This is a genomic window from Vibrio hannami (genome assembly GCF_029589055.1).
Taxonomy (GTDB): Bacteria; Pseudomonadota; Gammaproteobacteria; order Enterobacterales; family Vibrionaceae; genus Vibrio; species Vibrio hannami.
The window spans coordinates 402,365-460,035 of record NZ_JARQZP010000003.1 but is presented as its reverse complement, the minus strand read 5'-3'; the positions used below and the strand labels follow the sequence as shown (position 1 = coordinate 460,035).

Annotated in this window: 55 protein-coding genes and 3 pseudogenes (2 of these 58 running past the window's edge); 32 read left to right on the top strand and 26 right to left on the bottom strand. The window is 43.4% G+C overall.

The features are described from left to right. The 4 genes and pseudogenes from P7F88_RS03715 to P7F88_RS03700 form a co-directional block, all read right to left on the bottom strand. A protein-coding gene (locus P7F88_RS03715; protein WP_277821994.1) for a gamma-glutamyltransferase family protein crosses the window boundary here: on the bottom strand, positions 1-1,102 show its 5' portion. Its footprint begins 473 nt before the window's first position; only the first 1,102 of its 1,575 coding nucleotides appear in the window; it begins with the start codon at positions 1,100-1,102; the stop codon falls past the left edge of the window. A 35-nt stretch (positions 1,103-1,137) separates the two neighbouring features. Continuing rightward, positions 1,138-2,280, bottom strand: coding sequence for an amidase family protein (locus P7F88_RS03710; protein WP_277824542.1), 1,143 nt, complete (start codon positions 2,278-2,280; stop codon positions 1,138-1,140). Between the two features lie 60 nt (positions 2,281-2,340). Continuing rightward, positions 2,341-3,222: pseudogene (puuE, locus tag P7F88_RS03705) on the bottom strand (allantoinase PuuE); the annotation flags it as partial. A 94-nt stretch (positions 3,223-3,316) separates the two neighbouring features. Then, positions 3,317-3,970: a TetR/AcrR family transcriptional regulator gene (locus tag P7F88_RS03700; protein WP_277821993.1), complete on the bottom strand. Its 654-nt coding sequence runs from the start codon at positions 3,968-3,970 to the stop codon at positions 3,317-3,319. Positions 3,971-4,233: 263 nt separating this feature from the next. Here P7F88_RS03700 and P7F88_RS03695 point away from each other — a divergent pair, with 263 nt between their 5' ends. Genes P7F88_RS03695 through P7F88_RS03685 form a run of 3 tightly spaced genes read left to right on the top strand, consistent with a single transcriptional unit; the run spans position 4,234 to position 7,836 of the window. Continuing rightward, entirely contained in the window at positions 4,234-5,766 is a 1,533-nt protein-coding gene (locus P7F88_RS03695) for an ABC transporter ATP-binding protein (protein WP_277821992.1), read from the top strand. Next, entirely contained in the window at positions 5,759-6,907 is a 1,149-nt protein-coding gene (locus tag P7F88_RS03690) for an ABC transporter permease (RefSeq protein ID WP_277821991.1), read from the top strand. Before P7F88_RS03695 ends, P7F88_RS03690 begins: the two co-directional genes overlap by 8 nt. Continuing rightward, a complete protein-coding gene (locus P7F88_RS03685) occupies positions 6,907-7,836 on the top strand; it encodes an ABC transporter permease (RefSeq protein ID WP_277821990.1) in 930 nt (309 codons plus the stop codon). The genes P7F88_RS03690 and P7F88_RS03685 overlap by 1 nt, the downstream gene beginning before the upstream one ends. 75 nt (positions 7,837-7,911) lie before the next feature. On the opposite strand, the gene P7F88_RS03680 is transcribed toward P7F88_RS03685, so the two are convergent. Next, positions 7,912-8,316: a VOC family protein gene (locus P7F88_RS03680; protein WP_277821989.1), complete on the bottom strand. Its 405-nt coding sequence runs from the start codon at positions 8,314-8,316 to the stop codon at positions 7,912-7,914. A 412-nt stretch (positions 8,317-8,728) separates the two neighbouring features. On the opposite strand from P7F88_RS03680, the gene P7F88_RS03675 reads away from it, so the two are divergent. From P7F88_RS03675 to P7F88_RS03630, 10 genes are all read left to right on the top strand, one after another. Beyond that, entirely contained in the window at positions 8,729-9,805 is a 1,077-nt protein-coding gene (locus P7F88_RS03675; RefSeq protein WP_277821988.1) for a BMP family ABC transporter substrate-binding protein, read from the top strand. Between the two features lie 140 nt (positions 9,806-9,945). Further along, positions 9,946-11,358, top strand: a complete 1,413-nt coding sequence (xdhA, locus tag P7F88_RS03670) for a xanthine dehydrogenase small subunit (protein WP_277821987.1) — start codon at positions 9,946-9,948, stop codon at positions 11,356-11,358. Then, on the top strand, positions 11,351-13,732 hold the full coding sequence (gene xdhB / locus P7F88_RS03665) for a xanthine dehydrogenase molybdopterin binding subunit (protein ID WP_277821986.1): 2,382 nt from the start codon (positions 11,351-11,353) through the stop codon (positions 13,730-13,732). Before xdhA ends, xdhB begins: the two co-directional genes overlap by 8 nt. Continuing rightward, the gene (gene xdhC / locus P7F88_RS03660) at positions 13,722-14,603 is read left to right on the top strand and encodes a xanthine dehydrogenase accessory protein XdhC (RefSeq protein ID WP_277821985.1); all 882 of its coding nucleotides are present in this window, start codon (positions 13,722-13,724) and stop codon (positions 14,601-14,603) included. The genes xdhB and xdhC overlap by 11 nt, the downstream gene beginning before the upstream one ends. Further along, positions 14,600-14,854 (top strand): 2-oxo-4-hydroxy-4-carboxy-5-ureidoimidazoline decarboxylase, encoded by a 255-nt coding sequence (locus P7F88_RS03655; protein ID WP_277821984.1) that lies wholly within the window; start codon positions 14,600-14,602, stop codon positions 14,852-14,854. The genes xdhC and P7F88_RS03655 overlap by 4 nt, the downstream gene beginning before the upstream one ends. After that, positions 14,802-15,095: a 2-oxo-4-hydroxy-4-carboxy-5-ureidoimidazoline decarboxylase gene (locus P7F88_RS03650; protein WP_277821983.1), complete on the top strand. Its 294-nt coding sequence runs from the start codon at positions 14,802-14,804 to the stop codon at positions 15,093-15,095. Before P7F88_RS03655 ends, P7F88_RS03650 begins: the two co-directional genes overlap by 53 nt. Next, entirely contained in the window at positions 15,092-15,280 is a 189-nt protein-coding gene (locus tag P7F88_RS03645) for a hydroxyisourate hydrolase (RefSeq protein ID WP_277821982.1), read from the top strand. The genes P7F88_RS03650 and P7F88_RS03645 overlap by 4 nt, the downstream gene beginning before the upstream one ends. Continuing rightward, entirely contained in the window at positions 15,252-15,419 is a 168-nt protein-coding gene (locus P7F88_RS03640) for a hydroxyisourate hydrolase (protein ID WP_277821981.1), read from the top strand. Before P7F88_RS03645 ends, P7F88_RS03640 begins: the two co-directional genes overlap by 29 nt. 1 nt (position 15,420) lies before the next feature. After that, complete coding sequence (gene guaD / locus P7F88_RS03635) at positions 15,421-16,788, top strand: guanine deaminase (protein ID WP_277821980.1); 1,368 nt, start codon at positions 15,421-15,423, stop codon at positions 16,786-16,788. Then, positions 16,734-17,957, top strand: a complete 1,224-nt coding sequence (locus tag P7F88_RS03630; protein WP_277821979.1) for a urate hydroxylase PuuD — start codon at positions 16,734-16,736, stop codon at positions 17,955-17,957. Before guaD ends, P7F88_RS03630 begins: the two co-directional genes overlap by 55 nt. Positions 17,958-18,057: 100 nt before the next feature. Here P7F88_RS03630 and P7F88_RS03625 read toward each other — a convergent pair whose 3' ends face one another. After that, positions 18,058-19,182 (bottom strand): 1-acyl-sn-glycerol-3-phosphate acyltransferase, encoded by a 1,125-nt coding sequence (locus tag P7F88_RS03625; protein WP_277821978.1) that lies wholly within the window; start codon positions 19,180-19,182, stop codon positions 18,058-18,060. Between the two features lie 210 nt (positions 19,183-19,392). Here P7F88_RS03625 and P7F88_RS03620 point away from each other — a divergent pair, with 210 nt between their 5' ends. Both P7F88_RS03620 and P7F88_RS03615 read left to right on the top strand, forming a co-directional pair. Then, the gene (locus P7F88_RS03620) at positions 19,393-19,803 is read left to right on the top strand and encodes a hypothetical protein (RefSeq protein WP_277821977.1); all 411 of its coding nucleotides are present in this window, start codon (positions 19,393-19,395) and stop codon (positions 19,801-19,803) included. Between the two features lie 59 nt (positions 19,804-19,862). Then, on the top strand, positions 19,863-20,000 hold the full coding sequence (locus P7F88_RS03615) for a hypothetical protein (RefSeq protein ID WP_277821976.1): 138 nt from the start codon (positions 19,863-19,865) through the stop codon (positions 19,998-20,000). 191 nt (positions 20,001-20,191) lie between these two features. Here the strand turns inward: P7F88_RS03615 and P7F88_RS03610 are convergent, their stop codons facing one another. Continuing rightward, positions 20,192-20,728 carry a nicotinate-nicotinamide nucleotide adenylyltransferase gene (locus tag P7F88_RS03610; RefSeq protein WP_277821975.1) on the bottom strand — a complete coding sequence of 179 codons (537 nt, stop codon included), beginning with the start codon at positions 20,726-20,728 and terminating at the stop codon, positions 20,192-20,194. 112 nt (positions 20,729-20,840) lie between these two features. Between P7F88_RS03610 and P7F88_RS03605 the strand changes: the two genes are divergently transcribed. Next, positions 20,841-21,179: a hypothetical protein gene (locus P7F88_RS03605; protein WP_277821974.1), complete on the top strand. Its 339-nt coding sequence runs from the start codon at positions 20,841-20,843 to the stop codon at positions 21,177-21,179. A 52-nt stretch (positions 21,180-21,231) separates the two neighbouring features. Here the strand turns inward: P7F88_RS03605 and P7F88_RS03600 are convergent, their stop codons facing one another. Then, a complete protein-coding gene (locus P7F88_RS03600) occupies positions 21,232-23,052 on the bottom strand; it encodes a hybrid-cluster NAD(P)-dependent oxidoreductase (protein WP_277821973.1) in 1,821 nt (606 codons plus the stop codon). Between the two features lie 192 nt (positions 23,053-23,244). On the opposite strand from P7F88_RS03600, the gene pyrC reads away from it, so the two are divergent. Next, a complete protein-coding gene (gene pyrC, locus P7F88_RS03595; RefSeq protein WP_277821972.1) occupies positions 23,245-24,273 on the top strand; it encodes a dihydroorotase in 1,029 nt (342 codons plus the stop codon). Between the two features lie 34 nt (positions 24,274-24,307). Here the strand turns inward: pyrC and P7F88_RS03590 are convergent, their stop codons facing one another. Together P7F88_RS03590 and P7F88_RS03585 are read right to left on the bottom strand one after the other, a co-directional pair. Then, on the bottom strand, positions 24,308-24,805 hold the full coding sequence (locus P7F88_RS03590) for an HAD family hydrolase (protein ID WP_277821971.1): 498 nt from the start codon (positions 24,803-24,805) through the stop codon (positions 24,308-24,310). A 41-nt stretch (positions 24,806-24,846) separates the two neighbouring features. Further along, on the bottom strand, positions 24,847-25,449 hold the full coding sequence (locus tag P7F88_RS03585; protein ID WP_277821970.1) for an HAD family hydrolase: 603 nt from the start codon (positions 25,447-25,449) through the stop codon (positions 24,847-24,849). A gap of 209 nt (positions 25,450-25,658) precedes the next feature. Between P7F88_RS03585 and P7F88_RS03580 the strand changes: the two genes are divergently transcribed. Continuing rightward, the gene (locus P7F88_RS03580) at positions 25,659-27,536 is read left to right on the top strand and encodes a sensor domain-containing diguanylate cyclase (protein WP_277821969.1); all 1,878 of its coding nucleotides are present in this window, start codon (positions 25,659-25,661) and stop codon (positions 27,534-27,536) included. Positions 27,537-27,545: 9 nt separating this feature from the next. Here the strand turns inward: P7F88_RS03580 and torS are convergent, their stop codons facing one another. Next, the gene (gene torS, locus P7F88_RS03575; protein WP_277821968.1) at positions 27,546-30,431 is read right to left on the bottom strand and encodes a TMAO reductase system sensor histidine kinase/response regulator TorS; all 2,886 of its coding nucleotides are present in this window, start codon (positions 30,429-30,431) and stop codon (positions 27,546-27,548) included. Here torS and P7F88_RS03570 point away from each other — a divergent pair. The 3 genes from P7F88_RS03570 to P7F88_RS03560 all read left to right on the top strand — a co-directional run bounded on the left by P7F88_RS03570 (position 30,430) and on the right by P7F88_RS03560 (position 32,074). Further along, on the top strand, positions 30,430-30,648 hold the full coding sequence (locus P7F88_RS03570; RefSeq protein WP_277821967.1) for a hypothetical protein: 219 nt from the start codon (positions 30,430-30,432) through the stop codon (positions 30,646-30,648). The genes torS and P7F88_RS03570 overlap by 2 nt on opposite strands. Further along, positions 30,609-31,508 carry a TMAO reductase system periplasmic protein TorT gene (torT, locus tag P7F88_RS03565; protein WP_277824540.1) on the top strand — a complete coding sequence of 300 codons (900 nt, stop codon included), beginning with the start codon at positions 30,609-30,611 and terminating at the stop codon, positions 31,506-31,508. The genes P7F88_RS03570 and torT overlap by 40 nt, the downstream gene beginning before the upstream one ends. A 110-nt stretch (positions 31,509-31,618) precedes the next feature. Continuing rightward, on the top strand, positions 31,619-32,074 hold the full coding sequence (locus P7F88_RS03560; RefSeq protein WP_277821966.1) for a methylglyoxal synthase: 456 nt from the start codon (positions 31,619-31,621) through the stop codon (positions 32,072-32,074). Positions 32,075-32,135: 61 nt separating this feature from the next. Here the strand turns inward: P7F88_RS03560 and P7F88_RS03555 are convergent, their stop codons facing one another. Then, complete coding sequence (locus tag P7F88_RS03555; RefSeq protein ID WP_277821965.1) at positions 32,136-32,504, bottom strand: VOC family protein; 369 nt, start codon at positions 32,502-32,504, stop codon at positions 32,136-32,138. A 20-nt stretch (positions 32,505-32,524) separates the two neighbouring features. Continuing rightward, positions 32,525-34,609, bottom strand: coding sequence for a DNA helicase IV (helD, locus tag P7F88_RS03550; protein WP_277821964.1), 2,085 nt, complete (start codon positions 34,607-34,609; stop codon positions 32,525-32,527). 189 nt (positions 34,610-34,798) lie between these two features. Here helD and yccS point away from each other — a divergent pair, with 189 nt between their 5' ends. The 4 genes from yccS (at position 34,799) to P7F88_RS03530 (ending at position 38,371) form a co-directional block, all read left to right on the top strand. Beyond that, positions 34,799-36,949, top strand: coding sequence for a YccS family putative transporter (yccS, locus tag P7F88_RS03545; RefSeq protein WP_277821963.1), 2,151 nt, complete (start codon positions 34,799-34,801; stop codon positions 36,947-36,949). Positions 36,950-37,093: 144 nt separating this feature from the next. Continuing rightward, entirely contained in the window at positions 37,094-37,261 is a 168-nt protein-coding gene (locus P7F88_RS03540) for a hypothetical protein (RefSeq protein WP_277821962.1), read from the top strand. A gap of 58 nt (positions 37,262-37,319) precedes the next feature. Further along, complete coding sequence (locus P7F88_RS03535) at positions 37,320-37,541, top strand: hypothetical protein (protein WP_277821961.1); 222 nt, start codon at positions 37,320-37,322, stop codon at positions 37,539-37,541. A 170-nt stretch (positions 37,542-37,711) separates the two neighbouring features. Next, positions 37,712-38,371: a PilZ domain-containing protein gene (locus tag P7F88_RS03530; protein ID WP_277821960.1), complete on the top strand. Its 660-nt coding sequence runs from the start codon at positions 37,712-37,714 to the stop codon at positions 38,369-38,371. A gap of 54 nt (positions 38,372-38,425) precedes the next feature. Here P7F88_RS03530 and P7F88_RS03525 read toward each other — a convergent pair whose 3' ends face one another. The 5 genes from P7F88_RS03525 to P7F88_RS03505 all read right to left on the bottom strand — a co-directional run bounded on the left by P7F88_RS03525 (position 38,426) and on the right by P7F88_RS03505 (position 44,497). After that, positions 38,426-40,945, bottom strand: coding sequence for a LuxQ periplasmic sensor domain-containing protein (locus tag P7F88_RS03525; protein ID WP_277821959.1), 2,520 nt, complete (start codon positions 40,943-40,945; stop codon positions 38,426-38,428). 32 nt (positions 40,946-40,977) lie between these two features. Beyond that, positions 40,978-42,069 (bottom strand): substrate-binding domain-containing protein, encoded by a 1,092-nt coding sequence (locus P7F88_RS03520; RefSeq protein ID WP_277824538.1) that lies wholly within the window; start codon positions 42,067-42,069, stop codon positions 40,978-40,980. 152 nt (positions 42,070-42,221) lie between these two features. Continuing rightward, complete coding sequence (locus P7F88_RS03515; RefSeq protein ID WP_277821958.1) at positions 42,222-43,394, bottom strand: conjugal transfer protein TraF; 1,173 nt, start codon at positions 43,392-43,394, stop codon at positions 42,222-42,224. A gap of 152 nt (positions 43,395-43,546) precedes the next feature. Further along, the gene (locus tag P7F88_RS03510; protein WP_277824536.1) at positions 43,547-43,840 is read right to left on the bottom strand and encodes a GIY-YIG nuclease family protein; all 294 of its coding nucleotides are present in this window, start codon (positions 43,838-43,840) and stop codon (positions 43,547-43,549) included. A 12-nt stretch (positions 43,841-43,852) separates the two neighbouring features. Then, complete coding sequence (locus P7F88_RS03505; protein WP_277821957.1) at positions 43,853-44,497, bottom strand: YceH family protein; 645 nt, start codon at positions 44,495-44,497, stop codon at positions 43,853-43,855. Positions 44,498-44,723: 226 nt separating this feature from the next. On the opposite strand from P7F88_RS03505, the gene P7F88_RS03500 reads away from it, so the two are divergent. Further along, positions 44,724-45,038, top strand: a complete 315-nt coding sequence (locus P7F88_RS03500; protein ID WP_277821956.1) for a DUF496 family protein — start codon at positions 44,724-44,726, stop codon at positions 45,036-45,038. 63 nt (positions 45,039-45,101) lie between these two features. Here the strand turns inward: P7F88_RS03500 and folE are convergent, their stop codons facing one another. Beyond that, on the bottom strand, positions 45,102-45,755 hold the full coding sequence (gene folE / locus P7F88_RS03495; RefSeq protein WP_277821955.1) for a GTP cyclohydrolase I FolE: 654 nt from the start codon (positions 45,753-45,755) through the stop codon (positions 45,102-45,104). Between the two features lie 245 nt (positions 45,756-46,000). On the opposite strand from folE, the gene moeA reads away from it, so the two are divergent. The 3 genes from moeA (at position 46,001) to P7F88_RS03480 (ending at position 48,336) form a co-directional block, all read left to right on the top strand. After that, positions 46,001-47,236: a molybdopterin molybdotransferase MoeA gene (gene moeA, locus P7F88_RS03490; protein WP_277821954.1), complete on the top strand. Its 1,236-nt coding sequence runs from the start codon at positions 46,001-46,003 to the stop codon at positions 47,234-47,236. Between the two features lie 13 nt (positions 47,237-47,249). Then, positions 47,250-47,999, top strand: coding sequence for a molybdopterin-synthase adenylyltransferase MoeB (gene moeB, locus P7F88_RS03485; RefSeq protein ID WP_277821953.1), 750 nt, complete (start codon positions 47,250-47,252; stop codon positions 47,997-47,999). Between the two features lie 166 nt (positions 48,000-48,165). Then, positions 48,166-48,336, top strand: a complete 171-nt coding sequence (locus P7F88_RS03480) for a hypothetical protein (RefSeq protein ID WP_277821952.1) — start codon at positions 48,166-48,168, stop codon at positions 48,334-48,336. A gap of 15 nt (positions 48,337-48,351) precedes the next feature. Here P7F88_RS03480 and P7F88_RS03475 read toward each other — a convergent pair. Then, positions 48,352-49,331, bottom strand: a pseudogene (locus P7F88_RS03475) (sugar-binding transcriptional regulator). A 425-nt stretch (positions 49,332-49,756) separates the two neighbouring features. On the opposite strand from P7F88_RS03475, the gene tal reads away from it, so the two are divergent. After that, positions 49,757-50,707 (top strand): transaldolase, encoded by a 951-nt coding sequence (gene tal, locus P7F88_RS03470; protein ID WP_277821951.1) that lies wholly within the window; start codon positions 49,757-49,759, stop codon positions 50,705-50,707. Between the two features lie 135 nt (positions 50,708-50,842). Further along, positions 50,843-52,833, top strand: a pseudogene (tkt, locus tag P7F88_RS03465) (transketolase). Between the two features lie 65 nt (positions 52,834-52,898). Here tkt and P7F88_RS03460 read toward each other — a convergent pair. The 6 genes from P7F88_RS03460 to P7F88_RS03435 form a co-directional block, all read right to left on the bottom strand. Further along, entirely contained in the window at positions 52,899-53,249 is a 351-nt protein-coding gene (locus tag P7F88_RS03460; protein WP_277821950.1) for a hypothetical protein, read from the bottom strand. Continuing rightward, positions 53,246-53,617 carry a hypothetical protein gene (locus P7F88_RS03455; protein WP_277821949.1) on the bottom strand — a complete coding sequence of 124 codons (372 nt, stop codon included), beginning with the start codon at positions 53,615-53,617 and terminating at the stop codon, positions 53,246-53,248. Before P7F88_RS03455 ends, P7F88_RS03460 begins: the two co-directional genes overlap by 4 nt. A gap of 131 nt (positions 53,618-53,748) precedes the next feature. After that, positions 53,749-54,873 (bottom strand): S1 family serine peptidase, encoded by a 1,125-nt coding sequence (locus P7F88_RS03450; RefSeq protein ID WP_277821948.1) that lies wholly within the window; start codon positions 54,871-54,873, stop codon positions 53,749-53,751. A gap of 176 nt (positions 54,874-55,049) precedes the next feature. After that, positions 55,050-55,523, bottom strand: coding sequence for a GNAT family N-acetyltransferase (locus P7F88_RS03445; protein ID WP_277821947.1), 474 nt, complete (start codon positions 55,521-55,523; stop codon positions 55,050-55,052). Continuing rightward, on the bottom strand, positions 55,510-56,202 hold the full coding sequence (locus P7F88_RS03440; RefSeq protein WP_277821946.1) for an aspartate/glutamate racemase family protein: 693 nt from the start codon (positions 56,200-56,202) through the stop codon (positions 55,510-55,512). The genes P7F88_RS03445 and P7F88_RS03440 overlap by 14 nt, the downstream gene beginning before the upstream one ends. Continuing rightward, the gene (locus P7F88_RS03435) at positions 56,199-57,206 is read right to left on the bottom strand and encodes a LacI family DNA-binding transcriptional regulator (RefSeq protein WP_277821945.1); all 1,008 of its coding nucleotides are present in this window, start codon (positions 57,204-57,206) and stop codon (positions 56,199-56,201) included. The genes P7F88_RS03440 and P7F88_RS03435 overlap by 4 nt, the downstream gene beginning before the upstream one ends. A gap of 164 nt (positions 57,207-57,370) precedes the next feature. Between P7F88_RS03435 and P7F88_RS03430 the strand changes: the two genes are divergently transcribed. Then, on the top strand, positions 57,371-57,671 hold the start of the coding sequence (locus P7F88_RS03430) for an aminoimidazole riboside kinase (protein WP_277821944.1). Its footprint extends 620 nt past the window's final position; only the first 301 of its 921 coding nucleotides appear in the window; its start codon is at positions 57,371-57,373; its stop codon lies beyond the right edge, outside the window.

Here is a 57,671-nt window from a genome sequence, read left to right as displayed (position 1 = left end):
CAGGGTTAACCACGCCGGAGCCAAATTCCCAGTATATGCTCTGAATATAGCTCACAGCCAATCCATCACTATCGACCACCCCCATCCATACTGTATCGCCTGTTGGCCCCGGATTCGGCCATTCGGTCGCTTGTTCAGTGATAGAAGAAAACTGTTTCGATATAGAATCTTCGGACAAACGATCTTGCATTTCTTGAGAACATTCAGGAGAGTCACATAGATTTTCGTTTCGCCAGTTGAAAGCCACTTTTACTGCTTCTACAAGCAGGTGAAGAACTTGCTCTTCACCCTCATCAGTTTGCCAGTACTCTTTTGGCTTCTTTGCATCCAGAACGAACTTATCTAACAGAGCAATAATATTTAAAGAGGCCCCGCCCTGTGTTGGCGCTCCAAAATTGTAGAACTTACCCCACTGGGTATTGCATGACAAAGGCTCACACCATTTCGCAACGGTATCTTCTAGATCTTCAAACAATATAGGGCTGCCCTGTTTAGCCAGGTATGTTGCATTTTCATGAGCCAGCTCGCCTGTTGTCCAGTCGCTAAGACCATTTTCAGCGAGCTTGCGGTATGTAGCCGCTAAAGCTTTCAACGTTAACGTATCACCCATTTTATGAGGTTCACCCTCATTCAAAAACACAGACGCAAAATCGTGGTTTGGATACTCTTCTTTCAGTTTTACCATCGCATTGTGAAGGGTTTCCGTTACCTCAAAACCATCAGAAGCAAGCTTGATTGCTGGTACAAAAATATCACTCAAAGAGAGCTTTCCGGGAAACTTTTTAAGTGCTTCTTCCCAACCGGAAACCACACCCGCGGTCGTCAAAGCGACATTTGGACCACGAAGATGTTCGCCAAACCCCATACGACGTAGATCCCTTGCGGCTTTACCTGCTGCATTTAGGGCGATTGGCTTCTCACCTGGTTTATGTATTAACCAAAAACCATCTCCACCTAAACTAGTCATGTGGGGATAAACTACCGTCAATGTACTTGCAATGGCTATGCAGGCCTCTATTGCGTTGCCGCCCTGATTTAAAATGGCCTCTCCGGCTTTAGATGCCAAATGATGAGGAGATGTAACCGCAGCTTGATATGACATATTAATTCCTTCTATTCTCGCTCTTTGAGCCGTTGTTACACGTCTCTTAGCACTTCTTGTGCGAACTTTATTATTTGTATGTCACTGTTTTCCCTTCCAAGAAAGCTAATTCCTACCGGAAGGCCATCAACAGTAATAGCCGGGCATTGAAGCTGAGGCCAGCCACTGAGTCCCGCAATTGAAGTAAGCCCTAATAGAGTATTTCTCTGCTCTACCTGCTCATCGTCCTTTACATTAATCTTAGGTGCTACACTCGGAACTGTCGGTATTAATAGGACCGAACCTTTGGGAAGCCAGTTTTCTTCATCTGACTGCCACTTTTGCAAAAGCGTCTCTGCCGAAGCTATATCAGATTCTGTTAACTGTCTTCCCCACTCGAGGCGAATTTGAATATCCTGACCAAACTCAGTAATACTTCCTTTCAACCATTTTCCATGGGTGTCCCAAATTGACTGTGCCTGCAAGATAGAAAAACACTTTCTTCTCTGTTCAGCATCCAACACTGGCGAGCTAATTGTCCCCTTGTTACCTGGATACTTTTCGAATAAATCTTTCGCATAACGTTTTGCGTTCTGGTCTACTCCTTCCCAAAGCGCTTCGCACCATAGCAAGGTATCAATTTCAACGTGTTCTTTTTCGTTTTCCTCGTCTGCAAACAAAGCGTTAAACGCCGTTTCCATCAACTTAATATCACGGGTTAACAAACCTGCAGTATCAAAGCGAGGAGCTAACGGTACCAACCCTTCAATAGGCACTCTTCCATAAGTTGGGCGCAATCCGTAAAGCCCGCAATAACTTGCTGGAACTCTTATGGATCCGCCAGTATCGGTAGCGAGCCCAATATCTGACTTTCCAGTCGCGACGGACACCGCGGCACCAGAACTTGACCCACCACTCACCCGGGTGGAGTCGAACGGATTTCTTGATACGCCATAATGCGAGTTTATGCCTGCGAGAGAATACGCGAGTTCATCTAGCTGAGTTTTGCTGATGAGGTAAGCTCCGTCCTCTAGTAGCAGAGAGATAGCTTTAGCGTGTTCGGTCGCTACTGGCGCAGAATCGAGCCATTTTGGTAAACCCGCTCCAGTTTTGTAGCCTTTTACATCAAACAGGTCTTTAACCGACAACTTAACACCATCAAGCAGGCCGTAGTATTCTTCGGTGTTTGCATCCCGGATATCGCAAACATCAGCCTCTTGAGTGACAAGTTCGTCATTTTTTTCCTTTTCGATGGCGAGCCAATGCTCGGCTATCTGTTCTCGTGTTGCGTACCAGACATCGTTATACTGTTTTGTATATTCAATAAAACGGCGAAGTGCAGCTAGCCTTGCAGGCCGCCCAACCAGGCGACAGTGCAAGCCAATACTTAACATCTTGGGCTGAGTTGCACCTTCACGATATAACTCATCAAATGCATCCTTCAAGTACTGGAAGAACTGTTCACCGCTGTTAAACCCCTGAGGAGTAGCGAAGCGCATATCATTGGTATCCAGTGTATAAGGAACCATTAGAAGCGGCTTCGAGTAATTAGTGTCCCAATATGGTAAGTCGTCGGCATAGCTATCAGCGCAATAAAGGATATCATCACGCTCGGCGATCAGTTTTAACGTATGAGGGCTAGTTCTCCCCGTATACCATCCCTTAGGCTTTGAACCCGTTACCTTTTGATGAATCTCTATCGCATGCTCAATGTGTTCACGCTCTTGCTCTTCAGTGAAATGCTGGTAGTGAATCCATCTAAGCCCATGACTGGCGATCTCCCAGTTAGAGTCCAGCATAGCTTTCACCGCGTCGGGGTGTTTCTCTAATGCAGTAGCAACACCAAAAACCGTTACTGGTATTTGATGTTCGTTAAAGAGTCTGTGTAAACGCCAGAAGCCGGATCGACTTCCGTATTCGTAGATGGACTCCATGCTTAAATGTCGGTCCTGATAAGATTCCGCACCGACGATCTCAGATAAAAATTGTTCGGAACCACCATCACCGTGCAACACACAGTTTTCGCCACCTTCCTCGTAGTTAACAACAAATTGCAGCGCAATACGCGATTTTTCAGGCCAATGCGGATTAGGAGGGCTATCTCCATACCCTATTAAGTCACGGGGGTAATCTTTGGTCATTTACTATCCTTGTTAGACGACTTTTACTGATGTTAATAATTAGAATGATTTTTGTTAAGCAAAAATCTGACCAATTGTTCAGGTTTTTTAAATTTTAAGCTAATCCCAACCCTCCTAACACTGTGTTTACCGTGAACTCTTGCGCGTCAATAAACTCTTTATTCGTAAGCGGTCTTCCCTTTAATAAAGCAATTTCTGTGTCAAAATCAGCATAGAACTGAGTTGTTCCCCAAATCATGAACAGTAAATAAAGTGGTTCGATTGGCTTTAATTTTCCCTGCGCTACCCACGACTGAATGACGTTTGATTTATCTTTGGTCCAATTGATCATTGGCCGCTCTATAACGTCTCTGATTATTGGCGCCCCCTGGATTATCTCCATAGCAAAAATCTTTGATTCTTTGGGGTGCGAGCAGCTGTAACGCATCTTCTCGATAATATAATTTCGTATTACTTCGGCAGGTTCCTGATTAGAATCACCGTCCGTAAAACCTTCATTCCACATGTCTAGAATGTCACTCAATAGTGCTTTATAAAGGCCGGTTTTGGACTTGAAGTAGTAGAGGATATTCGCCTTTGGAAGGTTGACCCTATCCGCAACAGCTTGTACCGATGTGCCTTTAAATCCATGCTTCACAAACTCTTCCGCTGCTGCATTTAGTATAAGAGTTTGATTTTTCTTTCTTATTGCCCCTTGGCGTACATCGTCACCAACCGGTGTTTTAGGCTGTTCCTTAATTTCTGACATAGTTAATTTGTTTCCATTTTTTATCATGCTTTTTATTTTATTCCCTACTTTCTACTCTTATGTCAAGCACATAAATTTAACAAATCAATGCACCATCTTAGTGCCACTGCACCATATAAATACGTGCCACAGAGCAAATATCTACGCTAAAAAACAGAAATAACCAGTATTTTCATTTGTTGAACAGTTGGTCAGGTTATTGCATTAAGACTTTTTATTACCAGAAGGAATATATAAACATAATAAGAAGGAATAAGCTCAACATGACAAAACCACCTCTTCTAGAACTCTGGAATGTCAGCAAGATATACCCAGGCGTTATCGCGAACGATAACGTGAACCTGAAGTTAAATGAGGGAGAGATACTCGCGCTGCTAGGTGAAAATGGTGCAGGAAAATCCACGCTGGTTAAGATGATCTACGGTGTTAACCGCCCAGATAAAGGCGCTATCCTATGGAATAACCGTGAAATCGACATCCGCTCTCCAAATCAGGCCCGTAGTATGGGAATTGGCATGGTATTCCAGCACTTCTCTGTATTTGAAACTCTCACAGTACAGGAAAATATTGAGCTGGGTTTAGACAAAACATTTGTGGAACAGTTAGATGATCTCCGCCAGTCAATCATAGATATCAGCAAAAAATACGACCTTCACGTGGATCCCGATCGTTATGTTCATAGCCTCAGTATTGGTGAGCGCCAACGCGTCGAAATTCTTCGGTGTCTGATTCAGGAAGTTAAGCTGCTTATATTGGACGAACCAACATCGGTGCTCACTCCTCAGGAAGTATCAGGATTATTCCGAGTACTGAAGAAGTTATCGTCAGAAGGCTGCGCTATCATGTTCATCAGCCACAAACTAAAAGAGGTCACCGAACTGTGCGATCGGGCGGTAATTCTAAGAGGCGGCGTTGTTACCGGTGAATGTACTCCTGCAGAGGAAACTCCAGATTCTATAGCAAGAATGATGGTTGGTAGCGATGCTGAACTTTCAGAAAGCTACAACAAGAAGCTCTCCGAGAGCGTAATTTTTGAAACCCATTTCCTTACACTACCACCAACCCATCCCTTTGGTTGTGGATTAACTGACGTTAACTTGCAGTTGCGTGCCGGTGAAATATTGGGGGTCGCTGGCGTTGCAGGCAACGGACAAGAAGACCTACTTGAAGCTCTGAGTGGCGAAGATACGCGCGCTAAGAGTAATAGCATCACTTTTAATGGTAACCCCATTGGTAACTTGAATGCTGGCCAGCGACGCAACTTAGGAATGGCTTATGTTCCTGCCGATCGACTTGGTCAAGGCGCGGTACCCGAAATGAGCTTAAGGGAAAATACGTTATTAACAAACTCAAATTCACTGGTTCGAAATGGGTTCGTTTTATCCAACAAGCTATCGGAGTTGGTCGACCAGATTATCTCTGACAACAATGTTAAGTGTCACAATCAGCTTTCTCAGGCAAAAAGCCTTTCCGGAGGTAATCTTCAGAAATTTATTATTGGCCGCGAAGTGGATCAAAAACCCCAAGTACTGATTTGTGCCCATCCAACATGGGGAGTCGACATAGGCGCTGCCAGCGCCATCCACCGGCAGTTGATCGCACTTAGAGATGCCGGCGCGGCTGTCCTTGTAATTTCGGAAGACATTGACGAACTATTCGTAATCTGTGACCGCATGACTGCACTATATGAAGGAAGAGTCGCCCCTATCGTTGAAACAGAAAAAACCAATATCGAAGAGATCGGCAAGTGGATTGCCGGCGGCTTTATAGAGCACAAGGAGGCAGCCAATGCTTAAAGTCCAACCTCGGATTGAAAGCTCAAAACGCATGGCGTTGCTCTCTCCTATCATTGCCATCATTTTAACTATGTTAGTTTCGAGCCTGATGTTTATATCTTTGGATGTTAGCCCGTTAAAGGCTTTTGAGGTATTTATCATTCAACCGGTAAGTGATGCCTACAACCTTGGCGAACTTATGGTTAAAGCGACGCCACTACTCTTATGCGCTACTGGCCTGGCTCTTTGTTACAGAGCAAACATCTGGAATATAGGCGCTGATGGTCAGCTGCTAATAGGTGCTGTTGCAGCCAGTGCTGTCGCCATCCATGCCACTGAGAATAGCAGCAGTATCATGTTAATCTTCGCCATATTGGCCGGAGTTGTCGCTGGCATGGCGTGGTCTGCAATTCCAACATTGCTCGATAGAGTATTTAGCACCAACATCATACTCAGCACCATCATGCTTAACTATATTGGTCTATATGCTCTTCTTTGGGCAGTACACGGCCCTCTTGCCGATCCACAAGGGTTCGGATTTCCCGAATCGGTGATGTTCTCTGATCCTGTACTATTGCCAATAATCCAGGAAGAAGGACGCGCAACGGTCAGCATACTTTTTGCCATATTGCTGGCAATACTTTCCGGGATTGCGCTCTTTAAAACTCTCCCAGGGTTTAAGTTAAGAGTTTATGGAGAAGATCAGGCAGCCGCCAGATATGCAGGCTTTAGTAGTAATAAAATTGTCTGGGGTGTAATGCTATTTTCTGGCGCGTTAGCTGGTTTCGCGGGAGCCTCTGAAGTTACAGGCCCTATTGGCCAGCTGATCCCTTCTGTCTCTCCGGGATATGGCTATGCCGCCATCATTGTTGCTTACTTGGGCAGACTAAACCCAATAGGCATCATACTTTCAGCTCTGTTTATGGGAACACTTTATATGGGCAGTGATCTCGCCCAGATAGAATTAGGACTACCAACAGCCATTACCGGATTGTTCCAAGGAACTCTGCTTTTCTTCCTGTTAGCTTGTGATTTCCTAATATTTTACCAGATCAAAATTGCTCCCAGACGTTCAAGGAAAAAAGCAGAAAGGGAGTTTGAAACTCAAAAACAAGCATCTCAAAAACAAAAAATGGACGAAACGCCAGAAGGAGTCGCGTAATGGATGTTCTATTAATTCAACAAATACTGATCGCGGCACTAAAAACAGGCACACCACTCCTATTGATTGCGCTCGGCGAACTTGTTTGTGAAAAATCAGGTGTATTAAACTTAGGTCAGGAAGGCATGATGCTTATGGGTGCGATGGCCGGTTTCGCCGGTGCGTTTTACAGCGGCAGCCTGTTTTTAGGGATTTGCCTTGCGATTGTTGCTGGAGTGATGATGGCAAGCTTGTTTGGAGTTTTAGCCCTAAAGCTCAATAGTAACCAGGTAGCAACTGGATTAGCTCTCACTATATTTGGTACTGGCCTTAGCTCTTTCCTTGGAGGAGACCTAGTTGGCTCGACTATCTCGGGTTTTACTCCAATAGAGATCCCTGTGTTAAGCGCTATTCCATTTTTTGGGCCATTGCTCTTCAACCAGGATATTTTGGTCTACATTAGCTTCGTTATCGCTGGTGTCGCATGGTGGACTATTCAGAAAACTCGAATCGGATTAACCATCAGGGCGGTTGGCGAAAACCCGCATTCTGCTAATGCACTAGGTATCAAGGTGATTAAGGTGCGGTTTCTGGCAACACTTTTCGGTGGAGCAATGGCTGGGATAGCGGGAGCTTATATGTCTTTAGCTTATACCCCAATGTGGATGGAAAATATGACAGCAGGACGTGGTTGGATAGCACTTGCCCTTGTTGTATTTGCATCATGGAGAATTGGCTATTTGATGTTAGGTGCTTATTTGTTTGGCTTTGCGTCTATTTTGCATCTGGTCATGCAAGGATTTGGCTTTGATATCTCGCCAAACCTGCTCGCCATGACACCGTATGTGGCAACTATCGCCGTTATGGTCGTTATTAGTTCAAAATCATTAAAGCAAAAGCTCGCAACACCAATGAGTTTAGCGAAGCCATTCGATCCAAAAGTTGGTTAAGATCATATAGTTAGACTAACAAAAAATCGCTCTACGCAAATTCTACGTAGAGCGCTTTTCAAAATAATGGAGCTATCAGTTTGTTACTCCACACTCACCATTCTGAATTACAATTCGATACCCATCTGGATCTTCAAATGTTTTTCCGATTCTTTTCCAATAAGGGTTTCTTGCGTTGACGTACTTAAATCCAGCTTCGATCATTGCCCGGCAGGTCCACTCCCATTTACGGGTATCTGCTAAATAAAAAACAAGGTAACTATCCGCTGTTTCGTATTTCTTAGGTTCGCTTCCTGGGTGGTTGGTAAACTCAAGGTGGTACCCACAATCTTTATGACCCAGAACGACACCATCGTAACCATCTTTATCTTCATATTCCGCAAGTACATTAAACCCTAACGCTTTCTTATACATTTTATGTAACTTGCTTAAATTTTGGGTTTTCCTTACGACACTAATGACGGTATCAGCTGCTATCATTCTTTCCTCCTAGCAAACAAAATAACAACAATTGGACATATGTACTATTGTATTACATATGACAGTTTAATCAAAAATGAATGTCTCAAATACTGACATCTATCACATTAGAAATGTAATCACTCGCAAGTTAACGCTACATACGACAGCCCTTTCAAAAATGCACAATGCACCATTTCGGTGCGTTAACAAATTGTAAACGCACCGTTAGGGTACATTCTCCGCCTGTGCACCAATCAGCTTAAAGTACCTATTCCTTTTTCTATCCATTCAGAAGCCCGTCATATAAGGCTTCAACCATTTATGAAATGTATTTTTGCAAAAATACGACCAGTTGGTCAGGTTTTTGCACTAACCCATTCGTAGCTTCTCAGCTCATTGAAAAAGTATGCGAAATAATATGGAGATTTTCATGAAGTTAAACAAATGGATGACAACTGCGGCAATTACTGCCTCAGCCTTGTTTTCAACCGGAGTAATGGCCGACGACCCTATGAAGGTGGGCTTTGTCTATGTTGGGCCAGTAGGCGACCATGGATGGAGCTACGAGCACGATCAAGGCCGTATTGAGATGGAACAATACTTTAAAGGGAAAGTTGAAACTACTTATGTAGAAAATGTCCCTGAAGGTGCCGATGCCGAGCGTGTAATCACTCAGTTGGCTAAATCAGGCCACGACATCATTTTCACTACCTCTTTTGGTTTTATGAACCCTACGCTGAAGGCAGCAAAGCGTTTCCCTAAAGTAACATTTGAGCATGCAACCGGATATAAGCGTTCGAAAAACGTTTCAACTTACATCCTGCGAACTTATGAAGGTCGCTATGTTTCAGGTGTTGCGGCGGGTATGGCAACCAAAACAAACACCATCGGTTATATCGCTTCTTTCCCAATCCCGGAAGTTATTCGTGATATCAACTCTGTATACCTGGGCGCGAAAAGCGTAAACCCAGATGTGAAAATAAAGATTGTGTGGGTCAATACCTGGTACGACCCAGGAAAAGAATCGGACGCTGCTAACGCTCTAATGGATCAGGGTGTAGATATTATTCTTCAGCATACTGATAGCCCAGCACCTCTCATTGCAGCAGAAAAACGCGGCGTTATGGGTATTGGTCAGGCGTCAGATATGAGTCATTTTGCGCCTAAATCACACATGTTCTCAGTTCGTGATGTTTGGGCACCGCACTATATCCGAACTGTGCAGGAAGTGATGGATAAAAGCTGGAAACCAGAAGATTACTGGGGTGGTTTTAAAGATGACATTCTGCAAATCGTATCTATCAACCCAAGTCTTCCAGAAGATTTAAAAGAGGCGATTACATCAACTCACGCAAAAATCAAATCTGGAGAGTTCCATCCATTTACTGGTCCTTTAAAGGATAACTCTGGCAAAGAAGTTATTGCAGCAGGACACACTATGACGGATGCAGAGCTGGCTGGTATCAACTGGTATGTAGAAGGTATCGACGCAACGATTCCAAACTAAGAGCCATTCAACTGACTCGCTGTGCACTCAACAGCCCAGCGAGTCTTTTTTTAACTCAATACCTGACCATGTGGACAGGTTTATTTAACAACTATACTTAAAAACAGATCAACTAATAAATATAACAATAGAGGAAGTAGATGTTAGAACTGATGATCAATGACGAAATAGTCGAAATAGAGCATGCAGCACCAAGCACCATGCTACTCAACTATTTGCGTGAACAGCAGGGGCTGACAGGAACCAAGGAAGGATGCGCCAGCGGAGATTGCGGTGCTTGTACCGTTGTTATGGTCGACACAGATGATACAAATACACTTCGCTACCGCCAGATTAACGCCTGTATTACCCCACTAAATGCGCTGCATGGTAAGCAAATAATTACTGTGGAGCAGCTTAAACAAGGCAGCGAGCTGCACCCTGTGCAAAAAGCGGTGGTAGACAAGCACGGCACTCAATGTGGATTTTGTACACCGGGCTTTGTTATGTCTCTTTACGCCCTGTCCAAGCAAAAACAAAAACCAGAAAAACCGATGGATTTTCTGGCTGGCAACCTATGTCGCTGCACCGGATACGGACCACTTATTGAAGCAGCAGAAGAACTAGCGGGTGTTGAATATTGGGATCCTGCACAACCAAATGAAGAAGAAGTTAAAAGCTGGATAGAAGGTTGTGACAAACAAGAAACACTTAACTATTTAAAGCCAACAAACCGAAAAGAACTCGCGAAAGCAAAAAGAGCGATGCCTCAAGCGACCATGATTGCAGGCGGTACTGACCTGGCACTCGAAATCACTCAACAACTTAAAGATGTTAAACAGTTAATCGACCTGTCCGAAGTTCAGGACCTGCTAGACATTACCAAAACTAAATCCGGCTGGCGACTTGGTGCTTCTGTGCCTTTATATAAAGTCCATGAGTTTATGCGTAAACAGTTCCCTTCAACAGATGAAGTGATTGAAAGATTAGGCAGCCTGACAATACGAAATCGCGCAACACTTGGAGGCAGTTTAGGTCACGCATCTCCAATTGGAGACATTGCTCCGCTACTGATCAGCCTCAACGGCAAAATCGAAGTCGACAACGGCACAGAAAAACGCTTGTACGCTCCGGAGGATTACATCACTGGTTATCGTGAAACCGTAATCAAGCCAGACCAATGGATTAGCGCGGTACACATCCCACAGTTAGCTCCAAATCAGAAACACGCGATTTACAAAGTAAGTAAGCGATTTGAAGACGACATAGCCACCGTGGTATTAGCCCTTAACTTTACCCTTGGGTCAGATAAACGCATCAAACAATGCATCATCTCTGCGGGAGGCATTGCCGCTAAATCCGTACGTCTTACCGAGCTTGAAGAGCTTATCGTAGGCCGCACATTCACCCAGTTGCTAGTGAATAAAGTTAAAGCCCACGTACCAAAAGTTGTTCATCCCCTTTCTGACGTGCGTGGTAGTGCAGAATATCGGGTGAGGCTCGTTCAGAACCTGATACAGCGCTTTTACTTTGAGTGTAACCAGATAAACACGAGGCTGACTGAAAATGCGTAGATTAACTCAGGTAAATCATATTACCTCACAATCAACCGATGTTGATTTTCAAGTTGTTGGACGCTCACATAAACACGAAAGTGCTGAAAAGCAGTCTACTGGCGAAGCTCTGTTCCTGGACGATTATCCTACGCCAAAAGGCTGCCTGCATGGCGCAGTCGTACTCAGTGATGTTGTAAAAGGCAGTATTGATTCGATTGATCTAAGTGAAGTCGAAAAATCGAAAGGCGTGGTCAAAGTTATCGGTTACAACGATATCCCCGGAGAAAAGGATATTGGTCCGATTTTTAAGGGCGATCCTCTGCTAGCAGACGGCAATATTAAGTTTCATAAACAACCAATCGTACTGATACTTGCCAAAACACACCGTCAGGCGTGGCAGGCAGCTCAAAAAGCATCTGTGAAATATACGAATTCCCATGCCATCGTTGAGTTCGAACAAGCTAAGGACAAACCACACCTATTGCCACAAAACCAGTTCGGTAAAAAGATTGCACGCTCTGAACTCGAAGCATCAGATGTGCTTATCGAACAAGAAATGACGGTTGGTGGACAGGAGCACTTCTACCTTGAAGGTCAGATTAGCCTAGCTGAACAAACAGAAGATGGTGGTATTTATCTTAGAACTTCTAGCCAGCACCCAACAGAGATACAAACTTTGGTAGCTGAGGTTCTCGATATCCCTTTTAATCAGGTTACGGTTGATATGCGTCGCATGGGAGGCGGTTTTGGTGGCAAAGAGTCACAGGCAGCTCAGTGGGCGTGTCTCGCTAGTCTTGGCGCTAAGCTAACGGGTAAATCGGTAAAAATCAGACTTCCACGTTCAGTAGATATGTCGGTTACCGGCAAACGCCACCCATTCCACAACCACTATCAAATTGCAGCCACAAAAGATGGTGTCATTGAAAAAGCGGTGATGGAAGTGAATGGCCTGTGCGGTCACTCCCCCGACCTATCCGGAGCTATCGTCGATAGAGCCATGTTCCATAGCGACAACGCATACTATCTTGGCCAGTCTCATATCATCGGTAACAGGCTACAAACTGACACCGTTACTCATACCGCATTCCGTGGATTTGGTGGGCCTCAGGGAATGATCGCTATTGAGAAAGCCATGCAGGATCTTGGCATCAAAACTAGTATCGATCCGTTAGATATCAGGCTAATAAACCTATATCGCGAAGGGAAAAATGTCACGCCTTATGGAATGGAAGTCGAGCAAACAGACACCATAGAAGCAGTTATTAAACAGCTAGAAGAAAGCTCTAAGTACCGCAAACGTCGGGAAGAGATTAAGCGCTGGAACAAATCCAACATGGTGCTTAAGAAAGGTCTTGCCTTAACACCCGTTAAATTTGGTATTTCGTTCACAGCAACTCACCTGAATCAGGCTGGTGCTTTAGTTCACGTCTATACCGACGGTAGTGTACAGGTATCCCATGGTGGTATTGAGATGGGTCAGGGTCTGCATACTAAAGTGCAGCAAATCGTTGCTCAAACGTTAGGTATCCCGATGTCGCTAGTCCTGGTTACATCGACCCGTACTGACAAGGTTCCAAACACATCCCCAACGGCAGCTTCATCAGGTGCGGACCTTAACGGTATGGCGGCTCATAATGCAGCTAAAGCAATTAAAGAACGCTTGCTTGAGTTTGCCAAAGAGAACTACAGTCTAGATACCAACCCTGAAATTACTAACGGAAAGGTAACTCTAGGAGAGAATGAAATTGACTGGACCGAACTGGTTCAAAAAGCTTATCTTGCCCGCGTTTCACTTTCATCCAGCGGTTTCTATAAAACTCCGAAGATTTGGTTTGATATGGAGAAGTCCTGCGGTCGTCCATTCTTCTACTTTTCAATCGGTGCGTCGTGCTCTGAGGTTACTATCGATACGCTAACCGGAGAGATGAGAATAGATCGTGTCGATATTCTTCATGATGTCGGTAACAGCCTCAATCCAGCCATAGACATTGGTCAGATTGAAGGGGCATTTATTCAGGGCATGGGTTGGCTAACAACCGAAGAGCTTGTCTGGAACAAAGATGGTGCTCTGCTTAGCAATAGCCCAATGAACTACAAGATCCCGACTATTGGTGATTATCCGAAAGAGATGAATATCGCTCTTTACGATAAAGCCAATCCAGAACACAGCATATACCGTTCAAAAGCAGTTGGAGAGCCACCATTTATGCACGCGATTAGTGTCTGGTGCGCCATTTACGACGCCATCGCTTCAATCAGCGAACACAAGATCATTCCGAAGCTACAGGCTCCTGCAACCGGTGAGCAGATCCTTAACGCATGTGCCGCGCAGTTTGACGCGATTGGTTATACCCGGGCGGAAGACTCAGAGGAGGTTGAAGATGTCGTTTAGAACAAGTGAGCTATTCAGCAACCCGGGACAAGACTGGCTAAGTGCTTGCAAGTGGCTGACTCAGCAAGGTGAACCGTATTGTATCGCCACGGTTTTAGCTGATGTTGGTTCTGTACCCCGCTCTGCCGGTAGCAAAATGGTGATTAGTGCAACACACCAGTATGCGACATTGGGAGGCGGTAACCTGGAGTTTGAAGTCATCAAAAAAGCACGCGAAGGACTCACTTCTTCTTCCCAGAGTGTTTTAGTAGAAAGATTCTCTCTTGCCGCTGACTTAGGCCAATGCTGTGGCGGAGCTGTGCAGGTTTTGTTTGAGTTTATGCAGACGAACCTACCGCGCGTAGTGATATTTGGCGCCGGACACGTATGCCAGTCCTTAAGCAGTATCCTTAAAGAGCTGCCTTGTCATCTCACTGTCGTAGACAATCGTTCAGAGTGGCTGAAGCCTTTAAAAGACGCAGGAATCAACACATTGCTTCATCAAGAACCAGAGGTTGTTTTGGATACTATATCTGAAGAGTCGCACCTGGTTATCATGACTCAGGATCATGCTCTTGATTACCGGATTACGTTTAAGGCACTTGAAAAAGCTTGTTATCCATTTATCGGTTTAATCGGCTCTGCTGGTAAGAAAAAACGCTTTGAGTTTAGGTTGGGCGAAGAGCTCTCTCACCCTGAGTTACTGAATCAACTTACCTGCCCTATCGGGCATCCAGATATCCTGGGCAAGCTACCAATGCAGGTAGCCGTGTCTGTCTCCGCTCAGCTTATGAGTTACTTTCAACAGCACGAAGCAAAACCTGACAATAGAGATGCTAAATGGAACTCAGCAAATCAGTTGCGTAAATCGTTAAGGGAAGGTGCTGAATGACTTTAACTCAGGAGAACAGTATCACACTGGATAAGAATCAACTTGCCCAGATCTGTACCAGCCATAAGTGGATAAGAGCAATGCAGTTGGCATCGCCCTTTGAGAGCTTTTCCGATTTCATAAACCTTGCTGACAAGGCGTTCAGTCAGCTTCAAGAAGACGACTGGTTAGAAGCATTCTCAGGTCATCCAATGATTGGTGACCTTGACACCCTCAAGGAGAAGTATTCGCAAGGAAAAGCTTCTAAGTGAATCAGAACAATCTCAAGTCTCGGAAGCACCGGACGAAGTTCTGAAACAATTACTCAATATGAATCACGCATACCTAAAGAAGTATGGATTTATTTTTATTGTCTGTGCCACAGGGAAATCCGCACAGGAGATGCTGAATATTCTTAACGAGCGCTACCAAAACTCTAGAACAACAGAGTTGGTAAACGCGTCAGTAGAACAGCGAAAAATCAGTCAAATTCGAATGGAGGCTTATAAATGAGCAGTTTAAGTTGCCATATTCTGGACACTACTCAAGGAACACCTGCCTCAGGTATCGCTGTAGAACTTATAAAGTTTGATACCAGAGACACTATAATTAAAGGAGAAACTAACGAAGATGGCCGAGTCCGTTTTGAAAGCACAGAGTTAGTTTGCGGTGATTATACTTTCAAGATTTTTAACTAAGCCTTATTGCGAACAGACATACGGATGCGCATTTTTTCCTCTGGTAGAGGTTCATTTCCATGTGGATGAAGAAGCTCGTCACTACCATGTTCCACTTCTGCTTTCCCCGTACTCATATTCAACATACAGGGGAAGTTAAGATGGACAGACAGATTCACAGAGGAAGTATTCTTCACTTCCCTAAAACCACGTCTTCGCCGGAGAAAAACTACAGCTACTATAGTGACGGCGTACTGGTAGTAGAAAAGGGGAAAGTAGCCCACATTGGTGAAGCTGCGGAGTTTTTTAAACACCCTCACAACCAACAACTTTTAAACTATGGAGGCGTAGAGCAACATAAAGGTTTGATCATACCCGGTATGATCGATAGCCATGTGCATTTCCCTCAAATAGAGATGATCGCCAGTTTTGGCAAACAGCTACTCGACTGGTTAAATGAATACACGTTTCCGACGGAAAAACAGTTCGCTAGTGAGGAATACGCCAAAGTTCAGGCGGAGTTTTTCGTCAATCAGTTGATGGCTCACGGCACAACAACCGCTAGCGTATTTGCGACCGTTCATCCTCAATCTGTTGATGCGTTTTTCAACGCTTCTCAAGCCATTAACGCAAGGATGATTTGCGGCAAGGTATTGATGGATCGTTTCTGCCCAGAATATCTGCGAGACACACCAGAATCGGGCTATAGAGAAAGTAAAGAGCTTATTGAAAAGTGGCACAACAACGGCCGAGCCATGTATGCCATTACCCCAAGGTTTGCTCCAACCAGTACGCCGGAACAACTTGCTCTGGCTGGTAAATTAGCAAATGAACACCCGGACACCTTCATTCAGACTCACTTGAGCGAAAACCTTGGCGAGGTTGAGTGGATTAAAGAGCTTTATCCTGACAGTCCGGACTACCTTGGTGTATATGAGAACAACGGCCTGGTTCGTGACCGAGCGCTATTTGGTCATGCGATCCACCTGGAAGAGAGAGAATACGATGTGCTTTCATCGAGTGGAGCGACTATAAGTTTCTGTCCTTCTTCTAACCTTTTTTTGGGTAGTGGGCTGTTTAACTACGCAAAAGCCAAAGAGCGCGGCATCAACCTATCTCTGGCGAGCGATGTTGGTGCCGGCACCAGCCTGAGTCTATTTGCTAATCAGGCAGATGCTTACAAGATTTGTCAGCTACAACACACCAGCCTGGATCCTTTTGAGTCGCTATATCTATGTACTCAAGGTGCAGCAGCGTCAATGGGCATAGATCACCTGGTTGGTAACCTGAATCCGGGGACAGAAGCCGATTTTGTCGAACTGGACTTTATGGGTTCGCCCATTCTTCAACAGCGTTTACTTCGCTGTAAAACACTAAAAGAGCAATTATTTGCTATCTCAACACTCAGCGATGACCGTGCGATTGAACGCACGTATGTTAATGGAAAACTCGTTTACTCAAAGGAAGCTAAAGTATGTGGCCACACTTCTACGAATGGATTGCGCTATTTATCAAATGGTTCCATGTAATTTGTGGAATCGCGTGGATTGGTGCCAGCTTCTACTTTACATGGTTAGACAATAGCTTAGAGACACCACCAAAATGGAAAAAAGATAAAGGAATTAAAGGAGACCTGTGGGCCGTTCATGGCGGCGGTTTCTATGAAGTTGCTAAGTATCAGGTTGGCCCTGAACAGATGCCCGAAAAACTACACTGGTTTAAATGGGAGGCTTACACCACCTGGATTACCGGTACTGTCCTGCTTATCTGGATGTATTACTTCAATGCTCAGGCGTACCTGATAGACCCGAGAATAATGGAGTTAACCACCTCTCAGGCTATAGGTATTGGGATTGGCGGAGTAGTTCTTGGTGTTGTGGTGTATGAATTGCTTTTACGTTCTCCTCTAGCACAATCCAAAGCGCTATTTCTGACAGCAATTATCCTGTCTGGAGCCGTTTTCTTTTATGGTTTCACCCAGGCCTTTAGTGGCCGCGGTGCATTTATTCATATGGGCGTTCTGATCGGTTCGATTATGGTCAACAACGTCTGGCATAAGATAATTCCGGGTCAAAGGAAGATGGTCGCTCAAGTCGCCGCTGGCGAAGCGGTTGACCCAGCACCGGGTTTGGAAGGGAAACGACGTTCAATACATAACAACTATTTTACGTTGCCGATAATCTTCCTGATGATTAGTAATCATTACCCGATGATTTATCAGCATGCCCATAATTGGCTGGTTGCCATGCTGGTGATGGTTATCAGTGCCTGGATTAGACATTACTTTAACCTAAAACATTCAGGACAAACCAAACCATCTGTTCTGGTCTCTGGTGGCGTTGCGATGTTTATATTAGCAGGTATTCTAAGCTGGCCTTCAACCAAGGAAACACCTGCTATTGCGGAAGTAAAAGTAGAATCAGCGGAATCCACTGTAAACGCTCATAGCGATATGGCTCAGACTGTTGTCGCGGAGATTATCGATAAACGTTGTGTAAGCTGCCATAGTCAGTCTCCAACCGATGATGTATTCACCGTTGCACCGAGCGGTGCAATATTTGATACATGGGAAGATATTCAACGCTGGGCACCAAGAATACTTGCCCGTTCAGTAGAGAGCAGTGATATGCCGTTCTTAAACAAAACTGAGATGACGGATGAAGAGAGGTTGCAGTTAAAACAACATCTAAGCCGTTAAAATAACCTGTTAAGACAAAAAAGGCCTGACTCAGTTTTCTAAGTCAGGCTTTTTCTATTCAATGCTTCACCCCTTGATCCTAGATCCAGAGCACAGCCAATTAGATTCCGCTTTCCAGCTCCATCTTTCGGCGAACCGGATTTGCGTACATATCCATCAGGTAGTCGCGAGCCGCTTCAGGCAAAACAGCTAACTTCTCATCCAAAGCCGCTTTGGTTGCTTCGGTAATGGAATCGTTAGATTCTTCCGCCGCAAGCAGGTTAATAGGATAAAGCTTATATAACGCATGAATTTGCTTATCTATTTCATCGGCAAGTAGTTCAGGCGTTTCGAAATCACCATCAATAACATCACCAAACGCTACGTGTACTTTGCCTTTGTAGCCAAGAATACCGTTAACAATACTGTCGATATCTTCAAACTCAGACTTTTCGTAACTGCCCTTGGTCTCTTTTTGAAATAGCTCATTTGCTTTCGCTAAATCACATGGATCGTTTTCATAGGAGATAGCAACAGGAACTATTCTTAGCATCTTGATATATTCCGCGAAGCTGATTTTCTGCTTACGCCCTTCGACATGGAACATCTTAAGAATCGCTGGGTCGGTAACGTCATTACCGTCTTTTGCGCGGCCTTCTTTATGTGCAATCCAGATGGAGTTACCAGTATCAAGGGAGTGCTTAATGTAGCCGGATAATTGACCGAGTGCTTTCATCAGCTCTCGTGGCGCTTTAGCCGAACGCTTCACAATAAAGCTTTTGTTAATTTTCATTAACTCGGTAGCGCAAGGCTTCTTCAGCAGGTTATCGCCGATAGCGATACGCACCGTCTTGTGTTTACTGTGGTGCAACCCAAAGTTAACCAACGCAGGATCCATCGCGATATCGCGGTGGTTAGAGACAAAAAGATAAGGGACACCAGTATCGAGACTATCAAGACCAGAATAAGTCACACCATCCGTTGTGGTATCAAGAATACGACTCAGGTATTTTTCTATCTCTAATTGCACATCATGTACTGAAGACAGTTTTCCCCATTTAGAGCGCAGATATACTTTTATTGCCGGAGAAAGCAAAGCTCTTAACAAAGTTGGGTAGTTTGAAAACTTGTGCTTGATGATGGCATTGATAAACTCACTGTCATTGATCAGTCTCTCAATGGCCGGACGGATCTCGTCGTCATTATATGGACGGATCTCTTTATATATGTCTTTTACTTCAGTCATTTTAATCTTCGTATTTCAAAATCGGCACAATATTACGCGCTCTTTGTAAACAACGCAGCTAATGATTACGTTTATGTTACAAGGTCAGACCAGAAACCCTAATTCTAATAGTGTTATTCTTCTAAATAAAATCGACCCCGTTGCAATTATCGGGAAAAAAGTTACTCTATGCGCCCCCGGGTTTCGGGATTGTAAGTAAAGAGAGCCAGAATGAATTACGCTATCGAATATACCAAAGAGCAGTCTACAAACCTCGTAGTAACCCCTCGTAAAAAGGTACTGAAAAATTGCCTGCTGCACGTACATGAAGGTTTAGTGCTTTTTAAACTCAAAAAGTTCGAATATGCGATAGAAAAAGGCCAATCATTCTGGATCCCTGCAGACTGCCTCACTTCCCTGACCATATTTCCAAACTCGGTTCTATCTAAGATTGAATTATCGGTGAGATTAACCGACGCGTTTTCTAGCCAGGCGGGTTATGTATCTCTGGGCAACGTATCTGGTGCTATTTTGAACAAGCTGGCAGCCAAAACGGCCAGCCCTGAACATACCGCTAACCTATTACAAGTTGTTCGTGATGAAATTGTTGAGCTTAACCCCGGCTTGAACTCTCCCCTCTAGGGAAGAGATTTAGCCAGTGGAATAACGAGTCTGGTTCCGGACTTTCGCAGGAACTTAACTTGTCAATGAAGGTAAGAGAAGCGCGTAAACTTATCCTGTCAGGAACAAAACGTGAACAGGTGATTCGAGACTATTTCGCAGGTTCTGATGAACAGTTCGAGCAGATCACTAAACTGATTTTAGGTAATAGCCTTTAACTCGACTCGTTCCCACGGTCCCCGTGGGAATGCATATCAGATTTAAAGTTATCAGTCGGAATACAAACCTTCACCGGAATAATTTTCAGTTTTTTAGTGCGTTAAGTCTATTATTTCAACTACGGTATGCGTTACCACGCAGAGCGTGGTAACGAGGCATCCCGCACTAATGCTCTAGGTTCAGGGAGAGATTAGGTGTATAGCGCATTTGATTTCAGATATGCAGCAACACCTGGCGTTGTTAGCTCTGATACATCTTCTCCGGCCTGAATTTTTACCCTGATATCCGTGCTTCTGATTTTTACTTTTTCAGGGCACGCCACTACCGACCAGCGCTGAACGATTTCATCCGCTTTATAGAATTTCGAAAAGTTGAAAAAGTTATCAGGACCGATAACAAATGTAAGTTCGCTATTCGGGTTCTCTTTTTCTAACTGTTGCAGCACGGCAAATGTGGTGACACTGTCACCTGGAGAGTGTATCTGCTCTTCCACCCTAGAGCGTTCTACGCCATCTAACTTAAGATCAGCAATAAAACAATCTACCAGTTCACACCTATGTTTATAACAAAGCATCTCTTTTCCCCAGGCATGGGCAATACTTGGAATTAAAAGGATTTTGTCAAAATGCGTAAGTAATTCAATAACGCTTTGATGGCCAGCACTAGGTGGATTAAATGCACTGCCGAAGACAGCGATTTTCTCTTGAGACGTTGTGGTCTTAGTCATTTGAGGAGATAGTTAACCGAATAGATTTGTGTAAGCGCATTAGTATAGCACCGATTTACTTATTGGCTTACTACTGCTACTCTCAACCAAAATTTTTTAATATCAATAACACATGAACAACCAACGCGCCCCAATTACCCCACACTCCCTAACCCAGCTAAAAGTTGGTTCTACCGTCGAGCATATTTTGTCTGGTCAGCGATTTGTCGTGACCGCAAATAACGGAACCAGAGTGACAGCAGTAGATAACATTGTACTAGTGGTGGTGAACGATAACGCCCATAAAGAATGGATATGTTCCACCAGCGATAAGCCGCTTCGTTTACTTAAAGCTGGGGACATTATTTCTAACAATCACTCCTACGTAATTACCTGTGTGACAGATTATATTGTCAGCGCCTCACGCAGTGTGGAGATCATAAACTTTAAAGAGTACTACCTGATTGCTTAATATCCTCAAGTAATCAGGTAGCTTCTAATCGTATTATTAGCTCGTTTCAACCCTAAGACACTACGGAGACATCCGTTTTTGGTACACAGCAACACGCCAGAACCTTACCGTTAATTCTGTCTGAATCAGTTAACGCTGGCACATCTGGCTGAGATACCTCACCTTCTTCCAATGTCATAGAGCAAGCGCCACAGAATCCAGCACGGCAACTATTGGCGACCGAGATACCTTCTTTCTCCGCTTGAAGTAGTAAGGGAGTCTGGTTATCTCCGGTAAAGGTAGCACCATTTATCGTTAGCGTTACTGATTTAGGTTCTTGAACTGAGTGACCAGCTTCGACACCAAACATCTCCTGATGATAATTGGATTTATCTAGGCCTAGTTTCAGCAACAGGTTTTTCGCCTTCTGCATAAATCCACTAGGGCCACATACAAACGCCTGACGATGCTCCAGGTCGGTTATCTGTTTGATATGACTTAACGCTACCCTTCCCTTCAAACCATCCCATTCCTGGTGAGCCTGGCTAAGAGAGATAATAACCTTTAACCCCTCAAATTTGCGGTTTAGCTCATCCAACTCCGACTGATAAGGGATATCTTCTGCGGTACTGCATTGATGGTAGAAAACCACATTGTTTATCTGATTATGATCAGCAAGATAACGCAACATCGACAGCATTGGCGTCACGCCGCTACCCGCCGACATTAATAGTAGAGGTGCATCGCTCTTTTCATTAAGATAAAACGCCCCCTGAGGTGTATCAGCGACTAGCACATCCCCCACTCTAATGTTGTCTAATATCCAGTTCGATACACGGCCGCCATTCACTCGCTTAACTGAAATGGCATAGCGCCCCGGCCTTGATGGACTAGAAGAGAGTGTGTAGTGACGCGCGATCACCTCTTCGCCATCCTGAATCTCGACAGGTAAGTGCTGACCCGGTAAGTATGGAGGCAGTACCCCGTGAACGGGCTCTAACCAGTATGTAGCAAAGTCTTTCGCTACTTCTTCGATATCGACGCACGTTAACTTGAGCTTATCTAGCGACTTGTCAACGTATTGTTCTTTCACTTTTGTTTCAAGAACTTCAACCTTGTCGTCAACGCTGATCATGCCTTCGTTTAATGCGACCAGATTCTGTCCAAAGAAAGTACCGCCAGACTCATTAGCGCGAAACGTTGAAAGCGTCGCTAGTGGCTCTTTTGATTCAGATGGTTTTCCGGTTGCAGGATCTACAGTTGTAAGAACACAACGCTCGCAAGGCTTTCGTACCTCGAACAGCACCTCACCTATTTTAATTTTTTTCCAGCTATCCTCGATAAATGGCTCAGGCCCATCGACAACCAGATTTGGCCTGAACTGAGACATTAACTGTTCTTCCGGGCAACGTCGGTTTAGCTCTTCTAAAGATTGCTTACTGATAACCAAAAGCGGATAGCCATCAGCAAAACTAACGTTGTGCCCTAGTTTCTCACGATAGCGGTTTGACTGTTCTCCAGCAAAAAGGAACTGAACCTCTTCTCCTAAAACCTCTCCAAACCATCTGTCTGCATCAATGGTTGTTGAATAAGCCGAAAACGTATCGCTCCACACCGTTGCTTCTACATCTGTTTTTGTAAAATCGGAGTACGTTAACCTTAGAGATGGCTTATTCGGATATGACAAAACAATACCGTTAGAAACGAGGCTTACCTGAACCAATACCAATTTAGGGTGTGTTCTTGCCGTCACCATCCTGCCATCCGGAGTTGCCAGCATAAAACGCCTGTCGAACGCCAGCCCCTGTTTTTCTGTCCAACAGTTAGAAAGCGAGACCCCTTTAGTAGATTTAACAGGGTACACGTGAATTTGAGATAACCTTGATTCAGACATGATTGCTCCGAGGGTGTTGTTTTTTAAAGATTATGGCTGATTTTTTTGAAAAACACTCATATAAATGTGATGCAATAGTAAAGTTTTTCCACTATCATCCTGTCGCCTAAGCGTAAACGTTTGCGTTTTATACTCTCCAATCACGTTTCGCTTAGGCTCCGATAGAATTAAATTAATGTAGGAGCTCCTTAAATGACTACTCTCACGATTACTCGACCTGACGACTGGCATGTACATCTGCGTGATGGAGACGTGTTAAATGATACAGTCCGTGATATCAGCAGATATAATGGCCGAGCGATTGTTATGCCAAATACCGTTCCTCCTACTACTGATACCGAATTAGCCCTGGCTTATCACCAGCGTATTATGTCCGCAAACCCAGCTCCTCATTTCGAACCACTGATGACGCTTTATCTGACGGATAAAACCACTCCAGAAGAGATCCGAAAGGCGAAAGCGAGCGGTAAGGTCTACGCTGCAAAACTATACCCAGCAGGCGCAACAACCAACTCCGATTCTGGCGTTACCTCTATTCCTGATATGTATCCGGTTTTTGAGGCGATGGAAGAAGTTGGCATGTTGTTGCTTATCCACGGTGAAGTAACCACCAACGAAATTGATATCTTCGACAGGGAAAAAGTGTTCCTGGATACGGTTTTAGCACCTATCGTAAATAGCTTTAGCAAGCTTAAGATTGTCGTAGAACATATCACTACAGGAGATGCCGTTAAGTTTGTAATGGAAGCTGGTGATAACGTAGCGGCTACTATCACAGCCCACCACCTGATGTTTAACCGTAACCATATGCTGGTTGGTGGTATTCGCCCTCACTTCTACTGTCTTCCTATCCTGAAGAGAAATACCCACCAGGATGCACTTGTTAAAGCCGCTACGAGCGGTAGCAAAAAATTCTTCCTTGGTACAGACTCTGCTCCTCACGGGAAAGGAAAGAAAGAAACGTCTTGCGGCTGCGCAGGCTCATACACCGCCCACGCGTCACTAGAGCTATATGCGGAAGTATTCGAACTTGCAGGTAAACTTGAAAACCTTGAGGCGTTTGCAAGTTTCAATGGTCCAGACTTCTATGGTCTACCTCGTAACACAGACACCATAACACTGGTAAAAGAAGAATGGTCAGTAGATAAAGAGATGCCTTTCGGCTCTGAAACCGTTGTTCCGATTAAAGCGGGTGAAACCATTAGCTGGAAAGTGAAGTAATCACATTTCGCTATATTGTCTGAGTGGGGTGACCTTATGGTTGCCCCGTTTCTGTAAACAAAAACCGTAGTTCTTTCAGGTGGCCAACCTGCTCCACTCGCTGATCGGTATCGCTATTTTTCCCACCAGGATTAAACCAGATTGCATTTAGACCGGCCTCCAGTGCTGACAGAATATCCTTAGTACAATTATCACCAATCATAGTCACTCTATCGGGCTTTACACCCAACCTATCGATGATCGCCTGGTAGAAATTCGATGTTCCCTTCGGTAATCCCAAATTATCCTGACAAAAATAACCCGAGATAAATCGGTTTAAATCAACGCGTTCAAATGCCGCTTTAATATCTTCTGGCGTTGAGTCTGCGGCACCTGTAGCAACATAGATTAAATTAGAAGGATACAAAGCTTTTAGCGTTTCCATAGCCCCTTCAACTGCCTCTACGCTATCCCAGTTGCACATTTTGCCTTTTTGATCTGGAAAGTCGACCATTAAGGTATCTCCCCAATCAAACAACAATATGTTTTTCATCTTATACGTCCTTGTATTTCGTTCATTAATTAAACTATTTCTCAGTTTGGTAATGGGTAGAACTCAAATTCGTTGCCAACAACCATAATACAGTCCATACCAGCTGAGTGTGCAGCTTGCTTACCTAGCTCTGTATCTTCAAATACAACACATTCTGACGGTGCTATATCCATCCTATTTGCAGCTAGCAAGAAAGTATCTGGGTTAGGTTTGTGATTCTCTACATCTGAGGACGTAACAATGGTATTGAACATAGGTACAAGGTTTTGTCCTTCCAATAGGCGCATCGCATTCTGGCGCGGACTTCCGGTGCCTATTGCTGTCTTATAATTCCCTTGTGCCGATTTAAGCACTTCGTATGTGTGTGGAATCACCTCTCCACTGCCGTCCATTTCGGCAAAACGAGCCATCTTATAGCCAGCAACTTCTTGAGGGTCTAAATCAAGATCGTAACGCGCGTTCACTTCAAGGGTAATCTTCGGGCTTGGCATGCCCCCCATGCTATGAATCCAGGTTCGATCGAAAGGTATATCAAAGGCTTTTGCGGTTAGCTCCCAGGCATCCAGGTGAAACGGCATGGTATCCAGTAGCGTTCCATCCATATCAAAAATCAGACCTTTATACTTCGATAGGTCAATAGTCATTCTCTTTAATCCTGCAGTTATATATCTAAAAAGACAGTATCACATTCTGTTGGTTACTCAATAGACTTCAGTACTGCACTTTTTTTATGAATATGCATCACTGTTACAGTAATGGGTTATATAGCTATCACATCAGTAACAAAACAAAGTGGCAAATGTAGCAATTCGTCAACTATGATATTAACTAATACTGTTGCATAGGTAGAGTTATGTCTAATAACCGGGTAAGCAGATTTCATTACTTCCCAATCATTGCGTTAGCCTTGTCTTTTGTCTTCGGAGGCTACCTGTACAACCGGACTCTAGACGAATGGCTAACCGACATCGTCAGTAACTACATGCTAGATCTGCTAATGGATGTAAATCACCAGGTCGTCGATGACAAACTCCATTTTTACGACTTCACCCCCGACGAAATAGACGACTTTCTGGATAATTTATCTCAATCCTCGACACAGCGACGATTTACCATTATCCACGAATCCGGAAAAGTCCTCGGTGACTCTAATCTGACAAAACATGAAATTACCCATCTGGATGACCACTCCACACGACCAGAAGTTATCGCCGCCTTAAACTCAGGAAAAGGTATCGCTAAACGTTTAAGTATGAATACCAATTTGGAGTATTTATATGCCGCAATACGTTTGGAAATATTCGATCACGAACATGATGCCTTATATTTCGAGGATCACGCTGACCATCATCACAGCCACGACGAGTTAAACGAACAAGAGCATGCTATTGAGCACGACCAGAAAGAGATTGAACACGAACATGGTGAGGAAGTGGATCATCACAGCCATGATGACGAGTCAAACCATTCTCATGATCATGAAGAGGTTGCCCCAGAATCTCATACAGATGACCATGACACTAATGTGGAAGAGCATGAGCCCCATAGCAATGTATACATTCTCAGGCTGGCTATGCCAATGACCTCTCTGCACAACATGTCTCACGATCTCCGGGTCATTCTTTATCTGTTAATGGCATGCTCTATGGGTGTTTTAGCTACATCTTCATGGTTTAGTCAGCGAAAAATCACCCAGGCAATTGTTCAAGAGAAGCAGTTACAACAGGTACGAATAGACCAAAGTACCCGAGAGATTGAGCTACTTCGCCAGTTAGCTAATTTGCTGGCAGCCTGTAAAAACCTTAACGAAGCACAACTGGTCGTCGAAGATATCGTTCCGCGAATAATGGGTAACGTGGCCGGTTGCATCTCAATTATGCGAGAGTCTCAGAATCTCCTCGAGGTCGAAATAAAATGGGGACAAGCTTGGCCAGGAGCAACTACTTTCTCACCTCACGATTGCTGGGCAATGCGCAGAGGCAAATTCCATATTTCACATGAAGATAGCCAAAGTTTGAGCTGCAATCATATGATTGATTCAGGTGCAAACAACACCACAATGTGCATCCCATTAACGGCTCACGGAAACACCGTGGGCTTGTTCCACCTCTACTTTACAGGCACCGATAAACTTGTATCCCCCGAAACAAGAAATCTGGCTTTTACTCTAGCGGAACATTTGGGGCTTGCGTTAGCAAACCTTCGCTTACAGGAAAAGCTAAGAGCTCAAGCAATGCGGGATCCGCTAACTAGTCTTTATAACAGAAGATATTTTGAACAGAAACTTGAAGAGGATTGGGCCTCCGCTCATCAAAATGCAGATCCGCTTTCGTTACTTATACTCGACCTGGATCATTTTAAGCGCTTCAACGATAACTTTGGACATGATGCTGGAGATTACGTTCTTAAAGAGATAGCCACATTACTCAACCGTTCTACAAATAATCATTGTCCAGTCTGCCGACTTGGTGGTGAAGAATTTGCAATTATTTGTTCAAATTTTTCTGCAGAAAAAGCCATAACTTTAGCTGAGCACATCATAGAGTGCGTTCGAGAACTGCACCTCGATCTAAAAGGTCTTTCACTTGGGCAGCTTGGTATATCTGTGGGAATATCCACCTACCCAGATAGCGACGTTACAAGCGATAAGCTGCTTACACTTGCAGACAATGCATTATACAAAGCGAAAGATCAAGGACGCTCTCAGGCCGTTCATGCCAACAAGATGTAAGCCTAAAAATTAGTTTAGCTTCTTGTTTATCAGCTTCAGCGAAATGTTCAACGCATCTACAAGCTCATTCTTTTGTTCGCGATATTTTTCTAATGGATTCGAATCTGACTCTACTTCCAGGCAAACATTGTATAGCCAGGTCATCCCCATGGTGCCTGCAGAGCCCTTTAGCTTATGCGCAAGCTGTTTTATCACTCCTCTGTTATTTTCTTCCGCTGCCTTATCTAACTGGCTAATGAGGTCAGAGCTACTCTCTTTGAACAGCTCAAGCAGGTTTTGAATTTTTTCAGCGCCTAGCACTTCTAAATCAGCTTCTATCACTGAAAAGTCTACTACTACGTTTTCTTGCTTAGTACCCTGAGCACTTGTCTGCTGTAGCAATAACGTTCTCCCCTCCAACGAGGCTTGCACTACATCGGATAACTGTTTCTTATCTAAAGGTTTGGGTAGAAAACTATCAAAGCCAGCATTTAAGTAGTTTTCGACTTCCTCATTAAAAACGTGCGCTGAAACCGCAACCATAGGTATAGGCTCATTCCCTTTATCGGACTCTATCTGCCGCAGCCTTGAAAGTAGTTCAACACCGTTGCAATCCGGTAAGTTAATATCCAACAATGCAATGTCAAAACCCTCTTCCCGGAATGCCTTTTCTCCAGATACACCATCTTCTGCGATGACAATCTGATGGCCTTCAACTGATAAAAAGCCCTCTGCAACCAGGCAGTTAACCGGGTTGTCTTCGACCATCAGTATTTTGGCTTTATAGGTTGTTGTCCTCTGTAGTTCGGACTTTAGTACGGTTGGTTTTTCTGTTTTTTCCAGTGGAATTGAGAACCAGAACCGACTGCCCTGCCCGCTTTCCGATTCAACAGAAATGTATCCATCCATCGCTTCGACCAATTTTTGGCTAATTGCCAAGCCAAGTCCTGTTCCACCCGCTTTTGCAGCTTCACTACCAAGCTGAGAGAATACTTTAAACAGTTTATCGGCTTCTTCCGGATCAATACCGATACCTGTATCGGTAACTTCAAATAACAAGTTTCCGGGGAGTTCCGGATCTTCACTCACGTACAGATCAATATCCCCCTGGTGAGTAAACTTAATTGCATTTCCAAGGAGGTTATTTAATACCTGTCCGATACGTGTTGCATCTCCCAGCCAGTAACCGCTGATATCACTTTCTATCTGGCGGTGAAAACCAAGCCCTTTTTCTTTCGCCCTACTTTCAAGTAACCGAAATGTATCATTGATTAAGTCACAAAGCTCAAACGGTGAGGGCCTGATTTCAAGCCTTCCAGCTTCAATTTTTGAGTAATCAAGAACATCGTTTAGAATAGCGAGTAAGTTTGAACCACTTCGGTTAATCACGTCCACGTAATAGCTTTGCTGGCTATTAAGCCCCGTAGATTTAAGCAGAGTTGCCGTTCCTAGTACTCCATTCATTGGTGTACGAATTTCATGGCTCATAGTAGAAAGAAATGCACTTTTAGCTCGGTTTGCCTGCTCAGCTTCATCTCTAGCTTTGGCGTGTTGAGCCACCTCTTCATTAAGCTGATCGTTAGCAAGGCTCAGCTGCATTGTTCGTTCCTTGATAGTATCTTCTAACTGCGCCTTGTGTTGTTGTATCTCAAGCTTCGCCTCTTTTTCGCTTTTAGCGACAATCTGTAACTGTTTAGCGGTGTCTCTGGCGGTGATGATTGCCCTGCCCATCTGAGCAATTTCATCTTTGCCTTTTACAGAAAGATCAAAATTCACTTCACCACTGGCAATGGAAACTAGTGCATCTGAGTAGGCATGGAGCCTCTTAACGACCGACTGATAAACAATTCGCCAGATGATAATACTGATTGCTATCAAACCGACCAACGAGAGAAGAACCAGCGACCATTTGGCATAACTTAGGGTTTGAGTTACATCAGAAACCGCTTTTGCGGTAACTCGATTCGACTCATCGACCAGCTTGTTAACGGTTTCGTTAAGGCTTTCGAAAACCTCTAATGTTTTATCTTCCAGCGCCTGGGATGATTGTCTGATCTCAAACCTCTGGTTTAGAATATCGAACATGACAATCCGTTTACGGAGCTCGCTAAGCAGCGCTCCCATTTGCTCAGAACGAGTAGGATCTTCAACGGAGCGTACCCTCCGTTCCATAATTTTTAGGTTCGACTCGAACTCAGTTCCTATTTGTTGGATACGGTTGTAATCGGTAACGGTTTGGGACTCTTCAATGTGAGCAAGCATCTGAAATGCCAGTAGATGTAGTTCGTGGAGCCGCTCTGATAGATCGAGATCCACTTCAACCAGAGTATCGAGCGCATCAAAAACCGTATCCGTTTCCTGCTCCTCAACCAATCCATAGAGTTGAGTGACATTAGCTACTGTGATGGTACTAGTATTTCTTACCTGTGTTCGGGTTAGCTCCTCGAGTTCATCAGCCAGTGTCCGCATTTCGTTAACGCGCAGAATAAGATCTCTGTCTAACGCCAGTTTCTTTTCAACAGAAACACCAAGCTTTGCAATCGTATCGATAATAGTTTGTACATCGCGTTCAAGAGCTGCCAGTAACAGGTCGTCAAATCCACCATTTCCAAGCAACTCAATATGATTTAGCAGCTTTTCTAACAGCGTAAAGAGTTGTTGTCCCGATTGGCGTCTTTCCAGTTCAGATTCAGCATTCGAAAGAACCTGAACCGATGAGATGATACGCGAGCTTAACCCCGCTACTTCTCTGGCTTCAAGCATGGCCGGAATAGCTGAATCCACTACCTTTTTTTCTGTCTTGGCAACAAAGTTAAAACCGGATGTACCAATTGTAACCGCAAGAATCAAAAGGCCAGCCATCGCCGTAAACGAGAATAGTAATTTTCGGCCAATACTGGCGGGAGCAAGCAGCATGATTAAATACCTGACAACTATGGATCTTATACGGTATATTTTGCAGGGTATTGAATATGAAACCAATGATCTCGTGGAAATGAATGCAAAAAGAGTGAGAAATATCTTTTCAGTTGCCTTGTTGAGCAGCTTTTTTCTGTTCAGCAGCGTAGCGCTGGCTGGAAAAAGGTTTGCACCATCTACCCTCATCTTAAGGACTCCTACTGGCTTTCCGTAAATTATGGCATGGTGATGGAAGCTCAGTCTGCCAACTTGGAGCTTAAGGTCTTGGAATCTGGCGGTTACCCAAATGTGAATAAGCAGAGGCAGCAGCTCACCGCATGTTATGAGTGGGGAGCAGACGCTATCATACTCGGAACCGTATCTCCGGATGCTTATGTTGATCAGGTTAATCACCTTATTGGCGACACTCCTTTATTCGCAACCGTCAACCATCTCAATATCGGCATTAAAGACCGACCTCAGTTTGAAGGTGAGGTTGGCGTCGACTGGTACTGGATGGGATACAATGCCGGCCAGTATCTTGCCATGAAGCATCCAAAAGACACTGGTAAGGTCAATGTTGCCTGGCTTTTGGGCCCAAGGTTTCGAGGTGGAACCAAGCCCGCGACTCAAGGGTTCTATGACTCATTGCAAGATTCAGATGTTAATATCATAAGTACCTACTGGGGTGATAATGACAAAGAGATCCAGCGAAACCTAGCACAGCAGGTGCTTGAGTTGCCAAACATCGACTATATTGTCGGTGGCGCGGTGTCGATTGAAGCCGCCATCAGCGAAATCAGAAAAGCGCCGAATCACAGAAGCATCGGTCTTATTTCGACTTACCTCAGCCACGGCGTATACCGAGGGTTATTAAGAAATAAGGTTGAGTTTGCCTCGACAGATAAAATGGTGCTTCAGGGACGTTACTCCATTCAACAGGTCATCAGTTACTTTGAAGATCAGCCGTATGAAATCTCTCTGTCTCCGGTTATTGAGCAACTCACTCCAGATAATGTTCGATTAACAAATATCAACGATTCACTTTCTCCTCTTGGCTATAGGCCGGTTTTTAGTGTAAAAAGTAGTGATTGAGTAAACTCTGGTCAACTAAACAATCTTAGTACCAGAAATTTGATATCAAACTAGTAAACAAGGACTTAACACTGGCAGAATATGCCGGAAATTTTGATGGAACTTAAATAATGAAAAAAACGACACGCACCTTACCAGCCCATAAACACATAGCGCTGGTGGCGCACGACAACTGCAAACCAGACCTTCTTCGCTGGGTAACAGAGAACAAGACCAAACTGCAAAGCCACTTCCTATATGCAACAGGTACAACGGGTAACATGCTAAGCAAAAGTACCGGTCTGGCTATTAAGAGCATGATCAGCGGCCCAATGGGTGGTGACCAACAGCTTGGCGCTCTTATCTCTGAAGGGAAAATCGATATGATGATTTTCTTCTGGGACCCATTAAACGCCGTACCGCACGACCCTGATGTAAAAGCACTGCTGCGTATTGCGAGTGTATGGAATATCCCGGTAGCAACAAACCGCGCTACTGCTAACTTCCTGTTTGAGTCTTCCCTGCTCGACAAAGAAACTGATGTAGAAATTCCTGACTACAACGCTTATCTGGAAGAGCGTATATAACCTGAAGATATAAGAAAGGGAGCTTCTCAGCTCCCTTTTCTATTTCAAGAAGGTAAGAGTTCTACCTATCGCTCCAAACCGCCATTTCATTGCCACTTGGTTCAACAAAGTGGAATCTTCTTCCACCAGGAAAAGCAAAGGTATCCCGGCTGATAGTCCCTCCGGAATACTGAATCTGCGACATGGTTTCTTCCAGATTCTCACTATAAAAAACCAATAGTGCGCCACCGTGCTCCTGCACAGAACAACACTCGGATAAATAAAATCCACCCATTAGCCCATTTGCGTGAAACGCAGTATATTCCGTGCCGTAGTCCGTGAATTTCCAGTCGAAAACCTGAGAGAAAAAAGCCTTGGTTCTTTCAAAATCCGACGCTGGGTATTCAATATAATTGATTGAACCATGTTCAGGATGTATTTGATCAGACATTGCTATACTCCAATGATTTTCTATCTCTTTTTAACTATAGCGTAGTCCTGACTAAGTAACTCATTCACAAACGCAGATTCTCGGGTTTCATAGGTTATCCATACTTTTTCTTTAGCGCGGGTTAGTGCAACGTAAAAGAGCCTTCGTTCTTCAGCATTAGGATAGGTATCAGAAGAAGTAACCAGCACCGAGTTGAGATGCGGTTGTCTTGAAACCGCGGGAAACTGCCCTTCATCGACATTGAGAATGAAAACATAGTCGGCTTCCTTTCCTTTACTTCCATGACAAGTCATAAAATGGATGTTCAGATCGGTAAACTGCTTCTTCCATTGTTTCAACTGCTCAGGCTTATGGTAATGGTTGCGTCCAAGCATTAGTACATTCTTCACCTGTGGCGCTTTTTCATTTAACGCTTTTAACTCTCTTTCAATGCGCTTCGCAGGCATAACATACACCGCTTTCTGCTTTTGCTCCCGATAGCTACGTAGCTGCTTCTTGATCTGTTTTGGGTTGCTTTGAACAAACTGACTGGCAACATCACAAATCTGGTTATTAAATCGATAGGTAATATCCAGATAATGAACCGTTGAATTCGGATAACGACTAGAAAACTCAGTTGTCAGGTCTACATCTGAGCCTGTAAATTGATATATCGACTGCCAGTCATCACCAACGGCAAAGAGCGATGGGTTTGTTTCCTCAGCACCGGCCTCGATAATTGTTTGGCTACAAAGCGCCTCTAGCAGAGCCTGCCTGTCTGGTGATATATCCTGATACTCATCGACCATGATGTACTTCCACGGTGTTCTGAATTTACCTTTCTGTACATACGCCGTGGCCCTGGTGATCATAGAGTGGAAATCGATCTGATTTTGATCTTTTAACATATGCTGCCACGCCTGATAGCATGGCCAGACTAGCGCTAACTCGCTATTCAAGCGGGTATACTCGTCATGGGAAACGATTTTTTCCTGTAGTTGCTTTTTACTCAGATGAAGCATACATAACTGGTCGAGCTGAGATTCTAACCAGGCTATCAATTTAGGGTTTTCAGCCTGACCTCCTAGCTCATCGTCACCTTTCAGGTATGCAATAGGCCATTTTGTAAGGTGTTTTTGCCAACGCTTAAAGTTCGCGGGGTGAGCCCAGTGTTGTTTAAGCCATTCACTACACCAAACTTGTTTTAACTTCGAATCGGTAGCTTGCGGGCATATTTCGACCTTAGTTGCTTCCACTGTATTGAGGATCTTTAGGCCAAGTTGATGAAAGGTACTCACCGTTACTTTTTCCGCAGCTAAACCGACCTTGTCATCAAGGCGTTCTCTCATCTCTTTTGATGCTTCTGAACCAAAAGCCAGCATTAATAACTGCTCTGCCTGTGCAAGATGGCTTTGCAATAAATAAGCGATTCGAGCGGTTAACACACTGGTTTTACCCGTACCTGCACCCGCAAGTATCAGGTTGTGGTCATCGTTAATTAATACTGCTTGCTGTTGGGAGTCGTTTAGCGGTGAGCTTTCAACCTGAGCAAACAAAACCGCCCAGTTGTCTCGTTCGCGCTCTAGCCATTCGTGGTTTCGGCGGTTGAGGTTCTCGCTACCGTTCTCAAGCCAATCCGAGATTTGTTCTAGTTGAGCAGGTTGTCTATGGCAAGCTTCCGCCAAAGTGGTGTTAATGTCGTCCAGTTCGTTTCGGACTTTTGTAACCCAATGTTCAAGACTTGAGTGGGTAAGATAAGAAGGTTGTTTAACAAGTAATTCAAGTGAGGACTGCCACCCTGGAAGCTTTTGGTTCAGTTGTTCACACTGCTGTTTGTGCCATTTTTCGTATAACTCGATGGCGTCTCTGGCAAACTGTTTACACTCTTTCCACGGCAGGCCCTGTACCGACCATGCGTATCGTTTTCCATCACTGATGTGGGAAAAAAAGGTTAGCGTGCCCCATAGCAAACCTCGTTGCACTTCGACACTGCCATCCCAGATAGAAAATGGTATGCGCTCTTCACTCGTAACAGAAGAAACAACAAGCCACTCAGGCAAGATTTCTACTTCTCTATACTCTTTCTGAATAAAAAAACAGGCCAGGTCTTTCGCACACAAGCGCATATGGGTTCTCTGAAAAACTAGTTATACAATTCCAGATAACGAGAATACGTAATAATTCATCTTAATTGAAGTATGAATACCGACAAATAAGACCAACAACCAACTGTTATTCGTAAATTTTTCTGTTTTGATTAAGCAAATTTGATAAATTACGTCTCAACCAATTATGATTCAAATAAGTGACTTCCCTTGTACATCCATTTACGCCGTTATTGGAATAGCCAGGCGCTGCATTATGGTGCTCTGATACTCTTTTCACTCGTTGGTATCATCATCCCTTGCTGGTATTTCGAAGGCTCTGATTATATGACGCCGTTGATACTTGGCGTTATTGCCGCGGCGTTAGCTGAATCGGATGACAATTTTTCAGGCCGGATTCGCGCTCAAACCATCACCGCTATCTGTTTTCTGATAGCTACTGTCTCAATTGAAGTCTTATTCAACCATCCAGTTCTGTTTGCCTCCGGTCTGTTTTTATCGACTATCGGCTTCATCATGTTGGGAGCAATAGGACCACGCTATGCACGGATAGCGTTCGGGTCATTATTGATTGCGATTTACACCATGTTAGGCGCGCACCAAAGCACCAATTACTGGTTCCAACCTTTACTGCTAATAACCGGTGCGATTTGGTATTTTGTGTTATCCCTTGTCTGGCTAACACTTTCGCCACTTAAACCTGTACAACAGAGCCTGGCTAATATTTTTACCCAGATTTCAAATTACATGGAAGTTAAACGGCAGCTTTTCCATCCGGCCGAACAGCTGATTCCGCAGCCCTTAAGAATCAAAGAAGCCAACCTCAATGCGAAAACTGTTGAAGCACTAAATGAATGCAAAGCAACCTTTCTGTCCCGTTCAAGACGTGGACACGTTGACAGCACGTCCGACCGTTTTTTAAAGACATATTTTATTGCCCAGGATATCCACGAAAGGATCAGTTCAAGTCATTACCGTTATCAGGAACTGGCAAAACTCTTTATGCGCGCTGATGTTCTGTTTCGTTTTAAACACCTGATCGAGCTCCAGGCCAAATCATGTAAAGAGATATCTAAATCTATCATGGAAGGTAAGGCTTATACTCACTCAGGGCAAAACACGATAGCTCTAAAAGAGTTACAGCATTCGATTGAAAACCTCGATGACAGTGAAGACAAAGAGCGACAAATCGCATTAATGCAGATTCGGCACCTGTTCGAAAACCTAACGATGGTTGAAAAACAGCTAGTGAACATTAGTAACCCAGACACGCTCACGGTTCAGGATGAGGTGACTTTGGAAGACACTGAAGCGCATACTGTCAGTGCTATGTGGGAGAGAATTCGTTCAAACCTGAATCCAGGTTCATTACTATTCAGACATGCCCTGAGACTTTCTACGGCGTTGGTGGCAGGATACGCAATTATTCAGCAGCTTAACCTTGAGAATGGTTACTGGATTCTACTGACTATACTGTTTGTTTGTCAGCCAAACTATAGTGCAACCAAGCAAAAGCTCATTTCCCGGGTTGTCGGTACCATTGCGGGGCTTTTGATCGGTGTACTTCTATTGAGTTTGTTCCCTTCCGAGATATCACAACTGTTGTTTGTTGTCATATCAGGGGTCGCATTCTTTGTATTCAGAGTTAATAACTATAGCTACGCAACTGCTTTTATTACCATACTAGTTCTGCTGTGTTTCAACCAGCTTGGTGCTGGATACGCGGTTATCCTGCCAAGACTTGCAGACACCCTTATTGGCTGTGTTTTGTCGGTGCTGGCGGTGACGTTTATTCTGCCCGATTGGCATTCAAAGCGCTTGCATAAAGTTATGGCCGATTCTGTGAATGCTAACAAGCTGTATCTGGCTGAAATCATTGCTCAATACAGAGTAGGAAAACAAAACGACCTTAAATATCGGGTAGCACGGCGTAACGCCCATACCTACTCTGCAAACCTGAGCTCAGCCATCAATAATATGCTTTCAGAACCAGGCAGATATCAGTCTGCTATAGAAGAAAGCTTTCGTTTTCTTACGTTAAACCATGCATTACTCAGCTATATATCAGCGATGGGAGCACACCGCTCTCGTATTCTGGATGAACAAACACACCAATTAATCTTGGATGCACATCGAAATATTCATCAACGTTTAGAGATACTTAGTAATCAGCTCAATAATGATTGCGAGAACTTCGAACTCATTCCTGATAGTTATGGTGTAGAGGCAAGACTTAATGAATGGCGTAGTGCTAATGAAGCTTCTGCTGAGTTTGTTCTACAACAACTGCATCTGATTGTCAGAGTCATGCCCGAAATGCATAAGCTAGCGAACATGTTTGCAGCAAGTAAGGCCCATTAATATATGTATTAAACAGGCACAATTAATGTAGGGACATTCTGACACTACCAGGTAAATTTCCTGACATTGCCCTTACAATCGTTTTTGATATTTTATTTATCATTTGTGAAATCAAGTAAGTTCAACTGCTCACAGGGCATTGCGATGAGTCTACAACAATTTGAGCAACTACAATCCCAAATCGTTAAACTTAATCCTGAACAGCTAATGGCTCTACAAAGCCAAATCGCTTCAAAGTTAGCTAAAGAACAAGAAAGCTCCCCTCTTGTGACTGATGAAGAGATGGATATGATTTCAAGCCTGTTCAACTAAATTTGAGTTCTTGGGCAAATAATATTAGGCTTAAGGTATAGCGATGAGGAATATGTCTATGCCTGTATCATCTGTCCAGTCAGGTTACTCCTTAATACAACAGTCACAGAATCTTACCAAAGAAGCTGCGAACGAAATCGCTCAACAAAACTCTCGCGAAGACCTAGAATTTAACAAGCTTGAACAGCCCTCTGATGTAGAAAAAGAGCGAGAGCTGGAAACAAGTAAAGAGAATGAAAAGAAAAAAATGTCTCTTACGAAGAATCTATGGTCAAATTAAATCAGGCAAAAACGTACAATCAAGCTGGTGTGAATGTCGTACAAAGATCAAACGAAATGATCGGTACGTTACTCGATACCCATGTATAACCCCCTTCAATTAATCGATTCACTTGAGTATATCTTTGATACCGTCTAATCTATCTCTAAAATAAAAAATGATGGCTTTATATGGAATTAACGGTTAATCAAACAGACAAGATAAAAGACTATCTTGAATTTGGCATGAAGCTGGCTGCTGTAATTAAATTCGGCCCCAAAGACGATTATTCATTTCAGTGCAACCTGGTTGGTTTAAAAGAAGGACAATTTTTAATTCTCGATCTCCCCGCTAAAACAGTTGAAGATCTCATCACCCGCAAAACCAATAACGCCCGGATTGTTATAAGGGGAGTCACTGATACTGAGCTCGGTGATATTATTGCATTTAAAACGGAGATAATTACTGTCACTTCACGCCCTACGTGGTTGATGTATTTAAAATTACCCTATAGTTTTGAAAGTAAGCCGATTAGGTCAAACAAAAGAATAAAAGTTAATCTTCCCATCACAATTGATCACGCAGACGAAGAACATAAAGCAACGTTAAGAGATCTCTCAATGTCTGGCTGCGGAATTGTCGTTAAAAAATCAATAGATATTGCTAAAGACGAAGAGATAAACATTAATACCTATTTTGAACACTACCCTGAAGAGTCTCCTAAATGCATTGTTGCTAACTTTCGTAAATATGCCAATCAAACCTTTTTAGGTATCAAGTTTGACCCAGAACTTAAAATGTCTGATAGCCTGAAGTACGAGATAATCGACAAGGCTATTTTCGGTTCGTAAGGCGCAGAAACCAAATAACCTAATAACCCAAGAAACCACCCAGGATAAAAGCGTTTAATCTAGAAACTTGTTCTTGTAATAGCGTAGTGCTTCAGCAAAATGCGCCTCCTTGATCGGCTTAACCAGGACATAATCGGCGCCAGCCTTTAGAAATGCCTGTCTGGTGCTGTCAAAACCATCAGCTGTGCAGGCTACTATCGGCGTATCAATCCCCATGCTACGGATGCGGGCCGTCGCATCAATACCATCTAGGTTTGGCATCTGGTTGTCCATCAAAATAATATCAAAAGCGTTTTCTTTAAGGCTTTCTAATGCTTTATAACCATCTGTTGCCCACTCTACTTCCATTCCATATTTTTCACAGAATGTCTTCGCGATAAAGGCGTTCGTTTGATTGTCTTCAACTATAAGGGCTTTTAAAGATTTTCCTAGGAAATCAGCGTATGTATCGGAGTAGTCGTCAACCTTCAAGGCTATGTTTTCATCGACCATTTCAACTGGAAGGTTCACCCTTATCCTGGTACCAAACCCTTCTGTACTGTCTATCTCTATTGTTCCGTCCATCAGTTCCACCAGGTTTTTCACGATAGCCAGACCCAAGCCACTCCCGCCATACTCACGGGTAGACGTTTTTTCTGACTGAACAAATGGTTCGAAGATATGACTTAAGTTTTGTTTCGAAATACCTATACCTGTGTCTTCTACGATTACAATAAGATCAGAGTATCCTGAAGCTGTGTTGTTTATATCGATAGTGACTTTGATATGGCCTATGTGAGTAAACTTCACCGCATTACTCAACAGATTGAAAAGTATCTGATTTAATCTGACTTGATCAGTTCTTAGATAGATACCGGAATCCTGATTTGTTTGCACTTTAAGCTGGATGCCTTTTTCCTGGCAGAGAGGAAGGTATATGTTTTCAATAGATTCAAGGACATTATCAAATAAGAAGTCATTATGAACAATTTTAAACTTGCCTTTTTCTATTTTAGAGAAGTCCAGGATATCATTAAGTACAGCTAGCAAGTGCTCTCCACTTTGAACCAGTACATCTACCTTTTCTTCTTGCTCCGGCTCTTTTAATGTCTTCTTCAGAATTGATGATATCCCAAGTATTCCATTGAGTGGCGTACGAATTTCATGGCTCATTCTGGCAAGAAAATCAGCTCTTTCCCTAGCGGATTTTTCTGCCTCCAACCTAGCAAGGTTACTCTGATTCTCAGCCTCAATAAGAGTAGTAATATCCTGACCCTGTCCAATTATGGAGTGCACACCATTTTCCATAATCACAGGAGATATGTTCCAACGATACACGGTAGCGGCAATATCAATATTAGTGCCTGAAAGTGTTGCACCAGCTTTTACAGTAACCAGTTTTTTGTATACTGATTTTTGGAACTGCTGAAATGCGTCCTCGTTAAATCTGTTATTTTCGGTAAAGGCCTTTTCTGCCGCAGGGTTCATCCTGATTATATTCAAGTCTTTGTCCCAAACTAATATGGGTGACACAGCAAAACGGAACAGATCCTGAAAAGATTTTTCTTTTTCGATAAGCTCTTCGAAAGTATGCTCCAAAGTCAGACCAATATGGTCAAATTCATAAACAACAGAGCCTTGAAATGGCTTTATATCCCTGTTTTCCCTAGCGCCTTGTGCATAGGCCATCAATTTGTTGAGCTCACCATTTATCCTTCTTTGTATAAGTACTCTGGCAAGTACCGCAGCAAGTATTATCGATAAAGCAGAGAATATAAAACTTAACCTAAAATTCTTTTCCAGTGTCAGGATATTCTGGTTGGTTTGAATACTGTATACCGATAATGGAGTATCAACCCCACTAATTTTCAGATTCACCTTTCCATAGAGATGATCATCAATAAGCGTTTCACCAAAATCAGCAGCGTTAAAAATTCTTTTATATAATTCACTACCAAGGTGGACTGTCGATGCTACCGGTTTATTATTGATAGTAAGAACAATATCCTGAGTATTACTTGCTGTTTTAAGGTGCTCTACCAATGCATAGTTATTATCCAGAACAATTCCAATATACAGTGTGCCAACAACTTCACCTGATGCATCATTTACAATAGGCGATTTACGGAATAGAACCTGCACGTCCCCTATTTCTGTATCTACCGTAGTGTAATACCAACTGTTATGAAAAATAACGCTCTGGGAAAACTCGATTAACTTGTCCTGAGTCACGCCAAAAAACGGGGAATTACCGTCGTCCCAAAAAACATGGCTACCAGTAGTAATAAAACGGAAATCAGGTGTGCTGTTCAGTACCGCTCTTTCTGAAGCTACAAAATAGTCGTCTGTTTTTCTTACCGAACCTGACTCGACATAACTGAGTAACGTGGCACTTTTGCTCTGATTATCCTGCAATGCCTGTACCGACCCTAGCTTATAATCAAACAAGTTCTGAATAAGCGAAGCGGTCTGTTGCAAGTTTCTTTCCACTTCCTGATTAATAGCAGAAGTACTGAACTGATAGCTAAACAAGAGTGACAACGCCATCAGCGTCGAAAAAACGACGATAAGTAAGCGAACGGTTAAGTTCGCCATCGTTGACCTGGAGTTTTTATTCCCGAATATCATTATCTGTCCGAATACCTGAATGCGTATTGTTTTAAACGTTCAACTTTGTCCTGGCTATCTTCACTCGTCACTAGCTCAAAACTGCCTGAGTACACGGTTGGCGTGGCTTTACCTTCCAGGTCCCATTTAATAGCTTCAGCCATAGCCACTCCAGTATCATCGTTCATACGCATAACGGTTACATTCAATTCTCCTTTTTCTATCGCCTTTAGCTCTGCAGAACCACCACCCCATCCATTAATTTTAATATCTGTTCGGCCCAACTCCTTAAGCGCGTCTGCTGCACCTAATGCAACGTCAGTAGAGCAAGCGTACAGCAGTTTAATCCCAGGATCTTTCTCCAGCATTAGCTTAGTCGTGGTATACCCGCTAAACTTTGTCGCTTTGGTATAAAAAGAAGAATTAAGCGTATAACCTCCTTTAGAACTCATTTCGTTGATAAAAGTGTCTCCTCTGAGATCACTGATATAGCCCTGAGAAAAGTACAATACTGAATATTCTGAGGATTGCGGTAGTACCGATTTAAAATACTCAGCTAGTGCCAGCGTTCCCGTTTCATGATCAAAGCCCACATAGAAAAATGGCTGTTTATCTTTCCACCCTTTCACCGGAGTGGTGATGTTCTGGAGAATTAGCTTGGTCTTCGATGTATGCAAAACATGTTCAATAAACTTTTTATGCCTGCTGGTATCTAAAGTAAAAATCAGGTAGTCAGTATTATTATTTAGTGCATTGTTTAACGAGATACTTTGTTGTCTTGTATCCGCGTTTGGTCGCGTGAAAACCTGTACTAACTCATAATTTATGTTTAGTTCTTTTAACCTAAGCTCAAACGCTTTTATATTTCTGCGCCAATAATCTGAAACCTGTTCACCGGGGTATACCACCGAGATAGTAACGGAATCGTCATTCGCCGTTGAAATTGGCACTGACTCACTACGAACAACTTCATCAAAAGCCTGAGTAAGCAACTCCTGGTGTGGAAACTCTTCCAGATAAGACTGATAACTCCAGTAACTACTTATTTGTTTAGCATTGACACTCAAGGATGAGCATAGAATGGTAACAGCTACTAATACTTTTTTCGTCAGGTTCACTTTACCTCCACATGCATTGGAGATTTATATTCATAATGCCTTAAATATAAAGGACGCTTTGGGATTTAGCACTATTTTTTCAACACAGTCTAACTAAAAAGCCGCCTCATATAATGAAGCGGCTTATTCCAGAGGCAGTCGATTTATCAGAATGTGAAGGCAAGGTTGGCGGAGCCACCAAACTGGTTATCACCCGCGTAAGATCCCGCGACATCGATATTCAACACATCGAAAGGGCTAATACCAATACCAGCCGTCACAGACTCATCTAGTGTATCTTGAGTATCTATCTCGTAACCAGCTCTAAGTTGCAACCAATCCCACGCGTTACCTTCAATACCAAAACGAATAAACTGAGTGTCGTCATCCACATTTGTATAACGAGTCTGCTTGGTCAAATCTGCATCAATCGCTGCTGTAAAGAACCGAGTGGTATAAGCGGCAGCAACCGTTGCCTGTGGTTTTAGCTCATAGGTATAGTTATTAAACTGAGTAGAAATTTCCTGCTTAAAGATATCTTTGAGGGCGAAACCTACTTTCCAGGCATCCTTATACCAAACCGCACCAAGATCCAGATTAAATGCAGTATCAGAGATTTCACTTTCGTCATAATCATCCAGATCAAAATCATTAACGTTTACATTTTGGTAATACGTTTTCAGTTCCTGATACTTAGGAGAGACACCCAGGCTAAACGTTTGTCCCTTAGCCTCAAGCAACTTTGAAAAGGACACACCAAACTCACTGTAACCAAAGGCAACAAGCTCTACATTTGAAGCCTCTACACGTGTTTTTGTCGCCTCTGCATATTCCTGACGAGTAGGACTTGAACCAACACTTAAATCCGCAACGCCCGTAGTAACACCAATGATCTCAACAAAACCTCGTGCGAAAATGTTGGTTGATACAGTATCGGAAGGGATAGCAACAGCAATACCAGCACCACCGGTGGCGGTTAACGGCTTATTATTCTGTAAATCATCCAGATAGCCATTTAGCTTATCCAACGTTGAAACACTTGCCGTAGATTCATCAAACCCTTTATAGGTATCTTGAAAATCGTCAATGGTATCAACAGACTCATCAGAATCTCTTAAATTTGCGCCAATAGCGGGGAGCAGGATACCTACATCATCGCTGTCTCGATAAAAAGCACCCATTGCTGGGTTATAGAAAGGAGCTACCAGATAGTCGGAGGAAGCAACACCCGTGTTACCCATACCGTTACCGCGACCATCTGCTACTTTTGTTGCGGACACAGCCAATGTAGAACACATGGCCAAGCCCATAGCCACTGCAATTTTTCGTTTTTGAATCATGACAACCTCTGATGGTATTTGTTATATGCTCTGCTCTTTAACAAACAGTTTAGTGCACTTATTATGTTATTCACCTAACAAATACTACAGAGGCCGCACATTTTCCATATCAATATTATTGAAATGAATATTTATGTGACCAAATTCGAGCTTTAAATGTAATTTTCAACATCCTTAGTTTCGAGTTCAAACTGTGAGACCATAACTTCTTTTTCAGACTTGTTTAATTTTTTAATGCTTATCTCACGTTTTAGTGCATCACTCTTTGAACCGGCATGCTCCCACCATACCATTTTTAAAGGCCCCTTCCCTCTTAGGGCCTTCGCGCCAGTGCCTTTCTGGTGCATAGCAAATCGGCGCTCTAAATTGGTTGTGATACCACAATAAAGAGCACCATAATTTGTCCTTATGAGGTATACCCACCAAACTGGACTTTCACTTGTCATTTGAGCCATTAATTAAACTAATTGATCAACAATGCTTTTTATCTCCGCCAACTGAGCTTTTAGCTCGGCCACTTCCATTTCTAGCTGTTCAATACGTTCATTGCCTTGCTGGCTGGCTGGACTTAAAGGAACGGAAGCCACCTGTTCAACATCAACTTCACCGCAAAACAGATGCATATAACGACTTTCTCGTTTACCAGCTTCGCGTGGCAGTTTCACGACAAAACCATCTTCGGCCAACTTATCAAGCACAGCTTCAACTTCTTTCACATCAGAGAACTGACATAGTCGATTTGTTCTTGTTCTAAGCTCACCGGGAGTCTGAGCGCCTCGCAGTAACATGCAACAAACGATGCCCTTTTCCTGTTGAGTAAATTTTAAATCACCAAACTCGGTATTACAGAAACGATGCTGATATTTCGATACCCGGCTATTAAAGCTACTTTCATCACTGAGCAAACGACGTTGAATGAGTGCTTCTACAGAATCCAGCACCTCCGCCTCAGAAAGTGCCATAACTGGTTCGCGGTTACTCTTTTGGTTGGATGCGTTGGTCAACGCGTTCAGAGTTAATGGGTACTGGTCGGGGGTTGTTACTTCTTTTTCCATCAGGCAACCGATGACACGTGCTTCAACCGCTGTTAGTTCAATATTCATACTCTTTTCCTTTTTATTTTTTGAGTAATTATAAATAATTATAAACCTTATCACTTTAATGTCATTTGAGTGTCTCACACTCCTTTTGCAACACACGCTGAAAAAGAGCAATTTGATTTATCTGGTTAAAAATGTAGCGACACCGAGAAGCAATTGATCTTTATGCTGTATTCCCAACAAGTGATGTGCTTTAATCAAAGTAGAGCTATTGAATTAGGAAAGTAAAATGAAAAACGTATTTGAAATCGTTAATCAGGCACGCCGTAAAAACAAACTTAAGCGTGAACTACAAGACAATGATAAGAAGGTTCGTGACAACACTAAGCGTGTTGAACTTCTGGAAAACCTGCTTGACTATATCAAGCCTGAAATGTCTCATGACGAAATCGTACTTATCATCAAAAACATGAAAGCCGATTACGAAGATCGTGTTGATGATCACATCATCAAGAGTGCTGAGATTTCTAAAGCTCGCCGTGACATTAGCCGTCGCATTCGCGAACTAACGGAAGAAGATAAGCAAGCTCAAGGTAAAAAGTAATTTGAGCCGTTTCTAAATAAGAGCCCCGCATTTTAGCGGGGCTCTTTCTTATCAAGGAATACGTTATCTAAGACCGTGCAAAAACTCATGTCTGGTAGCAGGATTCGATTTAAAAATCCCACCTAAGGCTGTTGTTGTCGTTTCACTGGTTGCATCCATGACACCACGTGATTTCACACAATAATGAGTAGCGTCAATGGTCACCGCAACATCATCTGACTCTAATAGAGCCTGCAACGCTACCAAAATTTGCTGTGTCATCCTTTCCTGAACCTGCGGTCTCTGAGCAAAAAAGCGCACGATACGATTGATCTTCGACAGACCGATAATTTTTCCTCTCGGAATATAGGCAACTGCTGCTTTGCCATCGATTGTCACAAGATGGTGCTCACACGTACTTGTTACGGTGATATCTTTAACGCGAACCATCTCACTCACATTCATCTTATTTTCGATAACCGTGATCTTAGGGAAGTTCTTGTAATCTAGACCGGAAAACACTTCATCGACATACATTTTTGCTATACGCCCTGGTGTTTCTTCCAGACTGTCGTCTGTTAGGTCCAACTCAAGCAGTTTTAACACCTCTCGCATGTGGTGTTCTATTTTGAGTTTTTTATCTTCACGGCTAATGTCGTTAGGACTCATTGGCGTTTCAAGGCCACATGTTTCTAGCGCATCTTTAACCAACTTCGCTGATTCGCTAATTTCCGACATCAATAATTCCCCTTGTTGCTTTTTTCGTATTCGCTCAGAGCGGCTGACAAGAATACTCGCATTCTATGAGAAATACATCTATTTCCGGTAGCAATTGACCTTTTTATTGCATCTCCCGGTGGATTTATAACCGGTCGTCTGGATCTGTGAATCATACAACATACGGTCCCCCATAAATGTGTGTTATTGTTCTTTACCCCGATTTATCTATGATCAAAATAACGATTTGAACGAAAGGAAGAACTATGGGTTGCTGTGATACTCCAGGATTGATGCCAATAAAAGATGCATTGGAAAAGATGCTTTCAAGCGTTGAGCCAAAACTAACTTCTAAATCAACCCCGTTAGAACACGCAACTGGATACGTGTTAGCAGAAGACATTTTGTCTCCGCTATTTGTCCCTCCTTTTGATAACTCCGCGATGGATGGCTATGCGGTTCGTCGCAGTGATTTGGCTAGAAACAACGTATTACCGCTAGCGGGTAAATCTTTCGCAGGTCAACCTTTTGATGGAGAATGGCCTGAAGGAACATGCATCAGAATAATGACTGGTGCTAAAATTCCAGATCAATGTGACGCTGTCATCATGCAAGAAGACACAACCGTGACTGATGAAGGTATTCAGTTCAATAAAACAGATGTTAAGCCTGGCAACAATATCCGTCCAACTGGTGATGATATCAGCAAAGGTGATTTGGTACTCAAAAAAGGTAGCCGGTTGACTCCTCGTGATATTCCTATGATTGCCTCTTTGGGCGTCAGTCACGTATCAGTGTTTGAAAAACCTAAAGTCGCATTTTTCTCGACAGGTGATGAGCTAAGAAAGCTTGGCGAATCACTTGAAGAAGGACAAATCTATGACAGCAATCGATATGGGTTAAAAGTACTTGTTGAGAAGTTTGGTTGCGAAGGCATCGATCTTGGCGTTATTCCTGATATACCAGAAAAACTAAAGGAAACCTTCTTAAATGCACAGGACCTAGCCGATGTTGTGATCACTTCTGGTGGCGTGAGTGTAGGTGAAGCCGATTACACTAAAGATATATTAGAAGAGATAGGCGAAATAGGTTTTTGGAAAATAGCCATTAAGCCTGGTAAACCTTTTGCTTTTGGTAAGCTTGAAGACGCAATTTTCTGCGGTCTACCGGGCAACCCTGTTTCGGCTGCCATTACTAACTATGTATTTGTCCAACCACTACTAGCGAAATTATCTGGTGAAACTGAGTGGACGGCACCAGTATCACTGCCAGCGATTACCAAATCGGCATTCAAGAAAAAAACCGGCCGAACAGACTATCAGCGCGGAGTTTTTTCCGTAGAGAACGGCCAACTGGTTGTTGAAACAACAGGCAACCAGAGTTCTGGCGCATTCCGCTCAATGAGTCTGGCAAACTGCTTCGTGGTACTGGAACAAGATCGTGGCCGCGTTGAAGTGGGCGAAACCGTTCAAATCGAACTATTTAAATCCACTCTTTATTAAACGAGGTATAAACGTGGATATTCTCTCTGATAAAGAGATGCTGAGATACAACAGGCAGATCATACTTAAAGAGTTCGACTTTGAGGGCCAGGAGGCCCTCAAACAAGGATCAGTTCTAATAATTGGTGCAGGTGGACTTGGTTGCGCTTCCAGCCAATATCTCGCAACAGCCGGAGTTGGAACAATCACTCTTGTAGACTTTGATATTGTTGAACTGTCCAACCTTCAAAGACAAGTGCTCCATTCAGATTCAACCATTGGCATGAAAAAAGTGGAGTCTGCAGCTCTATCTCTTAGAAATCTCAATCCAAACATTACTATCAACACCATAGACAAAAGGTTGAACGACGACGAACTTGCCCAGTTAATCGCTAAACATACCGTTGTTTTGGATGCTACTGATAATGTGGATACAAGAAACCAACTGAACAAACTATGCTATTCGACTAAAACGCCTCTAGTATCAGGCGCAGCTATTCGAATGGAGGGGCAAATTAGCGTCTTTACCTATAAAGATGATGAACCGTGCTATGAGTGCTTAAGTGCTCTATTTGGTTCAAATGCGCTAACTTGTGTAGAAGCAGGCATAATGGCGCCCGTTGTAGGTATCGTAGGCGCGACCCAGGCTATGGAAGCAATAAAGATCATTTCAGATCTAGGAACAACGGTATCTGGAAAGCTTCTAATTCTTGACGCTATGACGATGAGTTGGCGGGAGATGAATCTAATGAAAAATAGCTCCTGCGTGATTTGTGGTGGTTAATATTTATACTAACAATCAATTTAACTGAGCTACTTTCTTAAAGTTGATACACTTTAGAATTATTTATGTGATCCATGCCATGTATTTTCGCTAAGAGTTTGATTGATCTTTCATGGGTGGCATCCTAACTGTATTCGTGAATTCAATCATTTATTGAGTACTAAAGATGGATGCCGTAGTTTCTCAGTTAAAAAAAGATTTTTACTCAAAGTTAGGTGATGCCTACACCAAAGCAAACGACTCTGGTGTGGCAATTTTAACGAGGGAAGAGTTGTCAGAGCTAGAATCGGTATGGATCCAGCTTGCTGTCTGGAAACAAAAAAATGTTAATGCATAACTTAGTTGAGCAGTACTAACGCATTTGCTCATCCAGGTTTAACACTGTTAGTGCGTTACTTACGCTAGTCGCCAACACATCGATCACCCCTGTTCTTAGAGCTCCCAGTAAAGCCAAAGGTTTGCTGTTTTCTGCTGCGATAGCTATCACCTCAGAAATAGGTCGAAACTCTTCGATACTCAATCCAATAACTCTGTCGCTCATTACCGTATTAGCGGTCTGACCTTTAATATCAAAAAAGTCGTATCCAGCGAAGTCACCTACAACTCCTTGATGGAGACGGGATTGAACTACCTCGTCTGGAGTGAACCAGCCTAAATCAACCATGTAGCTGTTTTCACTCATATCGCCTATTCCCACTAGAGCCATATCCGCTTTGCGCGCCAGATCTAAGGTTTGTTTCACCGTGGTATTCTGCATAAATACTTCTTTCTGCTCTCTGTTCTCAGCATAAGCAGGCGCGTATAGCGTTTCTGAAGTGCCGCCATATTTTTTTGCTAACTGACGGCAGATATGATCAGCATTAAACATCCCTCCCCTAGGGTGTATTCCGCCAATACCACAAACAAACTTACAATCTCTAGGGGGATCACTCCAACGTAGTGAGCAACTGAAGAAACATTCCGGCCTTGCCCAACTGTGACCACCATGCCGTCTTTTAAGGTGCTGGATAAATAATTAGAAACCAATCCTGACACCTGGCTTCTTTGCAGTTCTTCATTTGGCTGATCTAAAGCGATAAGTGCTCTTTTTACCCCAAACCTCTCGATCAAACGTTGCTCGATCTTCGCACTGAATACCGGGTGGTATTTAACGGTGATTTCAACAATACCTTCGTCACGAGCCTGCTTTAGCATACGCCCAACTTTCGCCCGGGATATTGCAAACTTCTTAGAGATCTCTTCCTGCGTCGCACCATCTTGGTAATAAGCCACTGAGATCTCAGTTAGTAAATCGGAGTCTTCTTGCGAGATATTGCTAGGCACATTACTCATAATTTCGCTCTTTTCCATATTAATATACTCAAGTACCCTGCATATTGTTCAGTTGCTCACGATTATTACATTTGTATTACCCGCTCACCACCATTACATTTGATCATGGTAAACACATATGCTCGCACTTCATTTTCTCTTATTATGTCTGAAATATAAGTAAGACAAAACACTGCAAACGTTTATATTTGGTATGGCTTTATCAAATTTTGCAGAAAGTTGATAAATGTCACCTTTAATGACTTTTGATGATTGACTTCCTATCTAAATACGCTAATTTGGATGCATCAATTACTCAAGCATGAGTCATATGTTCACGTTACATTTGTTTAGGGCAGAAATTCTTTCACTAAATCTAGTAAGCGAATGTCTGGTTACGAAACAAATGAGCAGGAATTAGCACCCAACGAAATAGGATCATCACAATGAGCAACAAACTAGCCCAGCTTCGCAAAGTAACAACCGTAGTGGCAGACACCGGTGATATCGAAGCAATCCGTAAGTACCAGCCAGAAGATGCTACAACTAACCCTTCTCTGATTCTAAAGGCTGCTCAAATTGCAGATTACGCCCCACTTATCGATAACGCTGTTGAGTACGCTAAAGCTCAGAGCGGCGACAAGGCGACACAAGTACAAAACGCTTGTGACATGCTAGCGGTAAACATTGGTAAAGAGATCCTGACCACAATTCCTGGCCGAATTTCAACTGAGGTCGATGCACGTCTTTCTTACAACACTGAAGCAAGTGTTGAAAAAGCGCGTAAGCTTGTAAAAATGTACAACGATGCAGGCATTGCGAACGATCGCATCCTTATCAAGCTTGCTTCTACCTGGGAAGGTATTCGTGCTGCGGAGATCCTGGAAAAAGAAGGCATTAACTGTAACCTGACTCTTCTATTCTCATTTGCTCAGGCTCGCGCATGTGCTGAAGCTGGCGCATTCCTAATCTCTCCTTTCGTTGGCCGTATTATGGACTGGTATAAAGCGAAAGAAGGTCGTGATTTTGAAGCAGCTGAAGATCCAGGTGTGCTATCTGTAACGACTATTTACAACTACTACAAAGAGCACGGTTATGACACTGTTGTTATGGGCGCGAGCTTCCGTAACATTGGTGAGATCCTTGAACTTGCAGGTTGTGACCGCCTAACTATCGCTCCTCAGTTACTGGCTGACCTTGAAGCGGCTGAAGGTGAAGTAGAAACCAAACTAGTAGCAGCAACAGATAAGAAAGAGCGCCCAGCGGCGATGACTCAGGCAGAATTCCTGTGGGAACACAACCAGGACGCGATGGCTGTAGAAAAGCTTGCTGAAGGTATCCGCAACTTCGCTATCGACCAAGGCAAGCTGGAAGACATGATCGAAGCTAAGCTTTAAGGTTTTAGGTTACGGGTTACGGGTTACGGGTTACGGGTTACGGGCGATCTTCCTGTAACCTGTAGAGCGAAGCTCGTTCTGTTACCTTTAACCAAACAAATTTGTTCAATTTAATCCTATCGGAAAAATTTCATTATGGAACGTAAACAACTTGCCAATGCAATCCGCGCACTAAGCATGGATGGTGTTCAACAAGCAAACTCTGGTCACCCAGGTGCACCTATGGGTATGGCTGATATCGCCGAAGTACTATGGCGCGGCCACATGAACCACAATCCACAAAACCCAGAGTGGGCTGACCGCGACCGCTTTATTCTGTCAAACGGCCACGGCTCAATGCTGATTTACCTCTGCTTCACCTGACTGGCTACGAGCTGTCTATTGATGACCTGAAGAACTTCCGTCAGCTACACTCCAAAACTCCGGGCCACCCAGAATATGGTTACGCCCCTGGTGTTGAAACAACAACTGGTCCACTAGGCCAGGGTATTACTAACGCTGTTGGTATGGCGATGGCTGAGCGTTCTCTTGCTGAGCAGTTCAACAAAGAAGGTCACGACATCGTAGACCACTACACCTATGCATTTATGGGTGACGGCTGTCTGATGGAAGGTGTTTCTCACGAAGCATGTTCTCTGGCTGGTACTCTAGGCCTTGGTAAGCTAATCGCATTCTGGGATGACAACGGTATCTCTATCGATGGTCACGTTGAAGGCTGGTTTGCTGATGACACACCTAAGCGTTTTGAAGCGTACGGCTGGCATGTAATCCCAGCCGTTGACGGCCACGATGCAGCAGCTATCGATGCCGCTATCATCGCAGCGAAAGCAGACCCACGTCCAACACTTATCTGTACTAAGACTATCATCGGTTTTGGTTCTCCTAACAAGTCTGGCTCTCACGATTGTCACGGCGCACCACTAGGCCATGAAGAAATCGCAGCAGCGCGTGAATTCCTTGGTTGGGAGCACGGTCCATTTGAAATCCCTGCTGATATCGCAGAAGCGTGGGATGCAAAAGAAGCGGGCGCAGCAAAAGAAGCAGACTGGAATGCGAAATTTGAAGCATACGCAGCGGCTTACCCAGAGCTTGCAGCTGAGTTTAAACGTCGTGTAAACGGTGAACTTCCTGCTGAGTGGGAAGAGAAAGCATCGGCAATCATTGCAGACCTTCAGGCAAACCCAGCAAACATCGCATCACGTAAAGCATCTCAGAACGCACTAGAAGCGTTCGGTGCAATGCTGCCAGAATTCATGGGTGGCTCTGCTGATCTTGCGCCTTCAAACCTGACTATGTGGTCTGGCTCTAAGTCGCTAACTCGCGAAGACTTCTCTGGTAACTACATCCACTACGGTGTACGTGAATTTGGTATGACCGCTATCATGAACGGTATTGCCCTTCACGGCGGTTTTGTTCCTTACGGTGCAACCTTCCTGATGTTTATGGAATACGCGCGTAACGCAATGCGTATGGCGGCACTGATGAAGGTGCAGAACATCCAGGTTTACACTCACGACTCAATAGGTCTGGGTGAAGATGGTCCTACGCACCAGCCTGTTGAGCAAATCGCTTCACTGCGTGTAACGCCAAACATGAGCACATGGCGTCCATGTGACCAGGTTGAATCTGCAGTAGCATGGAAATACGCGATTGAGCGTAAAGATGGTCCTACTTCTCTTATCTTCTCTCGTCAGAACCTTGCACAGCAAGAGCGTGATGCAGAGCAGGTAGCAAACATTGCTAAAGGTGCATACGTACTGAAAGATTGTGATGGCAAGCCAGAGCTTATCTTTATCGCAACGGGTTCTGAAGTTGAGTTAGCTGTTGAAGCTGCAGCAGTACTAACGGCAGAAGGTAAGAAGGTACGCGTAGTATCTATGCCTGCAACTGACGTATTCGACGCGCAAGACGCTGAGTACCGTGAATCTGTACTGCCTTCTGACGTGACGGCTCGCGTTGCTATCGAAGCGGGTATCGCAGACTACTGGTACAAGTACGTTGGTTTCGACGGCCGTATCATCGGTATGACAACCTTCGGTGAATCTGCACCAGCGGGTGAGCTATTCAAGATGTTTGGCTTCACTGTTGAAAACGCAGTAGAGAAAGCGAAAGAAGTACTGGCTTAATAGCTGTACTGCTTTAAGAGAGGCCGCTATTGCAGGCCTCTCATTAGTTTTTTATAAATGTCTGTTTATTTTTTGAAACTATCCACATCCAAATGAGGGTTGAGAATAATAAGCGGTTTTCCCCTTAATTCTTGATCCAGTGAAAGTTGAAATTTCTTGATATATGGAGAACGTCTACACATATCCGGCTTGGCTCGCTTCACATAAACCTTAGATTCAGAATCATCATCTTTAACCAGAATAAAGTCCTCATTGCTACTACAACCTGTAGACTTAGCAGAAAACACTATTACATCATCAACAACCTTAAACTTCGTTAAGGGCTCACCTTTATAACTATTTACTTCGTTTGCTGTACACGCTGCAACCAGAAACAACGAAAAAATCAATAGACATGTTTTTAAATTAAACTTCATTTTCCTGATTCCTTTCTGAATCCAATACCAACAAGTAACAAGATAAATATACCAAGTGAAACTGCACCACCTGATGACGTAGAGTTCACTGGCGTTGGGCTTGGGGATGGTGTCGGAGATGCAGCCGAGTACCTGATGTTCCGGATATAAAAGGTATCGTGATATTGACTGTTACGGTCATCTTTCTCATATATAAACGCGACGGTATTTACATTCTGAGTCAACGAAACTGAACGAGAAATATAATCAGTGTTGCCTGAATAGGTATTCACAACATCACCATTTACCTCAATAGTAGCAATATCGTAATGGTTTTCAGATGAAACTTTGAAGTCAAATGACAGCATTCCTTCGGGTAGATTTTTCAATACAACGACAGATTTTTCATTATCATTGATCTGTCCGGCCTGTATTCCTTCTGATGTTATTCTCCAAGGGTTATTATTTGAGTATACATCCGCATTTGATATGGCGATTTTGTTGCTAAGTTCTGGGGCGGCTAGTTCAACTGAAACAAATGAGAAATCAGTTGAAAAGAGTTCATTATTGAATGATCAGTAATATAACTAACATTTTCTGATGTGCTGTTCGTGTCAGGATTAAGTGCAAAAGTAAGTTCACAGGATTGAGATACTCCGAGAGTAGCTGCACATCCATTATCCACCAGAGTAACCCCCGAAGATGGATTAACAGACAAAATGCTGAATGCTTCCGAGTTTTGGTTGTTGTTGATTGTCACCGTTTTGAGAGTCTCACCGCCAACCTCTATATAACCCAGATCCAATTCTTGCGGATAACTAATTTGTGTATGTCCGTTTATCCAGCCATTCGCAGTAAAATGAGCAACATTGGCATACACACCATAGGCATTTGGTTGAGCACAGCCTATTCCCCAGCTAACCACACCAAGTAGTTTATTAGTCCCATTGTCGTTGAAGACTAGTGGTCCGCCGCTGTCTCCCTGGCAACTATCTTGAAAACCGTATGAAAAACCAGCACATATGGTACTCTCGTCGATATGTCCATAACTTGGATAAGGCGATGCTTTGCACGTATTACGATCTACAAACGCAAGATCAACAGATTGTAAGACACTTGGGTAGTCATCAGATATAGTTGAGGTATTTCCCCACCCCGCGACAGAAACAACATCTCCGGCACCAACCGTGGCTAACACACTTGTCGTTGCAAGTTCTATCGTATTCTGCGCTACCTCCTGTTCGAGTTCTAACAAGGCGATATCATTGTTATTAGCTCCGTTAATATTATAACTTTTGTGTATATAAACTTGTTTTATTGCCGAACGAGTCGCTGATGACTCATCATTCAAATCGTAAATCCTAGTAATAACCTCTATATCACTCGCCTTCAGATCGTCTAAACAATGCGCAGCCGTTAAAACGTACTTACTGGCGATTAGGCTGCCGCCACAGAATTGACCGTTATAAGCATTTGCTCCTTTATACACCAGCGGTACAATAAACGGCCAGTCACCAGGTACTGCTGCACTACCATTTATGATTCTAGGTTCATAATCTACGGTTTCAGTTAGAGGGGCAGCTTGAACCCATGACGTTGTAGGCAATAACGCTGCTAATATTATTACTGAAGATTTTGTTTTCATTCTCGTTCCCATCTTTGAAAAAAGCAAAACAATCCCAAACAGAACCTCATGTTTTATTCCGATAAAACAGTGAGATAGCGAATTGAGACAAACGAGAACAATATATTATTCGTCACATCAGACTAATTGTACGAAACAAATTTTCGAGTGACTTAACAGAGATATATTCTTGAAATCTATAAATACTTGCTGGGTAGATAAAATCGATAAACTGCTTTCTGATCAAAAATAGTGAAACTGCTAAACCCTAACTTACTGTAGAACGACTGTGCCCCAATGTTGGTAGGTTGGATAACAGCTTTAATCAACTTAATTTCAGTGCCTTTTAGATAGTTTACCATCTTAAAAAATAGCTTGTTTCCTACTCCCTTTCCGCGAAAATCAAGATCGACAAAAGTACCAATCTCGCCAACATCTGGATCTTCAGTAAACATAACATCCTGCATACCAAGCAACCGGCCTGTTTCAGCGTCAACTGCTACTAAAATTATGCCGTTCTCAGGGAACAATTGGATAAATGCGAGTTGTTCTTCGACAGAGGTACTCTCAATAGCAGTAAGACCTGCATCGATAATTGGCTGAAGAAGAGCAACCATGGCTTCGGCATCCTCTGGTCGCGCTTCTCTAATTAGAATGTTAGCTAATGGCATATTTTACAGCCGCTTGAGCATGAATTGCTGTGGTGTCGTACAACGCGACATCGGTATGTTCTGGTTGAACAAGCAGAGCAATTTCTGTACACCCAAGAATCACTGCTTGCGCGCCTTGTGAGTGTAGTTCCTGAATAATTTTTAGATACTCATTTCGAGAGTTTTCTTTTATTTCGCCAAGACACAGTTCGTTGTAAATAACATCATGAACGATATCTCTTTGCTGCTGATTCGGGATAACCACATCAATACCGAAGTTTTCTACTAATCGGGACTTATAGAACTCCTGCTCCATGGTGAACCTAGTACCAAGCAAACCAACCTTTGTAATTCCATCGGCCTTAAGCTTGTTCGCGGTCGCATCAGCAATATGCAGTAGAGGAATATTTACTGCAGACTGAACCTCAGTCGCAACTTTATGCATGGTGTTGGTACAGATTAAAAAGAAATCAGCTCCGCCAGCTTCGACGGCTTTGGCTGCATCTGACAATACGGCGGCTGTTTTGTCCCACTCCCCCTTGTGCTGCATCTCTTCGATCTCAGCAAAGTCGACACTATAGAGTGCAATCTTTGCAGAATGCAGACCACCAAGTTCGTGTTTAATGCCTTCGTTTAATACGGAATAGTAGCTCGCTGTAGACTCCCAACTCATTCCACCAATCAGTCCAATCGTTTTCATTTCTTAATCCTTATATGATGCAAGGCAGGCAAAACGGTAACCTGACTATCAACAACCTGATTGTTCAATTTTGCACTCATCATCTCAAACAGAGTTTGGGAGATACTTGCACAATCTTGCTCTATTGAACTTATTCCTATAGGTAAGCAATCGAGAATGGAGTAGTTATCGAATGTGCCTAACATTAAACCGCTATCCATAAGATCATTTTGCGACAGATAACGAAGCACGCCTTCAAGTATCGAGTAAGAGGCGGTGAATACCGCATCGGGCATTCGCCCAAGGTTCTCGACACTTTCCTGCATCATGCAAAATCCCGACTCTGGCTGGTAATCCTCCTGGTATTCCCACTCAGAGTTAATACCTATCACGGAATTTTCCAACGCATCTCTATAACCCGATATACGATCAATACTCGGGGATAACTGCATTAAGCCACCGAAGAATAAGCATTCTCTTGTAGATTCTTCAATCATCGAACCAACCAGTTTGCGCGTCGCACTTCTCGCGTCAGTAACAACAGTTGGTAGTTCCGAACCTTCGATTCTTCGGTCAAATAGAATGACAGGCAACTTACTGTTTAATTCACAATAAAACTCTTTTTCGGTGATAGCCGAAGCAACCATAATAAGATCAACCTGACGCTCGATCAGGTTGTGCACCGCTCGCTTTTCTTTCTCTACATTATCGTCTGACGAAGCGATTAACAGTTGATAGCCTGCCCCTAAGCATAGACCTTCCAACTCTTTAGCTATGGTGGCAAATCCCATATTAAGCAGATCGGGAATGACTAACCCTACCGTATAAGTCTTTTTCGATTTAAGAGCCCGGGCGTACACACTTGGCGCATATTGATGCTGTTCAACCACATCTCTGACTTTCTGTACTGTCTCCTCAGTGATTCTGTGTTTCTTAGCATGCCCATTCAGTACAAAACTGACTGTAGATTTTGATACACCTGCGTAGCGAGCAATATCAGCAAGTGTCACCTTCTTTTTATTCATTAAAAACCTCTGGTTACCGCCTGAGTGTATCTAATTTCTGTCGAATTAACGAGCGTGTGCGGATCACAAATTTTCACCTTCCAAATAAAATATCCTACCTTCATATTGCATTGCTAAACCGATTTAGTAAACTTCAACTATCGTAACTAATCAGGAATTACAGAATGAACAGAGTATGGGTTACCGGTGATGCCGTTGTAGATTTGATTCCAGAAGGTACAGATACGTATCTGAAATGTCCGGGTGGTGCTCCGGCAAATGTTGCTGTAGCGGTATCAAGACTTGGCGGAAATACAGGTTTCTTTGGTCGCGTTGGTCAGGATCCTCTGGGCCGTTTTATGGAATCAACCCTATCAGGCGAAGGTGTGAATACTGAATTCATGTTACTTGACGAAGCTCAACGTACTTCAACTGTGATTGTCGATCTTGATGACTCTGGTGAACGTAGCTTTACCTTTATGGTTA

Excerpts from the sequence above, each read along its gene's own strand:
- P7F88_RS03630 (WP_277821979.1), top strand. The coding sequence starts at position 16,734 with ATGTGGCCACACTTCTACGAATGGATTGCGCTATTTATCAAATGGTTC.
- folE (WP_277821955.1), bottom strand. The coding sequence starts at position 45,755 with ATGTCGGAAATTAGCGAATCAGCGAAGTTGGTTAAAGATGCGCTAGAA.
- P7F88_RS03560 (WP_277821966.1), top strand. The coding sequence starts at position 31,619 with ATGAAAAAAACGACACGCACCTTACCAGCCCATAAACACATAGCGCTG.
- xdhC (WP_277821985.1), top strand. The coding sequence starts at position 13,722 with ATGTCGTTTAGAACAAGTGAGCTATTCAGCAACCCGGGACAAGACTGG.
- P7F88_RS03440 (WP_277821946.1), bottom strand. The coding sequence starts at position 56,202 with ATGAAAACGATTGGACTGATTGGTGGAATGAGTTGGGAGTCTACAGCG.
- P7F88_RS03625 (WP_277821978.1), bottom strand. The coding sequence starts at position 19,182 with ATGACTGAAGTAAAAGACATATATAAAGAGATCCGTCCATATAATGAC.
- torS (WP_277821968.1), bottom strand. The coding sequence starts at position 30,431 with ATGCTGCTTGCTCCCGCCAGTATTGGCCGAAAATTACTATTCTCGTTT.
- P7F88_RS03675 (WP_277821988.1), top strand. The coding sequence starts at position 8,729 with ATGAAGTTAAACAAATGGATGACAACTGCGGCAATTACTGCCTCAGCC.
- P7F88_RS03580 (WP_277821969.1), top strand. The coding sequence starts at position 25,659 with ATGTCTAATAACCGGGTAAGCAGATTTCATTACTTCCCAATCATTGCG.
- P7F88_RS03680 (WP_277821989.1), bottom strand. The coding sequence starts at position 8,316 with ATGATAGCAGCTGATACCGTCATTAGTGTCGTAAGGAAAACCCAAAAT.
- P7F88_RS03525 (WP_277821959.1), bottom strand. The coding sequence starts at position 40,945 with ATGGCGAACTTAACCGTTCGCTTACTTATCGTCGTTTTTTCGACGCTG.
- P7F88_RS03540 (WP_277821962.1), top strand. The coding sequence starts at position 37,094 with ATGAGTCTACAACAATTTGAGCAACTACAATCCCAAATCGTTAAACTT.
- P7F88_RS03435 (WP_277821945.1), bottom strand. The coding sequence starts at position 57,206 with ATGAATAAAAAGAAGGTGACACTTGCTGATATTGCTCGCTACGCAGGT.
- moeA (WP_277821954.1), top strand. The coding sequence starts at position 46,001 with ATGGGTTGCTGTGATACTCCAGGATTGATGCCAATAAAAGATGCATTG.
- xdhB (WP_277821986.1), top strand. The coding sequence starts at position 11,351 with ATGCGTAGATTAACTCAGGTAAATCATATTACCTCACAATCAACCGAT.
- tal (WP_277821951.1), top strand. The coding sequence starts at position 49,757 with ATGAGCAACAAACTAGCCCAGCTTCGCAAAGTAACAACCGTAGTGGCA.
- P7F88_RS03700 (WP_277821993.1), bottom strand. The coding sequence starts at position 3,970 with ATGTCAGAAATTAAGGAACAGCCTAAAACACCGGTTGGTGACGATGTA.
- guaD (WP_277821980.1), top strand. The coding sequence starts at position 15,421 with ATGGACAGACAGATTCACAGAGGAAGTATTCTTCACTTCCCTAAAACC.
- P7F88_RS03585 (WP_277821970.1), bottom strand. The coding sequence starts at position 25,449 with ATGACTATTGACCTATCGAAGTATAAAGGTCTGATTTTTGATATGGAT.
- P7F88_RS03605 (WP_277821974.1), top strand. The coding sequence starts at position 20,841 with ATGAACAACCAACGCGCCCCAATTACCCCACACTCCCTAACCCAGCTA.
- P7F88_RS03445 (WP_277821947.1), bottom strand. The coding sequence starts at position 55,523 with ATGCCATTAGCTAACATTCTAATTAGAGAAGCGCGACCAGAGGATGCC.
- P7F88_RS03500 (WP_277821956.1), top strand. The coding sequence starts at position 44,724 with ATGAAAAACGTATTTGAAATCGTTAATCAGGCACGCCGTAAAAACAAA.
- P7F88_RS03510 (WP_277824536.1), bottom strand. The coding sequence starts at position 43,840 with ATGACAAGTGAAAGTCCAGTTTGGTGGGTATACCTCATAAGGACAAAT.
- P7F88_RS03450 (WP_277821948.1), bottom strand. The coding sequence starts at position 54,873 with ATGAAAACAAAATCTTCAGTAATAATATTAGCAGCGTTATTGCCTACA.
- P7F88_RS03480 (WP_277821952.1), top strand. The coding sequence starts at position 48,166 with ATGGATGCCGTAGTTTCTCAGTTAAAAAAAGATTTTTACTCAAAGTTA.
- P7F88_RS03685 (WP_277821990.1), top strand. The coding sequence starts at position 6,907 with ATGGATGTTCTATTAATTCAACAAATACTGATCGCGGCACTAAAAACA.
- pyrC (WP_277821972.1), top strand. The coding sequence starts at position 23,245 with ATGACTACTCTCACGATTACTCGACCTGACGACTGGCATGTACATCTG.
- P7F88_RS03695 (WP_277821992.1), top strand. The coding sequence starts at position 4,234 with ATGACAAAACCACCTCTTCTAGAACTCTGGAATGTCAGCAAGATATAC.
- P7F88_RS03645 (WP_277821982.1), top strand. The coding sequence starts at position 15,092 with ATGAGCAGTTTAAGTTGCCATATTCTGGACACTACTCAAGGAACACCT.
- P7F88_RS03620 (WP_277821977.1), top strand. The coding sequence starts at position 19,393 with ATGAATTACGCTATCGAATATACCAAAGAGCAGTCTACAAACCTCGTA.
- P7F88_RS03590 (WP_277821971.1), bottom strand. The coding sequence starts at position 24,805 with ATGAAAAACATATTGTTGTTTGATTGGGGAGATACCTTAATGGTCGAC.
- P7F88_RS03530 (WP_277821960.1), top strand. The coding sequence starts at position 37,712 with ATGGAATTAACGGTTAATCAAACAGACAAGATAAAAGACTATCTTGAA.
- xdhA (WP_277821987.1), top strand. The coding sequence starts at position 9,946 with ATGTTAGAACTGATGATCAATGACGAAATAGTCGAAATAGAGCATGCA.
- P7F88_RS03570 (WP_277821967.1), top strand. The coding sequence starts at position 30,430 with ATGATTAAATACCTGACAACTATGGATCTTATACGGTATATTTTGCAG.
- helD (WP_277821964.1), bottom strand. The coding sequence starts at position 34,609 with ATGCGCTTGTGTGCGAAAGACCTGGCCTGTTTTTTTATTCAGAAAGAG.
- P7F88_RS03505 (WP_277821957.1), bottom strand. The coding sequence starts at position 44,497 with ATGAATATTGAACTAACAGCGGTTGAAGCACGTGTCATCGGTTGCCTG.
- P7F88_RS03610 (WP_277821975.1), bottom strand. The coding sequence starts at position 20,728 with ATGACTAAGACCACAACGTCTCAAGAGAAAATCGCTGTCTTCGGCAGT.
- P7F88_RS03460 (WP_277821950.1), bottom strand. The coding sequence starts at position 53,249 with ATGAAGTTTAATTTAAAAACATGTCTATTGATTTTTTCGTTGTTTCTG.
- P7F88_RS03655 (WP_277821984.1), top strand. The coding sequence starts at position 14,600 with ATGACTTTAACTCAGGAGAACAGTATCACACTGGATAAGAATCAACTT.
- P7F88_RS03690 (WP_277821991.1), top strand. The coding sequence starts at position 5,759 with ATGCTTAAAGTCCAACCTCGGATTGAAAGCTCAAAACGCATGGCGTTG.
- P7F88_RS03600 (WP_277821973.1), bottom strand. The coding sequence starts at position 23,052 with ATGTCTGAATCAAGGTTATCTCAAATTCACGTGTACCCTGTTAAATCT.
- P7F88_RS03535 (WP_277821961.1), top strand. The coding sequence starts at position 37,320 with ATGCCTGTATCATCTGTCCAGTCAGGTTACTCCTTAATACAACAGTCA.
- P7F88_RS03555 (WP_277821965.1), bottom strand. The coding sequence starts at position 32,504 with ATGTCTGATCAAATACATCCTGAACATGGTTCAATCAATTATATTGAA.
- P7F88_RS03515 (WP_277821958.1), bottom strand. The coding sequence starts at position 43,394 with ATGATTCAAAAACGAAAAATTGCAGTGGCTATGGGCTTGGCCATGTGT.